Source organism: Streptomyces sp. NPDC055955, assembly GCF_042270245.1.
In the GTDB taxonomy this organism is placed as follows: domain Bacteria; phylum Actinomycetota; class Actinomycetes; order Streptomycetales; family Streptomycetaceae; genus Streptomyces.
Window position 1 is genome coordinate 1 of sequence record NZ_JBHJYS010000042.1, and the last position, 50,343, is coordinate 50,343.

The following is a 50,343-nucleotide window of genomic DNA, read 5'->3' on the forward strand; positions in this document are numbered from 1 at the left end:
ATCGACGCCTCACTCCCCTACGCCTCCAGCCTCTGCGGCGCCTGCTACGAAGTCTGCCCCGTCGCCATCGACATCCCCGAAGTCCTCGTCCACCTCCGGGAAAAGGTCGCCGACCAAGGAGGTCCCGGCCACCGCCTGGAGAAGGCCACGATCAAGGCGGCGGGCTGGGTCCTCGACCACCCCGGCGCCCTCGCGGCGGGCGAACGCATCGCGTCGAGGACCCGCAAACTGCACCCGAAGAAGCTGTCCGGTCCGGGCGCCGGGCAGTGGACCAACAGCCGCGACCTGCCCCGGATGCCCGCCGAACCGTTCCGCGACTGGTGGAAGAAGAACCGCGCATGAGCTCCCCCACGCCGCCCTCGCCCCGCGAGCGGATCCTGGCCCGTATACGTCAGGCACTCGCCGACGCACCCGAGACGCCCGAGCCCTCGCGCGACTATCTCACCACGCACACCATCGACGATGCGACGACGATCCTCGACCTGCTGCACGACAATCTGGCCGACTACCGGGCTGCGGTGCACCGGGTCACGGATGAAGAACTCCCCTCTCTCATAGGGACGTTGCTCGCCGAGAATGGAGTCCGCACTGTCGCGGTGCCACCGGGCCTGCCGGCCGGATGGCTGTCCCGCAGCAACGTGGAGCAACTCCCGGACGAGGCCGCGCCGGGCGGCGCCGTCCTCACGCCGTCCGTCCTCGACGCCGTCGACGCCGTGGTCACCTCCTGCGCCCTGGCCATCGCGGAGACCGGCACGATCGTCCTGGACGGCGGCCCGGGGCAAGGCCGTCGCGCGCTCACCCTCGTCCCCGATCTGCACATTTGCGTCGTCCGCACCAGGGATCAGGTCGTCGCCTCGGTACCGCAGTCACTTCCCCGGCTGAACCCCACCCGCCCGCTCACGTGGATCTCGGGACCCTCCGCCACCAGCGACATCGAGCTCGACCGGGTCGAAGGAGTCCACGGGCCGCGCACCCTGCATGTAGTGCTGCTCAGCACATGAACCCCATGCCGGTGCGGTGAATCAGTACCGGTCGGTCCGGCGCCGTGGCATCGTCCGAGGGTGGCTGTCTCGCTGCTCGGGGGGAATCGTGGAACGACCGGACGACCGCATCGCATCGGCCCTGCGCTTCTCCACGGAGCTCATCGCCTGGGTGGCCACTCCCTGGGCGCTGTGGGAGCAGTCCTGGCCGCTCGCCGTCCTGGCTGTGATGATTCTGATCGGCCTCCCCACCGTGTTCTCGACCCCCGGTGACAAGGCGCATGTGCTCGTCCCGGTGCCGGGCTCGGTCACGGTCCTGCTGGTACTGCTTCAGTTCGCCGCGGCCGTGACCTCCGCGTGGCTGGCGTGGCCCGTCTGGGCGGCAGTCCTCGTATCCCTCCTGGTCGCTGCGGGCCTCGTCACCGAACGCCGCCGCCGGCGGTGGCTGCTTTCGAGGGATCACCAGGCATGAGAACCGCCCGGCGACTCCGTGACCAGCACTCGATCAGCCGTGGTCGCCTCGACGATCAGGTCAGTGAAAGCCCACATGTCACCGGACGAACAGCCTCCGGCAGGTTTTCCCCGGTGCTCCAGGGATACCCGGACCTCAGCGTTCCCGGATCGCCACGGACTGAGCAATCACGCTGAGGAACAGCGGTGGCCATGACCGACAAGAAGAGGAACGACACCAAGAAGAACAAGGCCGTGATGGGGGAACTGCTCCGCCGCCACGGGCAGACCTACACCGCCGAAGCCCACATCCAGCTCAGGAACACACCCCAGCCGCTCTACCGGACCCTCGTACTGGCGCACCTGCTCAGCGCACGGATCCGTGCCTCCGTCGCGGTCTCGACCTCCCGTGCACTGCACGAGGCCGGGCTGAGGAACCCGAAACGCATGGCCGAAGCCACCTGGCAGGAGCGCGTGGACGCGCTCGGGCGGGGTGGCTATCGCCGCTACGACGAACGCACCGCCACCCAGCTGGGTGAGGGAGGCCAGATCCTGATCGACCGCTGGGGCGGCGACCTGCGCAGGATGCGGCAGCGGGCGGACGGCGACGCGGACGAGTTGCGGCGTCTGTTGCGGGAACTGCCGGGGATCGGCCCGCTGGGAACGGACATCTTCCTGCGTGAGGTCCAGGACGTGTGGCCGGAGTTCGGCCCTTTCGTGGACTCCAAGGCGCTCCAGGGCGCCGAGCGTCTGGGACTGCCGCAGCGCACCGCCGACCTCCTCCGACTCGCGGACGAGGCACCGCACGCGGAGCTGGCGTCGGCGCTCGTGCGCGCTGCCCTGGACAAGGAAGTCGTGGCGGACTGCCTGAACCGCGTCGCCTGACAGCAGGCTCCGCGGACATGCCTCATCGCGGGCGCCCCAGACCCGTGAGCAGGGTGTTCAAGACAGTCCTGCGATTCCACTCGATTCTGGACGCCCAGGAAAACCGTCTCCGCGCGCGGCGACGCGACGATCCTCATGTTCGTGTGGTCGCCCCCACCGCGGGCTCCGGAGACGATGGGTCGGTGATCTCGACATCGCCCTCGGCGCGTCGATTCCATCGGCCTGGGTACGCGTGTGACGCCCAGCCCGCCGAAGAAGGGAGAACCTGTGAGTGACAGCCGACCCGAAGCACCCGTTCCGGAGCCCACGCCGAGGGACATGCCCGACCAGCAGGCAGGTGCCGGCCCTGATCCCTGGGACGAGGACGACACCGGGCCGTCCGACGAAGAGCGTCCCGAGCCCGACACCGAGATCCCCGACACGGACGAGGCCGGTACGGGCCGGCGTGGCGCCCCACACGCCGGAAGCCCGAACCCCGACCACCCCGTGCCCGAGGAGTCGTCAGGCTGACGCAACGCCCGACGTGCCGGACCCGGCAGCGCGACGTACCAGTCCGGGGCCTCGCGACGTGCCACTCCGCGGCAACACGACGTACCCGTCCGTGCCAGGGCCGCCTCGAACGACGCCCGCCACCGGTTCAGGACCCCCGGCTGCCGGGCCGCACGGGCCGGGCCTGCGTCACGCTGCGCGCCGCCCGGCTGCTCAGCCGCCCGGCTGCTCACTGCGGCCGGCTCCGTCGGCGGTCCGGGGTGCGGCCGCCGCAGCGGCCGCACGAGGGCCCTCGCCGGCGGCTGACCCGCACCACGGGCTCGGCCTGCCCGGGTCAGCGCACGACAGCCGTCTCGACCAGCAGCCGCGCCGCCGCCGCGATCGACTCGGCATCGATACCGGCGGCGTGCAGTTGCTCCGCGGGACTCGCCGAGCCAGGCATCGTCCGGACGGCCAGGCGCACCAGGCGCGGTACGGGCCGGCCGTCGACGAACGCGTCGAGCACCGCGTCCCCGATACCGCCCTCCTCGCGGTGGTCCTCCACGGTCAGGAGGCAACCAGTGTTCTCGGCGGCCTCTTGCAGGGTGCGGCGGTCGACCGGCTTGACCGAGTACAGGTCGATCACCCGGACCGGGATGCCCTCACGGTCGAGCAACTCGGCTGCTGCCAGCGCCTCGTGGAGGGTGACGCCCGCCGCGACCACGGTCAGCCGGTCCTCGCCGGAGGCGCGCAGCACCTTGCTTCCCCCGATCGGGAACTCCTCCGTGGGGCTGTAGATGACGGGGGTGCCGCCGCGGGACGTGCGCAGATAGCGGATGCCGTCGAGGCCCGCCATCTCCGCGACGAGTTTCGCCGTCTGGTTGGCGTCGCACGGGTACAGCACGGTCGAGCCGTATGTCGCCCGGAACATCGCGAGGTCCTCGAGCCCCATCTGCGAAGGCCCGTCCTGGCCGATGGCGACGCCCGCGTGCGAACCGACGAGGTTGATCCCGGCCCCGCTGATCGAGGCCATCCGCACGAAGTCGTACGCACGGGTGAGGAACGCGGCGAACGTGGAGGCGTAGGGCACCCAGCCGCGCGTCGCCATCCCGACCGAGGTCGCGACCAGCTGCTGCTCGGCGATGTAGCACTCGAAGAAGCGATCGGGGTGCGCCTTGGCGAAGAACTCGGAGCGCGTCGAGTCGCTCACCTCGCCGTCCAGGGCGACGACGTTGCCACGGGCGGTGCCGACGGCGGCGAGCGCCTTCCCGTAGGCGTCGCGGGTGGCGACCTGGTCGCCGGTCTCGTAACGCGGCAGCTCGGCGTGGCCCGAACCCACGGGATGCAGCATCCGTGCGGCGGGCGGGTGGTGCACCTCGACGCGAAGGTCGCGCACGCCGCCGAGCTCGGCGATCGCTTCCTCGGGGTCCGGCAGCGGTTTGCCGTGCATCCCCTCGCGGTCCTGGACGGAGGCCACGCCCTTGCCCTTGAGGGTGCGGGCGAGGATCGCGGTCGGCTGCCCGGCGGTGGACAGGGCCTCTTCGTACGCGCGGTCGACGGCGTCGATGTCGTGGCCGTCGATCTCGACGGTGTGCCAGCCGAAGGCCTGGAAACGGCGCGCGTAGGCCTTCAGGTCGTGTCCGTGCCGGGTCGGGCCGCGCTGGCCGAGGCGGTTGACGTCGACGATCGCGGTGAGATTGTCCAGGTGCTCGTATCCGGCGTGTTCGGCGGCCTCCCACACGGAGCCTTCGGCGAGCTCGCTGTCGCCGCACAGCACCCAGACGCGGTATCCCGTACGGTCGAGCCGCTTGCCGGCCAGGGCGATGCCCACGCCGACGGGCAGCCCCTGGCCGAGCGAGCCGGTGGCCGTCTCGACCCACGGCAGCCGCCGGGGCGTCGGATGGCCTTCCAGCCGGCTCCCGAGCCTGCGGAAGGTCAGCAGTTCGGTGTCGTTGATCGCGCCCACCGCCTTGTACGCGGCGTACAGCAGGGGTGAGGCGTGCCCTTTCGAGAGCACGAAGCGGTCGTTGCCGGGGTGTGCGGGGCGATCGAAGTCATAGCGCATGTGGTGGGCCAGCAGGACGGCCATCAGGTCTGCCGCGGACATCGAGGAGGTGGGGTGCCCGGAGCCCGCGGCGGCGGAGGCGCGGACACTGTCGACACGCAACTGCTGAGCGAGTTCTGTGAGTGGATGGGGGTTCATGTCGCTCCTTCCGAGGGGTCGTCCCTTCCGAGGCATCGTCGCTTCGGAGGGTCGTCGCGCCGGTCGGTGGCTCCGACTGCTCGTGCGGGCGGTTGCCTGCTCACCACCAGGTCGTCGGTGAACAGCTGCTTGTACGCGGTGACCTGCTGCGCATACTTCCGACGTTGTCAGAGGCAACAGTTTGTTGATGTCTCAGGTGATACCCGTGGCGCGCCTGTGCCTGGCCGCCCCGGACACACGGCGGGCCGTCGGGCCCCAGCCGCGGCGGCACCTACGATCCGGTGCGGGGTGGAGCCACGGTTCGCCTCCGCATATCGCTCGCAACCCGCTTATCGCGTTTCCCCGGCAGGAGCCTCCAAACACGCCGTGGTGGCCCTGTGCCGAAGGCGTCACGAGGCGCTGGACGTGGCGTCACTCCGAAGCGCCACCCCCGACCAGGCGCCTGTCCGGCGCCGTCGTCGCCCGGGACGTCGTCACCCGGGCCGATCGGTTGCGGCCCGCACGCGCACCCCGGTGCCCGCACGGCAGCCTCGCTCCTGAACAAAGGAGTGGCGGAGCCGTTCGGCGGCCGCGGTGGCCGTCCCCTCGGTCCGCGCCGTGGCCACGGCCGAGATCTGCCGTCCTGAAGGCCCAAGTACCCCCAACCCTCTTTCGGTAAGGGCGCATTCGGCCTTCCCCTCCCGGCCGCCGTGATGAATCCGTGGGCGAAGGAGCGTCCGGCATGTCGATCCCGAGCCTCGACTGTCGCGATCACCGACTGTGGCGACCTGCTGCGCTCGACGAGGTCATCGGCGACTTCTCTCCGGCAGCCGGCCGACCGCTGCTCAGGAAGAGTTCTCCTCGGGGACCGGGAGCGGCTGCCGCCAGGGGGTGGATGTGTCGATGTCCGGTGCCTTTCCACAGATCGACTGCGCTATGTCCGTGGCTTCCGCACGGGTGGGAACAGAGACGCCGAGGAGGCTGAGGGGGGCGGAGGAAGAGGCCCGCAGTTCGACACACACGACAGGTCTGCCAGGCCGTATGGCCACGAAATCCATCCCGGCTGGATGGCTGCGCGTGCCGACGCACCAGGTTTCCGGAATCCATACGCCCCTCTGCGGGACACCGCGCAGGGCTCGCCACCAGTCGGGTTCGACCGTCACCCGGCTCACCGCGGTCAGCGGGGCGCGCACATGGCCGTGGCGAGCGGCTGCCTTCTCCCGCCATGACAGATGCACGACCAGGTCATCGCCATCAACGAAGATCCGCGCCATCGTCTGGCCTCTCCTTCCGTGGACCGGACCAGCCGAGGAGATCACCCCCACGATCACCGGCAGACCGCCGACGACGGGGACTGGGCGAACGGCTGATCTCGGGGACAGCCTCCTCACCGGAGACGAGGAGCACCACGTGCGCCGCCGGGCGACCATGTGCCACGCCGGCCATCACGTGCACCCCGAGTACCCGGCCTTCATACCGCCAACCGCTGCACAGGCACCGCCGGAACCGGCCCCTCCTGTACGGGCCGAGTACGCCGTGTACCGCCGTGCGCCGCTCCGGCTCACCCCGCTCACCTGGCTCTGCAACCGCCGGTGCGCGTTCTCGCCCTCGACGAACCCCCTCCAGGACTGGATCTGCACCCCGTGGTCGCGCATCAGGCGAGGTCAGGGGGTGATGAGGGCCTTGAGGACCCGGCGGTCGGCCATGGCCCGGTAGGCCTCAGGGGCCTGGTCGAGCGCGAAGGTGCGGTCGAAGACGCGGCCGGGTGTGATGCTGCCGTCCAGGACATCGGGCAGCAGCTGCTCGATGTAGGCGCGGGCGGGGCTGGCGCCGCCGGTCAGGGTGATGTTCCGCATGAAATCCGCCGGGCCGATCGGCCCCTGCTCGTACTGCGGGACACCGAGGCGGCTGATGGTGCCGCCGTCCAGGACCGCGCCCAGCGCGGTGTCCAGCGCCTGGCGCGTGCCGACGGCCTCGATCACCTTGTCCACTCCCCCGGTCAGGTCACGGATGCGGGCGACGCCCTCCTCGCCGCGCTCGGCGACGACGTCGGTCGCGCCGAAGTCGCGGCCCAGGTCCGTGCGCGGTGCGTGGCGGCCGGCGATGACGATCCGCTCGGCCCCCAGCCGCTTGGCGGCGATGACGGCGCACAGGCCCACCGCGCCGTCCCCGACGATCAGCACCGTGTCCCCGTGGCCGACGCCGGCGGTGACGGCGCCGTGGTGGCCGGTGGTCATGACGTCCGACAGGGCCAGCAGCGACGGCAGCAGCTCCGAGTCGGCGGCGACCGGCAGGGTGACCAGGGTGCCGTCGGCGCACGGCACGCGGACGGCTTCACCCTGGCCGCCGTCGACGCCCTCGAAGCCGTACCGGCCTCCGTTGCGGCAGGAGATGTGCAGGCCCCTGGCGCAGTAGTCGCAGGTGTTGTCGCTGTACGTGAACGGGGCGACGACCAGGTCACCCGCCTTCAGGCCGGTCACGTCCGCGCCGGTCTCCTCCACGACGCCGAGGAACTCGTGCCCCATGGGGCGGCCGGTGTCGGTGGCGGGCATCGAGCCGTAGGGCCACAGGTCGCTGCCGCACACGCACGCGGCGAGCGTGCGGACGACGGCGTCGGTCGGCTGGACGATCTTCGGGTCGGGCCGGTCCTCGACGCGGACGTCTCCGGCTCCGTACATCACTGCTGCGCGCATGGGAAGGGTGCTCCAAGAGGTAGGGGTGGGCGCCGCCGGCGGCGGCAGGGTTCGCAAGACGTGATCAGCGTTCGAGCATCTGCCGTCCGGCTTCCGTGTGGGTCTCGCCCGCGGCCGGCGGAAGGCTGCCGAGCAGGGTGAGCTGGTCGTCGGTCAGCTCGATGGCGTCGGCGGCGGTGTTCTCCTCGACGCGGTGCACTCGCTTGGTGCCCGGGATCGGGGCGATGTCGTCGCCCTGGGCGAGCAGCCAGGCGAGCGCGACCTGCGCGGGCGTGGCGCCGGCCTGCTCGGCGACTGCCTGGACCTCGTCCGCGATGCGCAGGTTCCGCTGGAAGTTCTCGCCGGTGAAGCGGGGGTTGCCGTGCCGGAAGTCGCCCGCCTTGAATCCGTCTGTGGTACGGATCTGCCCGGTGAGGAAGCCGTGGCCGAGCGGAGCGAAGGGCACCAGGCCGATGTTCAGCTCACGCAGGACGGGCAGGATGAACTCCTCGATGCCGCGCGTCCACAGCGAGTACTCCGACTGCACCGCGGTGACCGGGTGGACGGCGTGGGCGCGGCGGATGGTGTCCGGGCCGGCTTCCGAGAGGCCGAAGGCACGGACCTTGCCCTCGGCGACCAGCTCGGCGACGGCGCCTGCGGTCTCCTCGATCGGCGTGTTCGGGTCGACGCGGTGCTGGTAGTACAGGTCGATGTGGTCGGTGCCGAGGCGCCGCAGGGATCCCTCGACCGCGGTACGGATGTTGGCCGGGGTGGAGTCCGGATTCCACGCGCCCGCTCCGGCGTGCGAGACCATGCCGAACTTCGTCGCCAGCACCACTTGGTCGCGGCGGCCCTTCAGCGCCCGGCCCAGCAGTTCCTCGTTGGTGTAGGGACCGTAGATCTCGGCGGTGTCGATGAACGTGACGCCCAGCTCCAGTGCCCGGTGCAGGGTCCGGACGGACTCCGCTTCGTCGGTGCCGGAGTCGGTGTAGCCGTGGGACATGCCCATCGCGCCGAGACCGATCCGGGAGACCTCCAGGTCGCGCAGCTTGATGTAGTGCATCGGGTATCTCCGGTTCGTGACGTGCCGGCAACTCTCACTCGCCCGCCGGGCGCGATCATGCCTGTTCGACCGCTCGCGGGCGCGGTGCCGGTGTGTTGTGCCTTCACCGTCGCCCAGATTTCGCGGGTGTGGCAGGGCGGGCTCTTCAGGGGTAACGACAGGGCCCCCCTCGTACCTGCGCCGTAGGTCGAAGCGGTGTGAGACTGAAGAACATGGCATCCGAGAGCGCGCACAGCGAAGGCGCCGAGCTGGGCCGCTTCCTGCGCGCCCGCCGCACCCAGACCAGCCCCGGGCACGTCGGCCTGACCGTCGGCGCCGGGGTCCGCCGCACCCCGGGACTGCGCCGCGAGGAACTGGCCACCCTCGCCGGCATCAGCATCGACTACTACGTGCGCCTGGAGCGCGGCAAGGAGACCCGTCCCAGCCCCGCTGTCCTCGACTCCCTCGCCCGCGCCCTGCGCATGGACGACCAGGAGCACCAGCATCTGCGCGAGCTCGCCGCCCGTGCCGCCCGATACGCGCCCGAGCCGCCGCCCTCCCCCAGCCGTACCGTGCGCCCGCACCTCAAGCTGCTGCTCGAGTCGCTCCGGCCGAACCCGGCGTACGTCATCAGCCGCAGCATGGACATGCTCGCCTGGAATCCGGGCGGCCTCGCCCTCTACGCGGGCCTGGACGACTGGCCGCTCAAGCAGCGCAACCTCGCCCGCTACCTCTTCCTCCACCCCGCCGCCCGCGGCCTCTTCACCGACTGGGACCGGCAGATCACCGGCTGCGTCGCCCGCCTGCGCGCCGTCTCCGGCACCGCGCCCGACGCCCCCGACCTGACCAGCCTGGTGGGAGAACTCCTCCTGAAGAGCCCCGACTTCGCGGGTCTGTGGGAACGCTACGAAGTGACCGGGCGCAAGCCCGCGCAGAAGACGTTCCACCACCCCCAGGTCGGCACGCTGACTCTCACGTCGCAGTCCCTGCACGTGGAGGGCACACCCGGCCAGCGCATCGGCGTCTACACCGCCGAACCCGGCAGCCCCGACCACGACGCGCTGCTCCTGCTCGACATGACCGCGCCCGCCTCGCCCGGCTCCCGTTCCGCGCAGGAAGGTCCGACCCGCCGACAGAGCTGATCGCTCCGCCTGCTTGTTCGAGCCGGTGGGCGGGAGGTCTCCTCGGTCAAGTCCGCTCAGGAGTGGGCGGCTTGGCTCGACCGATCGGGTCAGGGAATTCCCTCAGGGGAAGCGCAGGCCGGATTCCGCTTCCCCTTCCGGGACGAGGGCGGCCGCGGTCCCGTCGCCGTACGGGAACTACCGCAGCCTCGGCGTGGGTTCAGAGTGAGGCTGACCGGTCGACGCGCCCCGCCGAGATGGTGGCCTTGGCCCGGAGGGCCTCGGCGATGTTCTCCTCGCGCCAGTTGCGCAGGAGGTCGTGGAAGGCGACGGCGCCGTGCGGGTAGGCGGTCGGACCGTTGGGGCGGCCGCGACCCTCGCGGTTGTAGTAGCCGGGGGTGCACTCGGCGTGGAACCACTCATGGTCGGGGGCGCCCTTGGCACAGACGTCGACCCACGCGGCCTCGGCGTCGGGGGTGGGCTCCACGACGGCGTTCTTCTGCTCCGCGGCGGCGACCAGGGCAGCGGCGTGCACGGCCTGTTCGTCCAGGATGTGCGTGAAGTTCACGCTGCTGGCGTTCTGCAGCGAGCCCATCTGGATCAGGTTCGGGAACCCGTTGCTGGTGAAGCCGTGCAAGGTACGTGGGCCCTGCTTCGCCCTCGCGTGCAGGAGCTGGAGTCCGCCGCGGCCGGTCACGGGCAGTTCACCTGAGGTGACGCCGGAGACGCCCACGGAGAACCCGGTCGCGAACACCACGCAGTCGACCTCGTACTCCACCCCGCCGACGACGACTCCGCGCTCCGTCATGTGCTCGATGCCGTGGGTGTCGGCGGTGTCCACGAGAGTGACGTTGTCCCGGTTGAACGCGGGGAGATACGTGTCGGAGAACGTGGGGCGCTTGCACGCGTACCGGTACCAGGGCTGGAGGGCCGAGGCCGTGGTCGGGTCGGTGACCTCGGCGGCAACCCGCTCGCGCACCTGGTTCATCGTGGCGTGGTCGGCGGCCTCGTAGGCGGCCTCGAAGTCCGGCTCGCCGTCGCGGCGGAAGCTCGGCAGGAGCTTCTCCAGCAGGGCGGCCGACGCCGTCCAGCGGTCGGCGACCAGGTCCCGCTCGGCACCCTCCCCGGACGCTATCCGCAGGAAGTTGTCCCGGCGTTCGGCCGCCCATCCCGGACGGTCCGCGCCGACGTCCTGGGGTGTCATGCGCCGTTGGCCACGCACATCCACGGCGGACGGGGTGCGCTGGAATACGTACAGGTGCCCGGCGTCCTCGGCCAGCATGGGGATGACCTGTACGCCGGTGGCACCGGTGCCGACGACGGCGACCCTCTTGCCGGCCAGGCCCGTCATGCCTCCCTCGGGACTGCCGCCGGTGTACCCGTAGTCCCAGCGGGAGGTGTGGAAGGTGTGGCCCCGGTAGTCCTCGATGCCGGGGATGCCGGGCAGTTTGGGCTCCGTCAGCGTGCCGGTGGCCGTGATGACGTAGGTGGCGCGGAACGTGTCGCCGCGGTCGGTGGCCACCCTCCACTGCTGGGCGGCCTCGTCCCAGGCCAGGGAGGTGACGGCTGTCGAGAAGAGGGCGTCCTCGTACAGCCCGAACTGCTCGGCGATCCGCACCGCGTGACGGCGGATCTCCTCTCCGGGCGCGTACTTCCACTCGGGCACGTATCCGGTCTCGTCGAGCAGCGGCAGGTAGACATGCGACTCGACGTCGCAGTGGATGCCCGGGTAGCGGTTCCAGTACCAAGTGCCCCCGAAGTCACCGCCCTTGTCGATGACCCGCACCTTCGCCACGCCCTGCCCGCGCAGGCGGGCGCCAGCCAGGATCCCGCCGAACCCGCCACCGACGATCGCGACGTCCACCACGTCGCGCAGCGGCTCGCGCTCGGCGACGCCGTCGACGTACGGGTCGGTGGCGAAGTAGCCGAACTCCGCGTCCGTGGAGCGGTATTGGCTCGGGCCTTCGGGGCGTACACGGCGCTCACGCTCAATGCGGTAGCGCTCGTGCAGGTCGGCGCTCTCCTGCGGGGTGGGCGGGGTGTCGCACTGCGGCAGGGTCATCTGGCGGGTTCCTCTCGTGGGGGGAGGTGCGCTGATCTCCGCGTGGGTCGGGGCCTGCCCTCGCGAGGCGTCCCACGCGGTCACCGGTACCGTAACCCAAGAACCGGACAACACTGTCCGGTTGCGGTGCGGGTCCTCCGTCACACGGTCCCGCCCGAGCGCCACGACACGAAGGGCCCGCGATGTCGAACCTCACCCCCGCTTCCCCGCTGCGCGACTGGCTGGCGGATCCCGCCGCCGGGCGGATCCTGCGCGGACTCCTGGCCTCCCAGAGGCAGAGCGAGCAGGCCCTGGCCCCCGCCCTCGGCCTGCCGCTGGAGCAGCTCGTGAAGATGTCCGGCGGGAAGTTCCCGCCGGAGCTCGTGGACACGCTGGTCACCGCCGCCGAGACCGGTCAGGTCCCCGAAGGCCTGCCCACCGCTCCACCGGCCGATTCCGCGACGGTCGTGGAACCCGACCCGGGCATCGAGACAGGCACCCCCGAACCGTGGACCGAACAGGTCACGCCCGGCCGCTTCAGCGGCCAGACCGTCGTGGTCACCGGTGCCGCCTCCGGCATAGGAAAGGCCGTCGCCTCACGCATCGTGCGCGAGGGCGGCCGCGTGATCGCCGTCGACGTCTCCGCCGACGGCCTCGCGGCCCTTGCGGCCGACCTGGGCGAGGCGGTCGTGCCCCTCACCGCCGACATCACCGCGCCCACGTCCGCCGACGCCGTGCTCGCCGCCGCGGCCGGTCGCGTGGACGCCCTGGCGAACGTCGCCGGCGTGATGGACGACGACGCCGCGGTGCACGAGGTCGACGACACCGTCTGGGATCGCGTCATGCGCATCAACGTCGACGGCCCCATGCGCCTGATGCGTGCCGTCGTGCCGGGCATGCTCGCCGCCGGCGGCGGCCGGATCGTGAACATCGTCTCCGAGGCCGCCCTGCGCGGCTCGGCCGCCGGCGCCGCCTACACCACCTCCAAGCACGCCCTGGTGGGCCTGACGAAATCGTCGGCCTTCCAGTACGCGGGCACCGGCGTGCAGGTCAACGCCGTCGCCCCGGGCGCGGTGGCCACCGGCATCCATGTCCCCTCCGCCGCCCCGTACGGTTCGGCCCGCACCGCGAAGATGCGTGTCGCGATCCCCGGCCTCGCCATGGCCGAGGAACTGGCCGCATCGATCACGTTCCTGCTCAGCAGGGACGCGGTGAACCTCAACGGCGCGATCCTGCCCTCCGACGGCGGCTGGTCGGTCGCCTGACAGCCGTCCGGGAGCCCGGGAGCGGAACCAGCCCCATGGCAGGGCCCAGTCGCCGAACTCCCGTGCCACGGCCCGAGGTTCGCCTCCTGCACGTCACGACGTCCGGGCATCCGGGCGACAGGAAGGAGCACATCACCGTATGACCACGTCCCGTACGCCCCGCGTCCTGGCGGGTCTGGCCGCCCTCGGCCTCCTGACGCTGACCGGGTGCGGCCCCCAGACCGCCGCCCCGGCCGCGAAACCCGCGTCGTCCGGCGAGGGCAGAGTCATCCGGGCCACCCAGCTCGCGCACGTGACCGACGTGCACGAGGCCACCGGCATGACCCTGCTGGAAGGCCCGGTCCTGGTCGACGACGGCAGCCTCTACGTCGTGGACGTCACCGCACCCCCGGGCGAGCCCAAGCTCATCTCCGTCGATGTCGCCACCGGCCGGCACGAAGGCGTCTACACCGACAGGACCGGTGCCTACACCTCCGCGCAGATCAGCCCGCACGACCACCGCCTGTACCTGACCGACTTCGCCACCGGTTCGATCGTCAGCGTCGCGCAGGACGGCTCGCAGCCGCGCACGTTCTTCTCCGGTGAGGTCGACGGCTCCAGAATGACGCCGGACGACATCGCCTTCGACGACGAGGGCAACGTGTACGTGAGCGACGCGCACGGCACGGAGCCGGACGAGACCGACGGCCGCATCGTGCGCATCGACCGTGACGGCACGAAGACCACCGTCCTGGCCGACGGGCTCGCCCAGCCCAACGGAGTCATGTTCGACCCCGAACTGCGCGGTCTGTGGATCAGCGAGCTCGCCGAGGACACCATCTCCTACCTGTTGCTCGACGCCGGCAAGACCGCTGTGACGTCCCGGCACGAGGCCATCCACGTCGACGGCGGCCTGGCCCAGACCGACTCCATCGCCGTGGACGCCGACGGCAATCTCTACCAGGCGCTGCACGGCCGGCCCGCCATCGCCGTCTACAGCGAGTACGGGGCGCGCCTGGCCACCGTCGAGGTTCCCGCCCCGAGATCCGAGGGTCTGAAGTCGGCGACCAACGTCGCGATCACTCCGGGCGGCACGAGGGCCTACATGACCGTCAGCGGCCCCGCCGGCGGGTACGTCTTCACGTTCCCCTCACTGGCCAAGGGCGTCCGCCAGTCCAACGGCGGCTGACGGTCACTCGTCGACGACCGCCTCGCAGGGTCGCAGCGGTCCCACCTCGACGCCGAGCAGTCGCCAGGCCGCCAGGGCGACGCGCTCGCGCTCGGCCGGGGTGGGGCCTGCGACGGCGCCGGAGACCATCGCGACCGCGAGCATGACGTCGTCGGCGGACAGACGATGCCCGGCGGGCAGGCACCGGGCCAGGACACCGCGGACGCGCTCGGACAGCGCGCGGGCCTGCTCGCCGTCGCCGCGCACGCGCAACAGGTCGACGAACGCCGTCGAGCGGGTCAGGTGCCAAGTGACCACGCCCAGAACATCCTTGAGACTCGCGCCCGGCTCGGCGCCGGCCCGCTCGATCTGCTGGACGTTCTCGTCCAGAACGGCGGAGGCCAGTGCGAAGCGGTCGGCGAAGTGCCGGTAGAGGCTGCCCTGCCCCACCCCCGCGCGGCGAGCGACGGCGGACAGCGGGGCGTTCAGGCCCTGATCGGCGAAGACCTCGCGCGCGGCGGCGATGAGAGCGGCCCGATTGCGGGCCGCGACCCGCCGCCCCTGGTTGGCCGGACGGCTCCGGCCCGCGGCGCCGCCCCCGTCGGAGCCCGCGCGGTCGCCCCGCACCACGGCCGAGCCCCGCGCGGCCGGCAGCGGATCCTGGGGCTCGCTGGGGTTCATCACCTTGGCAGCGTAGTACGAGCACAGCGCGCACCGGCCCGGCAGCCCATCCGCCCCCCCCACCGCGCTTTCGCAGCTCAGACCGCGCCGGCGCCGGAAGACTCCCCCGAGCTGCGCATGGGCCTGACGCCGGTCCACCGGGTCACCAACCGTCCAGCGGCGCGGGAAGCAGCCGCATCATCGAAGGCGGGGGCCGGCCGTCCGATGGAGCGGTCGGCTCAGGGAAAACCTGTCATCCGAGCGCCCAGAAGCCGTGGACCGTGCGGCGGCGCATGGCAGTCGGCTGCTTCACCGTGGCGACGGAGCACTTTCATTCGGTCCGGCTGGGGAGGGACTGCTGCGACCAGACCGTCTTGCCTCGTGCGGCGTAGCGCGTGCCCCAGCGGTAACTCATGCTCATCACGAGATACAGCCCTCGGCCGCCTTCCTCGGTGTCGTGGGCGCGGCGCATGTGGGGCGAGGTGTTGCTTCCGTCGGTGACCTCGCACGTGAGGTGCCGGTCACGGATGAGCCGGAGACTCACCGGGCCCTCGCCGTACCGGATGGCATTCGTCACCAGCTCACTGATGATCAGTTCCGTTTCGAACGTGATGGCCTCCAACCCCCAGGCGGCCAGCTGTCGTCCGGCCAGAGCCCTCGCCGCGGCGACCACCGAGGGATCGGAGGGCAGGTCCCAGTGAACCGCCTGGTCGTCCGAGAGGCCGCGGGCGCGTGCCAGGAGCAGGACGGCGTCGTCCTCGGCCTGCTCGTCGGCCAAGGCGTAGGCGATGGCATCGGCGGTCTCGGACAGGGCGCGGTCCTGGTGGGTGAGCACGCGACGAAGCGTGTGGGCCGCCTCGTCACTGCCCGCGAGCAGTCCGTCGGTGTACAGGCACAGGACGGCGCCGTCGTCGAGGCCGTACGTGGCTGTCTCGTACGTGCCGTGGGCCGTGCCGAGCGCGGGGCCCACGTCGACCTCCACGGTGGCGACCTCTCCTTCCGGCGAGACGAGCAGCGGCGCGGGGTGCCCGGCGGAGGCGAGGGTCAGGCGGCGCTTCACCGGGTCGTAGACGGCGTACGCGCAGGTGGCGACCCGTCCGCGGGCCGGGGGTGCCGTCATGCTGGTCCGACGCGTCGGCGTCGGCGTTCTCACTGGCGAGCCGGGCAGCGATCTCGTCGAGATGGGTCAGCAACTCGTCCGGCTCCAGATCGAGTTCGGCGAGCGTGCGCAGGGCGGTACGGAGGCGCCCCATCATGGCCGCGACCTCGATCCCGTGTCCGACGACGTCGCCGACGACGAGTCCCACCCTTGCTCCGGACAGTTCGATCACGTCGAACCAGTCCCCGCCCGCGCTGACGGGCAGGTACAGATGCGCCGTCTCGACGGTTGTCAGTTCCGGCGTACGGCTCGGCAGCAGATGCCGCTGGAGGGCCATTGCCGTGTTCCGCTCCCGTGCGTAGCTCGACGCGTGGTCGATGCCGAGGGCGGCCCGGGAAGCGACCTGAATCGCAAGATCCAGGTCCTGCTGTGTGTACGGCTGGGGCTGCCCCGAGCGGTAGAGCGTGACGACACCGAGCACGGCATCGGATACGACGAGGGGCACGGCCATCAACGAGTGGACACCCGCGGCGGCGAGTGCACGCGCGTGCTCGGACAGCTCGGGTGGCCAGACCCCGTCGGCGTCCAGCCGCGAGACCAGCCGGGGCGTGGCGTCCTCGAGGCTCCGTGTGAAGGGGGTGGCCAGGGACAGCGTCTCAAGGATCGTGCCCCGTTCATCTACCGTGCCTTGTCCGTCGATCACATCCCGTTCCCCGGCATGTGTCGAGGTCCCCTTCAGGAAGGCCGCGCGGCGCAGCGGCTCTCCGGCGTCGACCCGTCCCGCACGGTGGGGATCACCTCGCAGTACCGCATCCAGGAGGTGCACCGCCACCGCGTCCGCGAGGGCCGGCACCAGCACGCTTGCCAGTTCGCGGGCCGTCGTCATCGCATCCAGCGTCGTGCCGACGGTCCGGTAGGTGTCGGAGAGGAGTTCGAGCCGCGCCCGGGCCGCCTCACGTTCGGTCACGTCCTCGACCGCCATGAGCACGCCGGGCTGCCCGTCGGCCGCGTCGTCCACGTGGAAGATGGACACCGAGACCGTCACGTCCTCGTCCGATCGAGTCGCCGGCCCCTTCAGGGTGTGCCGTAGCAGGGGCCGCCCCGTGCGGAGGGTTTCCTGAGCGAGGGCGGCGAGCTTCGTGGTGTCGAGGCCCGAACCGAACTCTCCGAGCGTCCGCCCGATCACCCGCTCGGCGGCGATGCCGCGCAGGCCACGGGCCGATGTGTCGTAGCGACGCACACGCAGATGTTCGTCGAGAAGGAAGAGGCCGAGCGGTCCCTGCGTGAACAAGGCTTCCAGTACGGCCGTGTCCGATGCTCCCGTGCCGGGGTAGGGGCCGGCGTCCACCACGTGCGTCCCTCCTGTCCAGTTGTTTCAGGCCGGTTGAGCGGTCTCGAGGGGCAGCAGGTGTACGGGCCCGGCGAGAGCTTCGGAGGGCGACGGGTACACGTCCAGGACGGGCAGGGAGGCGCCTGGTGCCGCTCCGGCGGTTCGGCGGCCGAGGACAAGGACGAAGCAGTTCGTGTCGTTGTTGACGCTGCCGAAGGGATCCCGCGGTCCGGTCGGCGCGCCCGCGTGGCTCAAGACGCTGAACGGATCCGCGGGCAACGCCGAGATCCCCTCGCAGGGGAACCACACGGCCTGCCCCTGGTCGAAGACGCTCGGGAAGCCGTCCAGGAACGTCTCGGCCGCCGCCCCTGCGACTTCCACCGCCATGCGCGCACCGCCTTCTCGGGACTCCCGTCCGCGCCATCCTCGCCCCACCGGCCATGCCCCGCCAGCGGGGCGGCACCCACCCGCCACGCCATCCCTGCGGCGACCACGACAGCAGGTCGGCGCGAGCCTTCCGCCACCACCCGAACCGACGACGTCTCCCGGAGCAACCAGAACCTCCCGCACCAGAACGGTGCAGCAGTATCGGTGCTGGAGTCCGTCCCCGTTCACGAGATCGGTCCACGCACGGCCCATGAACGGCGGCCACCGAGTGCGTCACGAACGCCGACTCCGCCACCTGGCCGAGCCGGCAAGTGACTCTGAGTGAATACATGTCGCCCGACAGTGCATCCACACTCATGACGATCCTGGGTCGATCCTGTGCATCTTTGCAGGCCATGACAGAGATATCGGACGAGGCCACCCATCTCACTGTCCACCCCATTCCGGCGCCGTGATAACACGTAGTAATCACATTCGAGGAGGCTACGACCGCATGGGTATCTTCAGCCGTCGCCAGAGCGCGACCATCGAGCCGACACCTGCTGCCGGCCCCCGTACGCCCTTCCCGGGCGCCGAGACTGCCGGCGCCGCGCTCGACCCTGCCCTTCGCGCACTGACCGGGCAATGGACCATCGACCGCCCGCACAGCCGCATCGGCTTCTCCGTACGCCACGCCATGGTCACCACCGTGCGCGGCGCCTTCGCCGACTACGACAGCGCCCTGTACTTCGACGGGGCCCGGCCCTCCCAGTCCCGGGCCGAAATCACCATCCGGGTCGCCAGCGTCGACACCGGCGTCGAACAGCGCGACGCCCACCTCATCGGCACCGACTTCTTCGACGCCCGTCGCTACCCGGAAATGACCTTCCGCAGCACCTCCGCCACCCACGAAGGCGGAGAGAGCTTCCGCATGACAGGTGACCTCACCATCCGCCAGGTCACCCGCCCCGTCGAACTCCAACTCGACTACCTCGGCTCGGTACTCGACCCCTTCGGCTACGAACGAGCCGGCTTCGACGCCACGACCACCATCGACCGTACTCAATGGGGCCTCGTCTACAACCAGCGCCTCGAAGCCGGCGGCACCATGGTGAGTGAGAAGGTCCGGCTGCAGTTCGACATCTCCGCGATCCGCGCCACCCCCGTCGCATAGCTGCACCACGCTGCGCGAAGGGCCCCACTCTCCCACCACGGAAGTGGGAGGGCGACACGCCTGAGGACCGTGGGCGCGATCGCCTGCCAAGCGGTCGCGCCTCCTGGACGGCCCCACGGTCTCGGAGCGGGCCGAGATCCGGACGCACGGCACAGCGCCCCGTCCGGCGCGCCGCGTGACCGGCGATCCCCTCCCGTGAGCGCGATCGCCACAGCCACATGGTGTTCGCGCGGCCGGTTCCTGACCGGCGACGGATTCCTTCCCGCGACCCTTTCGGCCATCTGCCGGTTGCCCGGCACCGCTCGGCGACGCCGGATCCGAGGGGCCGCCGATGGCCGCGCCGTCGGCCGGCCGACCTTGGTCAGCGAGCCGAGGTGGCGCTCGACCTGGTCCGCCGGTCGGCCCCCGTCGCGAGCCTCCCGGCGCAGCTTCTCCAGCGCGTCGGGATGGGCCGCGAGTTCACCGGCCCTGCCCGGCCCAGCAACGCGGTGCGGCCCGGGAAACATGCCCTCTGATCCGGTGTGGCCTCTTGAGGTGTCATCGACTGGTGCTGAGGCCGGGTTCAGATCGTTGCGACGTCCGGACTCGCGCTCAGCAGACTCGGCGTCAGGTGAGGTCTTCCTCGTCCGCGATGATGTCGGTCTCGTACTGGTCGATGATCTGTTGTGGGGTGCGGCCGGTGTGGTGAGCGAGGTCGTTGACGGCGGTGGTGGCCCAGTTCGCCACTGACAGCGCCAGGGCCATCAACTGGTCATCGCCATAGGTGTTTTTGACACCCAGCAGGTACGCGAGGTGGAGATACGGAACCAGTTGGGGGTCGCTCGCGTGGCCGGTGCCGGCGCGGAGCATCTCGATGGTGGTCCGTGTGGCCTGCTCGTGTTCCGGCAGCAATCGCTGTCGCTCGACCTGCACGTGGGCGATCATCTGGCGGCGTGCGAGGGGGTCCACCCTGCGCCCCTTTCTGCGGAAGGTGTCGCTGGTGCGGTCACGGGGTGGCGCGCAGCAGGACAAGGGACCCGTGGTAACTCGGGCGGCTGCGCAGGTGGCCGAAGGCTTCGTCCCAGGTGCCCGAGCCGAGGGCGCGGCGCAGCGAGGTGTCGAAGTCCTGCCGGGCCCGGTCGTCGACGAAGCTCCAGGCCGAGCAGGCTTGGCGGGCGGCCGGGTCGAGGAGCATTTCGGGGCGGCCGTAGTACGCCTCGTTGAAGCCGTCCGTGCAGTCCAGCGGGATGGGGACGGGCTGGATCGTGGTGCTGCCGCCGAGCGCGGCCGTGAGCTGGTCCAGCGGCGGGTAGCGGCGCGCTTCGGTGTCCAGGACATCGGGGGCGTACTCGTAGAGCCAGAAGTCGCGCACGCGCGCGGGGTCGCAGGTCAGGACGGCGACGGGGCCACGCGTGACGCGTCGCATCTCCCGCAGCCCCGCCTCGACGTCGGACCACTGGTGGACGCTGAAGAGGGTCATCGCCGCGTCGAACTGCCCTTCGGCGAAGGGGAGTCCCTCCGCCACGGCGTCGATGGCCGTGGCGAGTTCGGCCGGGCGCTGGGCTCGCATGGCCAAAGAGGGCTCGACCGCGGTGATCGTGTGCGCGGCACTCTCGTAGGAACCGGTACCCGCGCCGACGTTGAGAACGGTGCGCGCATCGCCGAGTGCCTCTGCGATCACGTGGGCGATGCGCTCATCGGGGCGTCGGTAGGAGGCGTAGAGGGAGCCGATGGTGCCGTAGTCGACATCACCGCCACTGCCGTCGTGGGTGCGCATGACCAAGGGGACCTCGCCTGTGGGCCGGGCCGGGGCGGTGTGCGGTCCGCCCCGAACGACGACTCCATCTTGCATCTGCCGCCCCAAATCCCCAAGTACCCTGCCTTATGCCTGGGGGATCAGCCAAGAAGTGCCGCATATGCGTGATCCGACTTGGAGGATGTGTCGGCAAGTCGGCCCGTCAGGGACTCTCGTCCTCCTGGTAGGAGTGGCGTCGGCCCGTCCAGGGGTCGGCGATGTTGTGGAAGCCGCGTTCCTCCCAGAAGCCACGGCGGTCCTGCGTCATGTACTCGATGCCGCGTAGCCATTTGGGGCCTTTGTAGCCGTACAGATGCGGCACCACGAGGCGTAGCGGGAAGCCGTGTTCGGCGGTGAGCACCTCGTCGTCGTGGTGCGTTGCCATGACGGTGGAGTCGGCGGTGAAGTCCTCGAGGCGCAGGTTCGCGCTGTATCCGTACTCGGCCCAGGCCATCACATGGGACACGCCCTCGGCAGGTGGGACGAGGTCCAGCAGGACGCGTGCCGGGATCCCGAAGAAGGTGTGGCCGGTGGTGCTGGTGCCGGACGCGCAGTGCAGGTCCGCGACCACGGTGACTTTGGGCAGGGCGGTGACTTCCTCGAAGGTCCAGGAGTGGCTCGCCCGGTCCGCGGTGGCGCCGAAGACCTGGAGGGTCCAGCGTTCCGGGCGGAAGCGGGGCACCGGCCCGTAGTGCGAGACGGGCCAGCCTTTGGCCAGGCGCTGCCCCGGCGGCAGCATGCCTTTCTCCATGAAACAGCCCCATCGCTTTCCTCGTCCGCAGATGCAAGGTGAAAGCCTAATCCAGAGTCGGACAAGGGATCCAAAAGGAGGCTGAGGCCTCGCGTGTGCGACTCGGGAGGGGTTGGTGTCGGCGGTGGTGCGTGGCGCACTCCACGAGCGCCACGCTCCACCTCTCCGTATGCACCGGCCGGGTCCGCGAGAGCCGTTGCGGGCCGTCGGCGTGGATGGCCCCTAGTGCATCAGCGAACCGTCACGAGATCTACCGGGCGGTGACCCGAAGGATGCGGGGTTGCCGAGTGCTTTCCTGGCTGATCACCCAGGTGGGTGGGCGCCGACCGACGTGCACGCCGGGGCACTTCAGGAGTGCATCTGCTCGTATGCCGACCTCCGGACCGGGCTTCTCGACTGCTTACTCGTGAGCTTGGCCCGTACAGGAGAGACGCCGGTGACACTGACGCGGGATCAGGAGACGCGGGGCGCTTCCCGAAGGCTCCGTGCGGTGTTCACCAGCTGATTCCGGCCGCCACCGGCCGGTGGTCGCTGCCGGTGGCCGGCAACACCCAGGAGCTCTGCGGCTTCACGCCGCGGACCAGGATCTGGTCGATCCGCGCCACCGGGAACTTCGCCGGCCAGCTGAAGCCGAAGCCGTCCCCGGCCGCGTCCTGGGCTGAGCGCATCTGCGAAGTGACGCCGTCGAACGCCCGGTCGTCCATCGTGCCGTTGAGGTCGCCGAGCAGCACCACCCGCTCGTTCCGCTCGGCGGCGACGGCCTCACCGAGCGCCCGCGCGCCCGCGTCCCGCTGACCGGTCGAAAAGCCCGCCCTGGGATTCACGCGTGCGGACCCCAGGTGGGCCACATACACCGCCAGCGGCCCGTGGTCCGTGGCCACCGTGGCCCGCAGCCCTCGGTTGTAAGCCATCTTGACGTCGGCCGGCTTGGTGGCAGCCAGCGGCCCTGCGTCCATCTTGACGTCGACCGGTTCGGTGTCCGACAGCGGGAGCTTGCTCCACAGCCCGACCGTGCCCTGCACCGTGTGGTGCGGGTACGCCTTCGCCAGCTCCTTCTCGTACGTGCCCCGGGCCTGCGGGGTCAACTCCTCCAGTGCCAGCACGTCCGCACCGGAGGCGGCCAGGTCGCGGGCGGTGCCGACCGGGTCGGGGTTGTCGGCGCCGACGTTGTGGCTGGCCACGGTGAGCTCACCGCCCGGGTGGGACTTGTCGCTGAGCAGGCCGCCGAAGAGGTTCAGCCACACCGTGACCGGCAGCAGCAGCGCGACGACCGCAGAAGCGGAGCGGCGCCGGAGCGCCCCGGCCAGCAGCACCGGGACGAACAGGCCGAACCACGGCAGGAAGGTCTCCACCAGGCTGCCGAGGTTGCCGATCCTGTTCGGGATCTCGGCGTGCAGCAGCATGAAAAGGCCCAGCAGCAGCGCCAGCGCAGCGAGGACCGGGCCGCGCTTCCATGGCCCCGGGCGGGAGCCGACGCGGATCGCCTCGCGCAGGCGCGCGCGCCACGTACCGGAGCCGGTGTCCGGGCGGCCGGCGCTCCCTCGTCCGGTCTCCGCCGCGCCCACCTGCACCATCGTCTGTCCTCGCTCACTTCCGGTCACTGCAGCGTCCTCGGGTCCTGGGTGGGGGCACGCATACGCGGGCGACCGTGGTCGACTGCTTCGTGGCGTCGTCGTGCCGGGGTCCATTCTTGTGGATCTGACACAGCGCGTACTCGGCACCCTGATCCGGTGGCCCAGGGCTGCGGCGATCACGCGATGACAACCCCCAGGCCGACGACAAGGAGCCGGCGAATCCAGCGGGTCGGCGTTCCGGCTGTGGCGGGGGTCGAGTCATGCCACCAGTCAAAGCGGCGTGGCGTTGCCGGCACGTATGCGGTTTTCGATACGCCGACGATATGCGCCGGCTCATAGCATCGGTGCCATGCGCGTGTTGATTGTCGAGGACGAACCCTTCATGGCGGAAGCCATCCGCGATGGCCTGCGCCTGGAGGCGATCGCGGCCGACATCGCGGGCGACGGCGACATCGCTCTGGAACTGCTCAACATCAACGACTACGACATCGCCGTCCTCGACCGCGACATCCCCGGACCTTCCGGTGACGAGATCGCCCGAAGCATCGTCGACTCCGGCAGCGGCATGCCGATCCTCATGCTCACCGCGGCCGACCGTCTCGACGACAAGGCCTCCGGGTTCGAACTCGGCGCCGACGACTACCTCACGAAGCCGTTCGAACTTCGAGAACTCGCGCTCCGGCTCAGAGCGCTCAACCGCAGACGTGCCCACAACAGACCTCCCGTACGAGAGATCGCAGGACTGCGGCTGGACCCGTTCCGCAGGGAGGTCTACCGGGACGGCCGCTACGTCGCGCTGACCAGGAAGCAGTTCGCAGTGCTCGAAGTCCTCGTCGCCGCCGAAGGCGGTGTCGTCAGCGCCGAGGAACTGCTGGGACGGGCATGGGACGAGAACGCCGACCCGTTCACCAACGCCGTGCGCATCACCGTCTCGGCACTGCGCAAGCGGCTCGGCGAGCCCTGGCTCATCGCCACCCTGCCAGGCGTCGGCTACCGCATCGACACGAAACCGGAGGCAGGACACGAGGGAGGGGATCGTGGATAGAGCCCCTGGGCTGAGCGTTCGCCTCAAACTCACCCTGAGCTACGCCGGCTTCCTCATGGTCGCCGGCGCCCTGCTGCTCCTGGCGGTGTGGGTGTTCCTGAACCATGTGGTCCACCCCGGGCTCATCATCGTGCCTGACTACCGCTACGCCGTCCTGCGCACCTTCGCCCCAACGGCAGCCGCGGTACTGGCGTTCCTGCTGGTGTTCGGCCTCCTGGGCGGATGGATCCTCGCCGGCCGCATGCTCGCTCCTCTGAACCGGATCACCGACGCCACCCGCCTGGCCGCGAACGGATCGCTCTCCCACCGGATCCGGCTACCGGGCCGCAACGACGAGTTCCGCGAACTCGCCGACGCCTTCGACACGATGCTCGCCCGGCTCGAAGCGCATGTCGCCGGACAACAGAGATTCGCCGCCAACGCCTCTCACGAGCTGCGTACCCCGCTGGCGATCTCGAAGGCACTTCTCGACGTGGCCCGCACCGATCCGAACCACGCCACCGCCGAACTCATCGACCGCCTCCACGCCGTCAACACCCGGGCCATCGATCTCACCGAAGCACTGCTCCTGCTCAGTCGCGCCGACCAGCGGTCCTTCACCCGAGAACAGGTCGACCTGTCCCTCCTGGCGGAAGAAGCCACCGAAACACTTCTCCCTCTCGCGGAGAAGCACGGCGTCACCATCGAGACCCGCGGCGACATCACCCCCACGATCGGATCGCCGGCACTCCTGCTGCAGCTGACGACGAACCTCGTGCACAACGCGATCGTCCACAACCTCCCGGAACAGGGCACCGTGTGGGTCGACACCAGCGTCCGTCCCAGGACCGTGGTGCTCACGGTCGAGAACACCGGCGCGACGCTCACCCCGCAGCTGGTCGCGACGCTCACCGAACCGTTCCAGCGCGGCACCGAACGCATGCGCACCGACCACGCGGGCGTCGGCCTCGGCCTGGCGATCGTCAAAACCATCACCCAGGCACACGACGGAACCCTCACTCTCGCCCCACGCTCGGCCGGCGGGATGCGCATCACTGTGGAACTACCGGCACCGGCCCCGCACACCAGCGGGTAGCGAATCCGGAGCGGACTCTTGATGCGAACCGGCGGTGAAGTGGTGCGCCGGGTTAATACCGACCGCTTCCGACTGAAGCTGTGCGACGGGGAGTTGGGGCTGAGGGTTCAGTGTGTGGACGTCACCGGCGCGTCGGCCTCTCGCCGCTCACGCGCTGGGGTGCGCTGGGCGACGATTCGCGCGGGTCGGCGCCTTGCTCCGAGGGTGAGCGCGCTGAGCGGGAGGAGGGTGAGGGCGGCAGAGACGGTGCCGACCAGCACGGGGCCGGTCAGGCCGAGGGAGGAGTTCAGAGCCGTGCCGGCGAGGGCCGAGCCCGCGGCGATGCCTGTGTTGTAGGCGGAGGTCGTCAGGGCCGAGGTCAGAGTGGGGGCGTCGCCGGCGAAGCGGACGGCGAGGGACGTGACGACCGGGTTGACGGTGAATCCGGTCAGGGCCATGAGGAAGACCAGGGCGATAGCCGCGACCGGGCTGTCCGACAGGGGGATCAGCAGGAACAGGGTCAGGGCAGTGGCCGCGGCGGCGGTGATGGTCGTGGCCATGGGGTGGCTCTCGCCCAGGCGGCCGCCGATCGCGTTGCCGCCCAGCGCGCCGACGCCGAACGCGATCAGGACCAGCGGGACGGCACTCTCGGCGACGCCCGCACGGTCGGTCAGCAGCGGGGCGATGTACGTGTACGTGGCCAGGACGCCGCCCATGATCAGTACCGCGGCGGCCAGCGCGAGCCGCAACCGGCCCTGCCGCAGAGCGCGCACCTCGGCCCGCACCGACACCCCGGCGCGCCGCTCGACGGTGGGGATGAACCGGCCCACGAACACGGCGGCGAGGCCGGACAGGACGGCCAGGGCCCAGAAGGGGCCGCGCCAGCCGGTGAACTGGCCCGCGAGGGAGCCGATCGGCACGCCGACGACGTTGGCCAGGGTCAGACCGCCCATCATGACGCTGACCGCCCGGGTGGAGTTTCCGGGGCCGGCGGCGGCGGTGGCGATGACGAACCCGACGGCCCAGAACGCGCCGGTGGCCAGGGCGGTGACGACGCGGGCGATGAGCAGGACCGTGAAGGAGTTGCTGAGGGCTGCGACGACATGTCCGAGCGCGAAGACGGCCAGAGCCAGGACCATGGTCCGCCGCTGTGGCAGGCGCAGGGTGGTCAGGGCCATGCCCGGCCCGCCGACGATCATGCCGATGGCGAAGGCGGTGATCAGGAGCCCGGCTCGGGAGACGCTGACATGGAGGTCACCGGCCATCTCGGGCAGCAGCCCTGCGACGACGAACTCGGTGGTTCCCATCAGGAATGTACCGGCGGCGAGCACCCAGACGACGAAGGGCAGTCGGCCGGAGGCGGTTCCGGCTGCGGAAGGCATGCGCGTACTTCTTTCCGTGCGAGAGACCGGCGGGGTCAGGAGGCGGGTTCGATGGTGATGCGGTCCGCCCCTGCAAGCCGTTCGGAGTCGGCGTCGATGTGGCCGAGGATCAGGAGGTCGGCCGAGGCCGAGGGGCCGTCGGGGTGGAAGAGCGCCAGATTGCCCCAGGGCGCGTAGTAGGCCACGTCACCGACCATGGGCGCGGCCGGCTCGGGAGCATCGGAGGTGTCCAGTTTGCGCGGCGGGTAGCCGATGCGCTCCGTCCCGTGGAAGTCCTTCAGGTCCAGGGTGAGCGGGAGCAGGGTGGCGAGGTCACGGGCGGCGGGGCTGTCGTTCAACGTGGCGCCGACGGGCCGCCCGTCGAGGGTGAGCCGGATGTCCATGGAGTTGTTCCTGTGAAAGCTGGGCGGGGTGGTGGTTGCTGGTGCTTCTTGGCACCGCTGGGGCTCCGACGGGGAGGACCCGGATGAGCAGGCGCTTTCTCGTGAGTCGATGGAGCAGGCGGTGACAGCCAGCAGCAGTGCGACTGCCGGGGCGGCGCGGGCCTGAGGCCGGTCGGCTGCCGGTTTGGTGAGCGTCTTCATGAGCGTGCTGTGCGAGTCAGTCGGGCATGGGCTCGGCGTAGTGCCGGAATCCAGCGCGCTCGGTGTGGAGGGAGTACAGGCGTTCGGCCAGGACCTCCGGGCTGGAGTGCTCGGCGTCGGGACGAATGGCACCGGGGATGATCAGCTGGGCGGCGTGGATGCCCTCCTCGGCGAGCGCGTCGTGGAGCATGCGCGCGTACGCGCTCTCGGCCGCGAACGCGATCGAGGTGCCGGCCCGCTCCGGGTGCGGTCGCACCGCGCTGCCGCCGTTGACGAAGAGCAGGGTGCCGCGGCCGAGCGCCCGCATGCCGGGCAGGACCGCGTTGACGCAGGTGACCGGGCCCTTGACGGAGAAGCCCAGCGGGGCGTCGAGGTCATCGGCGCGGGTGTCGAGGACCGGCTTCATGAAGTCGGCGCGGGGCACCGGGCTGTACTGCAGGATCTCGATCGGTCCGAGAGTCTCGGAGGCTGCATCGAGGGCCGTGGTGAGGGAGGCGGGGTCGAGGACGTCCGCGGCGAAACCGCGGGCGGGCACGCCGTCACGGCTCAGTTCGGCCGTCAGAGCGTCCAGGTGCTCGACGTTGCGGGAGATGAGCGCGACGCTGTGGCTGGCGATTCCGAAACGGCGGGCGGTGGCCAGCCCCAGGCCGGGGCCTGCGCCGACGAGAGCGAACGTGGTCACGGTGAGTCGTCCTTTGCAAGGGAGGTTCCGCGGCCGGGCCGTATCGGCCCGGTCGGGTGTGTCGGGGTGCGCGGCGGGTCAGGGAGTGAGGAGGGCCTTGATGGCGCGGCGCTCGTCCATCGCCCGGTAGCCCTCGGCGACCTGGTCGAGGGGCAGAGCGAGGTCGAAGACCTTGCCCGGGTCGATCCGGCCTGCGAGGACGCGGTCGATGAGGTCGGGCAGATAGCGGCGCACGGGAGCGGGGCCGCCGCGCAGGCCGACGTGGGAGAAGAACAGCTCCTGCCCGTCGATGGCCACCTCATGGGGGACGCCGACGAAGCCGACGTTGCAGCCCGGCCGCGCCGCGTGCAGGGCCTGCTGCATGGCTTCGGCGGTGCCTACACATTCCAGGACCGAGTCGGCGCCGATCCCGCCGGTGAGGTCCTTGACGCGGGCGATGCCTTCGTCGCCGCGCTCGGCGACGATGTCGGTGGCGCCGAACTCGCGCGCCAGGTTCTGGCGGGGCTCGTGGCGGCTCATGGCGATGATCCGCTCAGCGCCCAGCTCCTTGGCGGCGATCACGCCACACAGGCCGACCGCGCCGTCGCCGACGACCACGGCGGTGGAGCCGGGCCCGACCTCGGCCGCCAGCGCCGCGTACCAGCCGGTTCCCATGACGTCGGAGACCGCCAGCAGGCCGGGCAGGAACTCCTCGGCCGGGTGCTCGTCGGTGGCCACCAGGGTGCCCTGGGCGTTGGGGATACGGACGTAGTCGGCCTGACAGGTGGTCATGAACTCGCGGTGCAGGCAGTTGGACTGCCAGCCGTTCCGGCAGTTCGCGCAGGTGTTGTCCGAGGTGGCGAACGAGCCCACGACGAACTGGCCGGGCTTGACGGAGGTGACCTCGCTGCCGACCTCCTCGACGAAGCCGACGTACTCGTGCCCCATCGGGTGCGGGTCGCCGATCGTCTCCAGACCTCGGTACGGCCACAGGTCCGAACCGCATACGCAGGTGACGGCCGTACGGATGATCGCGTCGGTCGGATGGAGAATCTTCGGATCGGCGAGCGTCTCGAAACGCACGTCGCCGGGGGCGTGGATCACTGCTCCGCGCATGAGGGGTTCCTAACGTGCTGGACATCCGGTGCGGTGCGGTACCGACGGACGCCGAGTGCAGTTGCCTGCCCGGACAGGACCGGCTGCGGTCCACGAGGCCGGGGCCGGGCACCCCCTGCCGCCGCTGTGACGGCAGTGCCAGGAAGTGCCACGTCATCCAGGTAACCGCCATTCCAGGCGTGCGGCGAGGCACCGTCGAGGGGTGTACCGCTGGTACACCCCTACGGCGGCGTGCGGGACGTACCGTCGAGGTGTGGACAACCGTCAAGAGGTCCGCGAGTTTCTGACCTCGCGGCGAGCGAAGATCACCCCGGAGCAGGCGGGGATGCCCGCCGGCTCCCGGCGCCGCGTCCCCGGCCTGCGGCGCAGCGAGGTCGCGGCCCTGGCCGACGTCAGCGTCGAGTACTACGCCAAACTCGAGCGCGGCAACCTCTCCGGCGTCTCACCGGCCGTCCTCGAAGCCGTCGCCCGCGCCCTCCAGCTGGACGACGCCGAACGCGCCCACCTGCTGCAGCTCGCCCAGACAGCCGACGGCAGCGACGCCCTGACCCGCCCGCGACGCCGACGGGCCAAGGACCAGTGGACGCCGCACCGCAGCCTGCAATGGACCCTGGACGCGATCACCGCCGGGCCCGCCTTCGTCCGCAACGGCCGCATGGATCTCCTCGCCGCCAACCAACTCGCCCGCGCCTTCTACAGCGACGTCTACGACAGCGCCCCCAGCCAGAGGAACCTCGCCCGCTTCAACTTCCTCGACCCCGCCTCGCGGCGCTTCTACCCCGACTGGGACACCTTCGCCGACACCTGCGTCGCCCTCCTGCGCACCGAAGCCGGCCGCAACCCCCACGACAAGGACCTTCACGACCTAGTCGGTGAACTCTCCACACTCAGTGAGGAGTTCCGCACACGCTGGGGCGCCCACAACGTCCGCCACCACGGCACCGGGACCAAGCGTTTCCACCACTCGGCCGTCGGAGAGCTCATCCTCGCCTTCGAAGGGCTGGAGATGGCCGCGGAACCCGGCCTCACGCTCACGATCTACACCGCCGAACCAGGGTCCGCTTCCGAAGAAGGTCTGCGACTTCTCGCCACCTGGGCCGCCACTCAGGAAGCCGACTCCCCCACGAGGCAGGCAGCCGGCTGACCGCCCGCTCACCACCTTCATCCCGACGGTTCCGCGCCGGACACCGGCGCCTACGAACTCGCGCCCAGCCCGCCGTCGGCTCTGCTCATGGGCTGTGCCCGAAGTGGTCCGCGGATGCGGCAGGCACCTGCGCGGTGGGGGCGGCGTGTCGCACCGTTCACGAGATGCGACAGCCCCCTGCGCAACACGGCAACCTTCGGCCCCGTCATCCGACCGACCCGCCAGTCGCTCACGTCTCCCCACGCCCCCGCCTGAGACGCTCCTCCACGTGCCCGACGCCACTTCCTCCTACGCTCGGCACATGACCGAGAACGAGATCGAGCTCAAGGCCATCGCGGCACTCACGGCCCTGCGGGGTGGGGTCAGCGCAGACTACGTCTCCGACCTGCTGGGCGAGGTCATCCCGACGCAGTTCCTCGTCCCCGACACCGAAGACGCGGCCGAGGTGGGTCTTGCCGTGCTGGACCAGCTCTCCCAACCGCTGAGCGCCCTCATCAAGGGCTTCGTGCTGGCCTTCGAAACGGTCGCGGACGCGTACGACCGGACAGACTCCGAGGCGTCCACCGAGGACATCCTCCAGGCACTCGCGCTGGAGATCGCGCGCAACTCCGGCTGACAGGACGAACGGGATCGGCCGGTGTCGTGACAGAGCCGCTCCCCGTCACGGAGGCGGCAGGGCTCAGGAAGTGAGTGTCTGTGTCTTCATGCGGGAGACCACGTACTCGACACGGGTGCGGACCTGGAGGTGGGACGTGATGCGCGCTTGCTGCCGGTCGGGCAGGCCGTCGCAACCTTCCGCCGGCTAATCGTCGTGGAGCTCGGCACGTATGCGGCGGGAGGGTTTGAAGGTGTAGAGGTCGAGGATGCCGGGCGGTTCGGTGAGGCCGGGACCGCCGCCCTCGATCCAGGCGGTGATGTCGGCGGTGGCGTCGGGGTCGTTGACCAGGCCCAGCCAGACGGGGCGCCCGCCGGCCTTGCGCCCGGCCGTGGACGGTTGCACGACGATGACGTTCGCGCGCTCGCAGGCGTCGAGGCAGTCGGTGACCCGTACGGTCGCGGAACCGTCCAGGGCGCTTCGCAGATCGCGGAGTTGGGCCGTGTGGTCGAGTCCGGGGACCTTGGGGCTGCCGCAGCAACAGCCGCGGCAGACGGTGACCGTGGGCCGAGGTGCCGCCGCTCCGGATGCCTGGGCGGGAACGGTACGACGGGAGCGTTTGCTCACGCTGCGCCTCCTCGGACGGGGTTCTTCCAGGCCGCTTCGCGCAGCAGGCGCAGGCCGTTGAGGCCGACGATGACGGTGGAGCCTTCGTGGCCGGCGACACCGAGCGGCAACGGCAGAGTGGCGATGAGGTCCCAGGCCACCAGGGCGGTGATGAACACGCCGGCGAGGGCGAGGTTCTGGATGACGAGGCGCCGAGCGGCCCGGGAGAGGCCGACCACGGTGGGGATGGTGGCGAGTTCATCGCGGACGACTACGGCGTCGGCGGTCTCCAGGGCGAGGTCGGAGCCGGCCTTGCCCATGGCGATGCCGGTGTGTGCGGCGGCCAGAGCGGGGGCGTCGTTGACGCCGTCGCCGACGACGAGCACCTTGCGGCGCTCGCTCTCCCAGTGCCGTACTGCGGCAACCTTGTCCTGGGGCAACAGTCCTGCGCGGACGTCGCAGATACCGACCTCGGCGGCCAGATGGCGGGCGGCGCGTTCGTTGTCGCCGGTCAGCAGGACCGGCGTGCGGCCGGTCAGTTCGGTGAGCGCGGCGACCGTGGCGGCTGCGTCCGGGCGCAGCCGGTCCGCGATGCCGATCACCCCGACCGGGGTGCCGTCGCGCAGGACCAGCACCGCAGTCCGTCCGGCGCCCTCCGACTCGGCCACAGCCGCGGCCTCGGGACCGTCGGCGGCGGTCAGCAGGCGGCCGGGGGATCCGACCTGGACGACGTGACCGCCGATGGTGGAGCTCACTCCCCTGCCGGGGACGGAGCTGAAGTCGAGCGCTTCAGGCAGCGGGAGGCGACGTTCGCGGGCGGCTTCGACGACGGCGCGGGCGAGCGGGTGTTCGCTGGGCTGTTCGGCCGCGGCCGCCAGTGCCAGCAGCGTGTCCTCGGTCAGGCCGGTGCCGGGCAGCGGGCGGATGCCGGTGACGCGTGGGGTGCCTTCTGTCAGGGTGCCGGTCTTGTCGAGCGCGACCATGTCGACCTGGCCCAGGCGCTCCATGACGACGGCGGACTTGGCCAGGACTCCGTGGCGGCCCGCGTTGGCGATCGCGGACAGCAGCGGCGGCATCGTGGAGAGCACGACCGCGCACGGCGAGGCGACGATCATGAAGGTCATCGCCCGGAGCAGGGCGGGCTGGAGCGCGGAGCCGAGGGCGAGGGGGATCGCGAAGACGGCGAGAGTGGCCATGACCATGCCGATCGAGTACCGCTGCTCGATCTTCTCGATGAAAAGCTGAGTGGGAGCCTTGGTCTCGGAGGCTTCCTCGACCATCTTCACGATCCTGGCGATCACCGAGTCCGACGGGTCGCGCCCGACGCGCACGCGCAGGGCACCGGTGCCGTTCACCGTGCCGGCGAACGCCTCGTCCCCCGCCTCCTTGGCCACCGGCAGGGGCTCGCCCGTGATGGTGGACTGATCGATGTCGCTGACGCCGTCCAGGATCCGACCGTCGGCGCCGACGCGCTCGCCGGGCCGCACCAGGATCAAGTCCCCGACCTTCAGGTCCGCGGCGGCGACGGTCTCCTCACCGCCGTCGGGCAGCATCCGCGTGGCCGTGGCCGGCGCGAGGTCGAGGAGACCACGTACGGAGTCCGCGGTACGCGCTGTCGCGACGGCCTCCAACGCGCCTGAGGTCGCGAAGATGACGATGAGCAGCGCTCCGTCGAGGACCTGCCCGATGGCGGCGGCCCCGAGCGCCGCGACCACCATCAGCAGATCCACGTCCAAGGTCTTGTCCTTCAGAGCCCTCAGGCCCTCCCACCCCGGCTCCCATCCGCCTGTGATGTAGGTGGCGGCGTACAGCGGCGCCCACGCCCACGCCGGGGCATCGAGCAGCTCGAGCGGGAGGGCGACGAGGAACAGGACCAGTGCGGCCAGTGCCCATCGGGCCTCCGGCAACGCCAGCACCCGCGTACGCCGCCGGGGAGCCGCCGGAAGGGGCCCGGGGACGGCCGGCGCGGGCCGCTGATCCAGGACAGAAGACATGACAGAACAACCCTTCACGGGCGGATGGAGCAAGAGCCTTCACCATACAGGAACATATGAATAGGTCTTCATGTGTCATCGCTATGATGTCCGCATGGGCCACGGAACCGACACCGCCAGCAGCGCCACCACCCGCGAGCGCCTCGACGCCGTCGGCACCGCCGACGTCGCGGCGACCCTCCAGGCCCTCGCCACACCCTCGCGGCTGTACATCCTGGCCCGCCTCCAGGAAGGGCCCTGCTCCGTGAGCGACCTCGCCGAGGCCGTCGGCATGGAAGCGTCCGCCTGCTCGCACCAGTTGCGTCTGCTGCGCAACCTCGGCCTGGTCACCGGGGAGCGCCACGGGCGGTCGATCGTCTACGCCCTTTACGACAACCACGTCGCCGAACTCCTCGACCAGGCCCTGTACCACGTCGAGCACCTGCGGCTGGGAGTTCGGGACGTCCCTGCCGCCGCGCCCGAGTCCCTCGCCGCCGACTGAGGCGATCGGGGCCCGGACGCGGTCCCCTGGCGAGCCCTTGCGCACGCCCACACACCGGGCGTCCGACCAGCCGCAGATACCTCGTCGCCACCGGCTTCCACCCGGCCGTCGCCGTCCTCGGCATGGCCACCTCGTACGACCAGGTCTGCGGCATCGCCGACCCGATCGGCGCGCAGACGGTGTGAAGCGCGCGGTACCCGGGCGTCGCATCGCAGCAGGTGATGGCCGGGACGCTGCCCTACATGGCTACATGGCTACATGGCTACATGGGGAACCGTGGCGATCGGCAGCCCGTGCGTCACCGCCGCGACACACCTCTCCCGCCACGACCTGCCCCCACACGACGCCCTGACGCCGTGACATCATGCTCGCCCTGCGGAACACCACGACCAACCACCGCGACATCTGCTGGAGTTGGACCACCGACGGCTGGAACTGGGCCTACGGCCAGACCCCGATCGTCCGGCACTCGGACGTCGGCGCGGTCAGCCCCGGGGGCCTAGGAGGCGGGCGAACGGCGGCAGGGGCGATCGCGGTCGCACGCGGCTGACCCGACGCAGCCCGCGATGACGGCGCACGCGGGAGAGGAGCCTTCGGGTCTCACTTCGAAGCCACCCGAACGTTTCCACCACTGCGGCGGAGCCACCGGTACGTGGCTCCACCGCGAAGCCCGACGGGCCCTTTACTCGTGGTCGCTGATCACACCGCCGGCGCTGAGCGCGGTGCGGCGAGCACGGCAAATGGTCATTGGCGCAGCCCCGTGAAAGGTCAGGATGCGGCACGTCCGCCTGCTTCTACAGAGCGACCAGCCGGATCCACTGTTCGGTACGCCCCACAAGGCGGCACCCGGGCGGGAGTTGCTCATCGTGTTCTGTCCGCACTCGGTGACAAGGAATCCGAGTGGCGGCCCCGCACGAACCCCACCGGCCTCAGGCGGCGAACGCGTCCACGCCGGTCAGTTCGGCGGACAGTGCCCACAGGCGGGCGGCCTGCTCCGGGTCCGTGGCCCACTCCTTGACGCCGACGCGGGCGCCGTCCGCCGGGGCGGGGTCGGCGATGTCGCAGTCCTCAAGGTAGACGCCGCCCATGCCGTTCAGTTGGGGGGAGGTCGCCGCCCACACCTGCGTGGCCGCACCCTGCTGCGGTGTCTTGAAGACCTCGGGGTGGAGCAGGTTGCCGTCCTCGTCGATCCAGCCCCGCTCGACCATTTCCTGCGTCGGCAGGTGCCGCTGAAGTGGAGTGAGGATGCCACCAGGGTGCAGCGAGAAGGCCCGCACCCCCCGCTCCCGGCCGAGGCGGTCGAGTTGCACGGCGAACAGCGCGTTCGCCGTCTTGGCCTGGCCGTACGCCTCCCACTTGTCGTAGCCGTCGCGCCAGTGGACGTCGTCCCAGCGGATGGGCGAGGCGTGGTGGCCGGTGGAGGAGACCGACACGACGCGGGCGCCACCCGGCTCGATCGCGGGCCACAGGCGGTTGACGAGCGCGAAGTGGCCGAGGTGGTTGGTCGCGAACTGCGCCTCCCAGCCCGGCCCGACCCGGGTCTCGGGACAGGCCATGATCCCCGCGCTGTCGATGACGATGTCCAAGGGCCGGCCCGTGGCGAGGAACCCCTCGGCGAAGGTACGCACGCTGTCCAGGTCGCCGAGGTCCAGTTCGGCCACCTCGACGCCGTCGATCCCGGCCAGGTTCTCCTGTGCCGCGCCGATCCGGCGGGCCGGGACCACGACGCGGGCGCCGGCCTTCGTCAGCGCACGTGTGGTCTCGACGCCGATGCCCGAGTAGCCGCCCGTCACCAGGGCGAGCCGACCGGTGAGGTCGATGCCCGCGAGGACATCGTCGGCGGTGCTCCGGGCACCGAAACCCGAACCGATCTTGTGTTGCGGTGTGCTGTTGTCGCTCATGACCGCAACCTACGAATTCGAGTGCACTCCAAGTCAAGCGCGCCCCGCGCCCGCCGTCCGGACGGGCCCGATCGAGGAACCGGCCCCGGCCGGACGGCCGATTCGTCTCCCGCTGGAGTTCCCGCTGCGCCGAGCGGCCCGACTCCCCCCACCACCACCGCTGAACACCCCGGTACCAACTGGAGCGCTCACTCAGCCAAGACCTGTGCCCCGATGTGCCACGTCCTTCTCCTCGCCCGCCGTGACGCCGATCCCGCCGGCCTTCCGCCGTCGTGGCCCCGGTCGAGCCTGGGGCCGCATCGGATGGGCAGCCTCGGGAGTCCAAGGGCGATGAGTCTCGCCGTGGCCGCCGGTCTGTATTCCCAACACGCGACCGATCGCACTCGAGGAGCGCATCATGACCGCTACGTACACCTTCGACGTCTTCTCCAGCCTGGACGGCTTCGGCGCCGCCGGTGGCGACTGGACCGGCTACTGGGGCAAGCAGGGCCCCGAACTCCTCGCCCACCGCCTCGGCCTGTACGACGAGAAGCAGCGGATGGTCTTCGGGGCCGACACGTATCGGGCGTTCGCGCAGATGCTGGCCGCGAGCACCGAGGACTCCGACGTGCGTGACCCATGGGTCACCCGGATGAGGAGCCTGCCGGCGACGGTGGTGTCGACCACACTGGAAGGGCCCCTCGACTGGCCGGACGCGAACGTGGTGAGCGGCGACGCCGTCGACGTCGTCGCTCGGCTCAAGGAGGAGTCCGAGGTGCCGTTGCGGTCGCACGGCAGCCTGTCGATGAACCGCGCGCTGATGGCCGCCGGTCTGGTGGACCGCGTCCAGGTGACTCTCTTCCCCGTGATCACCGGCCGGACCGGGCTGGAACCGATCTTCCAGGGTGCGGCCGACTTCGACCTCAAGCTGATCGACCACCGGACGCTCGACGGCCACATCCAAGAGCTCGTCTACCGGCCCACCCTGCACGCCTGAGTCCCTCCGAGCCCACGGCCCGTCGCGCGGCCGGACCCGACCGGAAGTTCCCGCGCGCGCTCGGCGCCGTCGGCCCGTCGGCTCAGCCCCCGTGGGGCCGGGCCAGGCCGTGGTCGTACGCGAAGATCACCGCCTGGATGCGGTCGCGGGCGCCGATCTTGGACAGGACGCGGCCGACGTGGGTCTTGACCGTGGACTCCGACAGGACGAAGCGGGTGGCGATCTCGCCGTTGGTCCAGCCCTTGCCGATGGCGACGAGGATCTCGCGTTCGCGGTCGGTGAGGGAGCTCAGCTTCGGCTCCTCGTCGGACCCGTTCGCGCTGGGTGGCACGAGTCGCGCGAACTCGTACAGCAGACGGCGGGTGAGTGCCGGAGCGATCACCGCGTCCCCGACGGCCACGGCACGGATACCGGCCAGGAGTTCGTCGGGACGGGCGTCCTTGAGGAGGAAGCCGCTGGCTCCGGCGCGCAGGGCCGCGTAGACGTGCTCGTCGAGGTCGAAGGTGGTCATGACGAGGACGCGGGAGCGGTCGCCGGTGGCGACGATGCGGCGCGTGGCCTCGATGCCGTCCATGCCCGGCATGCGTACGTCCATGAGGACGACGTCGGGGCGGAGTTCGGCGGCCTTGCGCACCGCGTCGGCTCCGTGCGCGGCTTCTCCGACCACCTCTGTCTCGGGTACGGAGTCGAGGAGCATGCGGAGCCCGTACCGCTGGAGAGGCTGATCGTCCACGAGGAGCACGGTGGTCATCCGGCACCGCCCTGGGGAGCGAGGTCGAGTGCGGCCCGCACCGTCCATCCCCTTCCGGCCGGACCGGCGCTGACGTGTCCGCTGTAGAGAGCCGCTCGTTCTCGCATGCCCACCAGGCCGTGTCCTTCCTCGTTCGCCGGTCCCCGCCGGCCGGCCCGAGCGGGCGGGCCGTCGTCCTGGACGGTGATGGTCAGCCGCGTTCCCTCGACGACGATCGCCAGATTCGCGCGGGTGTCGGCACCTGCGTGCTTCAGCGTGTTCGTCAGGGCCTCCTGCACGATGCGGTAGACGGTCAGCTGGACGCCGCTGTCGAGGGCGTCGACGTCACCGCCGGTACGGTAGATCACTTCCAGGCCGGCGGCGCGCACCCCCTCGCACAGCGCGTCGATGTCCGCGAGCCCGGGCTGCGGGCTCAGCTCGGGCGCGCGCGGGCCGTCCGCCTCGCGCAGCACGCCGAGCAGGCGCCGCAGCTCCCCGAGGGCCTGGCGTCCGGTGTCGCCGATGAGGTGCAGGGCCTCCCGGCCCTGTTCCGGAGCCAGGGCCGTGGCATAGGCACCCGCGTCCGCGAGTGTGACGATCACGGACAGGTTGTGGCCGACGATGTCGTGCATCTCGCGGGCCACCCGTGTCCGTTCGGCCGCGACGGCGAGCCTGCCTCGCTGGTCGCGTTCTATCTCCAGCCGGGCGGCACGGTCCCGCAGGCCGGCCAGCTGAGCCCGCCTGATCCGGATCATCAGACCGAGTGCGAGGGCCGCCGTCGCCGTGCTGAGGAGGAAGAAGAGCGCGTCCCATACCGACACCGTCGGCGCGACCCGCACCGCGACCAGGCCCACGGCACCCGCCATGACCGCGCACGCCCACGGCAGCTGCCGCAGCCGCCCGTGCAGGGCCAGGCTGTACAGGGCGACGAAGAGGGCGACGTCCGCACGGAGTGCGGCACCGATGGACCACTGCAGGACGAACACGGCCGTGACCGCGCCGAAGGCCACCCCGGGCGATCGCCGCCGCCACCACAGCGGTAGCACCAGCCCGGCCTGCAGGGCCAGCATCCCGAGCGCGGGGAGATGGATGAACGCCACGCGTAACCGGCGCGGACCGTCGCCGCCGCCCGCGCCCCCCTGCAGCAGGTCCGGCAGGCAGCACACCAGGAACACCAGGACCACCACCGCGGTGTCCAGCACCCACGGACGAGCCCGGTCGGCGCGCCGGAGCCGTTCGCCGCCGCGGCCGAGCCGAGCGACCAACAGTCCCATCCCGCAGAGGTCCTCGGTGGTCACGGAGTGCCCCAGCCCATGACGGGGCGTCGGGTCCATGATGGGGGTCCGTCCCATGATGCGGAGCCGATGTCTCAGGCGTCGCTGCGCAGCAGCCGGTACGCCGCTCCGGCCAGCGCCAGCGCCGTCCAGCCGAGGAGGACGAGGAGCCCGGCGGCAGGCGACAGTGTGGTGGAGTCGTGGGCCACGGCGAACATCGACGCGCCGGCGTGGCTCGGAAGGTAGGGGTCGATGTCGCCCTGCCATGTGCTGGGCAGCAAGGAGACCAGTCCGGGGACGAGCATGAGGGCGGCGACCAGGACCGAGATGCCGCCCGCCACGGACCGCAGCAGCGCGCCCAGGGCCGTGCCGATCACACCGACCAGACCGAGGTAGACCCCGGCGCCCAGCAGGCTGCGTACGACACCGGCGTGGCCGAGGCCCATGGCAACGGGCGTGCCGTGGACGATCCGGCTGCCGACGAGGAAGGCGACGAACGCGCCGACGGTGGCGACCACCAGCGCGACCAGCCCGTACACCGCCGCCTTGGACCACAGCACGGGGAGCCGGTGCGGCACCGCGACGAGGGTCGAGCGGATCACGCCGGTGGAGTACTCGCTCGCCGTGACCAGCACACCGAGGACACCGAGAGCCAGCTGGGCGAAGTTCGTGCCGAAGAGGGACAGGCTCACGGCCGTCGCGGAGACGAAGTCGCGCTCCATGGGACGGCCGGAGTCGAGCCCGGATTTGTAGTGGCTCGCGGCGATGACACCGAAGGCGACGAGGAACAGCAGGCCCAGGCCGAGGGTGATCCAGGTCGAGCGCACGGACCAGAGTTTGGCCCATTCCGAGAACAGCACACGCCGTCCGGTCACGCGGTAGACGGGCCCGGCCGGAGCGGCCTGCGCGGACTTTGGGGTGTCGGGGGTTGCCGTGAGGGTGCTCATGCTGCGCTCCCGGAGGTGTCGGCGCCCTTCGTGGCGCCGTGGTACTCCACGGCGTCCCTGGTCAGATCCATGAAGGCTTCCTCCAGCGACACCGTCTTCGCGGTCAGTTCGAACAGAGGGATTCCGTGCTCGGCCGCCTTCAGCCCGATCTCACGAGCGGTCATCCCGGTCACCTGCAGTTCCTCGGAGCCGACGCGGCCGATGACCTCCACGCCGGGCCCGGACAGCACGTCCCGCAGCCGGGTCGGGTGCTGGGTCGCGACCGTGACGGTGTCACCGCCCGCCGAACGGACCAGGTCCCGTACGGTCGTGTCGGCCAGCATCCGCCCCCTGCCGACGATGATCAGGTGGTCCGCCACCAGGGCGACCTCGCTCATCAGGTGCGAGGACACGAACACCGTCCTCCCCTCGGCCGCCAGCGAGGTCAGCAGATTGCGGATCCAGAGGACGCCCTCGGGGTCCAGACCGTTGACGGGCTCGTCCAGCATCACCGTCTGCGGATCGCCCAGCAGCGCGGCGGCGATACCGAGCCGCTGCCCCATGCCGAGCGAGAAGGCACCGGCCCGCTTCTTGGCGACGCTGCCGAGACCGGCGAGTTCGATGACCTCGTCGACGCGACGTCGCGGAATGCCGTGGGTGAGCGCGAGCGCCCGGAGATGGTTGCCGGCCGAGCGGCCCGGGTGGATCGACCTGGCCTCCAGGAGCGCTCCGACCTCCTGCAGGGGTGCCTGGTGGCGGGCGTAGCAGCGGCCGTTCACCGTCACGGAGCCGCTCGTCGGCGCGTCGAGCCCGACGATCATGCGCATGGTCGTGGACTTGCCCGCCCCGTTGGGTCCCAGGAAACCGGTGACCGTGCCCGGCTTCACCGTGAAGTCCAGATCGTCGACGGCGGTCTTCTCCCCGTACCTCTTGGTGAGCTGCTGTGCGTCGATCATCGGCTTCTCTCTTTCGGGCTGCGCTGTTCGACACTCCTGACGCCTCCTCCGCAACGCTAAGACCGCGATGGCCCCGATCCGGTGGTACCGGGGGCTGAAGAGGGCCGGTCGGGTGGTACTGGGGTACTACGCCACGGCGACGTGACCTTCGGACGGCTCTGTGGTGGCCGTCCCGGCGGCCTCTGGTCAAGAGGTGTGAGCCGTCGGGTGCGAGTCGGGGCACGTGACCGCTGTCCACGTACCACCCGGCCTGCGGCCGTCTTCCGCAGCAGCCCGTAGGCCAGGACCGGCAGGAGCAGGGCGGCCGCTCAGGAGAGGACGACTGCGCGGCCGAGCCGGCGTCGCAACCAGTCGGTCGCCTTGTCGGGCCGGGCAGCGCTTCGGGGGTTCAGGGCGGCCTTCTTCCGTCGCGGGAGCAGGGGCGGCAAGGAACGCCCGTATGCGCCGGGCCGCGCAGTTGTTCATCCGCCCATGGTGCTCCGCCCGGACGGGGTGGTGCGTGCTGTGCCGCACGGCAGTCAGGATGCGTTCAGGTGTCCGTCGACGTGACGGTGCCATGACGCCATGCGGCTCACACGTTGCTCCTCGACGGCCACCGCGGCGCCGTCCTGCGCCGGCTGCCCGGCACAGCGATGGCCGGCGGCGCCGTCCCCGTGGCCCGCTCAGGCGTTGAGGACTCCGGCGCCCAGGAGAGCGAACAGGAGTACACCGACGACGAGCCGGTAGATGACGAAGGCGTTGAAGCTGTGCCGGGCGACGTACTTGAGCAGCCAGGCGATGGATGCGTACGCGACGACGAAGGAGACCACGGTCCCCACGACGAGGGGCGCGGTGTCGGCGCCGGCCCCGAGGGCGTCCTTGAGTTCGTACAGGCCGGCGCCGGTGAGTGCGGGAATGCCGAGGAAGAAGGACAGGCGCGTGGCGGCGACGCGGTCCAGGTCGAGGATGAGCCCGGTGGACATGGTGGCGCCGGACCGCGAGAAGCCGGGGAAGAGGAGGGCGAGGATCTGGGAGGAGCCGACGAGCATGGCGTCCTTCAGGGAGGTGTCGTCCTCGCCACGCTTGTGCCGGCCCATCTGGTCGGCGGCCCACATCAGTCCACTGCCGACGATCAACGACGCGGCCACGACCCAGAGCGAGGCGAGCGGGCCCTCGATCAGCGGTTTGGCGGCGAGCCCGACGATGACGACGGGGATGGTGGCGTAGATGACCCACCAGGCGAACTTGTAGTCGTGGTGGTAGCGCTGATCGCGATGGCGCAGGCCGCGTCCCCATGCGCCCAGGATCCGGACGATGTCCTTGAAGAAGTAGAGCAGTACCGCGGCGATGGCCCCGACCTGGATCACCGCGGTGAACGCGACGACGGACTTGTCGTCCACCGGGATGTTCATCAGCCCTTCCGTGATCTTCAGATGGCCCGTGGAGGAGACGGGCAGGAACTCCGTCACCCCCTCCACCACGCCGAGGATCACGGCCTGTCCGATGCTGATGGCGCTCACGTGTACTGCCTTTCCGTCGAGAGTGCGTGGTCGGCCCGGCGCCGCCACAGGAGAACAAGGAGTGTCGCCGACGCCGCCCAGCAGGCGGCCAGCAGCCATCCGGCCGCGACATCGGTCGGCCAGTGCATGCCGAGGTAGATACGGGTGAGGCCCACGGCAGTGGCCCAGATCGCGGGGACGGCGAGCAGCATCGACCGTACCGGGCCATGCGCCCTGCGGTGCACGGCGAGGGTGAGCAGGAGAGCGACCACCATGGACGTAGCGGTGTGGCCGGAGGGCATGGACCATCCACTGGCTTGCGCCGCCCAGTCCGAGGACGGCGGTCTGGGCCTTGCCAGTGCCGAGGCCAATGCCATACGTGGCAGTTGTGCCGAGACCAGAGCGAGCACCCCCGCCAGTGCGCCTCGCCAGTGAGCGGTGCGTTGCGCGAGTGACCCGGCCAGCGCCGCCAGCACGTAGGCCGGCGCTCCGCTGCCGGTGTCGGTCACGATGGTGGCCAACTGCCGCGCCCAGAAGGGACGGTGGTGGAGAACCCATCCGTGCACGGCCGTGTCCAGGGCAAAGGGCGACGGCCGTGCCGCGACCGCGGCGACCAGCGTCCCCAGCAGGACACCGCACACTGCCAGGACGGTCACGGCAGGCCACCACGGCATGCTCTCGCGCCGAGGGCTGTGGGCAGACGAAGGAGGCATCAGGCATCCTGTGAGCAGGGTCCGCCGCACGCAGGGACGTGGCAGCGGGGCTGGTAGGCACATTATCTTCTATTCGCGAATAGAAGATACGGGTGACTGTAGACCAGGAAGGCAGGAGGACGGCGTTGGGTGCTCAGGGACATGCTTCTGAGGCAGGTGGCAGGCGCCGGGCCAACGGCGCGCTGGAGGCCGAGATCCTCACCTTGCTGCACTCGGCCGGACGCGCCCTGACCCCCGGGGACGTGGCGGAACTCCTGACGGCGTCCCCCGCGCACACCACCGTGGCCACCACGCTCGCCCGACTGCACAGCCGTGGCGTCCTCGCACGCACGCCCGTCGGCCGCAGTTACGCGTACGAACCCGTCTCCGACGAACCGGGGCTGACGGCCCGGCACATGCACCGGGTGATGGAGGCAGGCACCGACCGCGCCTCCGTACTGACCCGCTTCGTCGATGAGCTGTCGGACGACGACGAAGACCTGCTGCGCCGCCTGTTGGGCAGCGACGGCAGCGACGGGTAGCGGAGAGACGTACCGATGCGTCTGGCCGTCTACCTGCCACTTCTGCTGCCCGCGCTGGCCGGCCTGAGCGCGGGCCCGCTGACCCGCCGCCTCGAACCGCGGCTGGCGACGTGGCTGTTGACCGCCGCCGGACTGATCCTGGCCGGGTCCAGCACCGTGGTCCTCGGTCTGCTCGCCGTGGCCGGACTGGTGCGCCTCCCCCTGATCGATGCGCTTGAGGGCTACTCGCCCACGGTGATCGCCCGCCAGGACCCCGCGGCATGGCCCGCGGCCCTGGCAGGAGCCGTTCTGCTCACCCTCGCGGTGGCGGCCACCGTCCGGCTGACCGTGCGCCGCGCCGGGGCACTGTGGTCAGCCGCGCTGGAAGCGGCCTGCCTGCCGGGAAGGGAATCGGTCGTCGTCACCGACGACCGGCACGCCGACGCCTACACCATGCCCGGACTGCCCGGCCGGATCGTCATCTCCCACGGCATGCTCGACGCTCTCGACCCCACCGGTCACGACATCATCCTGGCCCATGAGCGGGCACACCTGAACCACCATCACTACGCGTTCGTCACGCTCGCCCAGATCTCAGCGGCCGCCAACCCGCTGCTTCGCCCGTTGGCCACGGCAGTCGCCTACACCGTCGAGCGATGGGCCGACGAGTACGCCGCGCTCCACACCGGCGACCGGCGCGCCGTCGCTGAAACCGTCGCCAGAGCCGCCGTCGCCACCAAACGAACCCGCGCGCTGCGCCTGCCCTCGGCGGCTCTGGGGGTCCTCGGCCGCAGCCCTGCGCCGGGCGTCGTCCCCCGCCGAGTCGCAGCCCTGCTCGCACCTCCCCCACGCAGACCGGCCCACCTCCTCGCCGCGGCCGGAGCGCTGGTAGGAGTGAGCAGCGTCTGCGTGCTGGAAGCCGCCCATGACTTGCACGAGTTCCTGGAACTCGCCCATCTACGCTGACGAGTACGCTCCGGCGCAGGCGAGCACACAGTGCCGGGGGGCCTCGGTGCAGCATTCCCCTCGCCTGACAGAAGCGTCCCCTCGCCTGACGGAGAAGACCGCTGTCCCGCTCCCGCAGGACAGCGGCAGCAGCTCGAGATCGGAGAACGGAAGCACGTGAGCACCACCTCAGCCACGTCCACACCCACATCGCGAGTCCTGCTCCTGGAGCGGTTCGGCACCCTTCCAAGTCTCGTGGAACAGGCGGCTCCCCAGCCGCGACCCGGCCACACCCTCGTACAGATGAAGGCGGCGACGGTCGCCCACCTCGACCTCAACGTCCTCGATGGACAGTTCGGCATCCTGCCCGACCTGCCCTCCATCCCGGGCACACAGGGCAGCGGCATCGTCCTCGCCTCCGACACCCATCCCGAGGGCGCGCTCGTCCGGGTGCGCGGCGAAGGGCTCGGGCTCAGCCGCGCAGGCGCCTGGGCGCAGCACGTGCTCGTGCCCGACGCCGCCGCCGAGGTCATGCCGGAAGGCACCGACCCCGTGCTGGCCTGCATCTACTTCTCCCCCGTCGGCACCGCCTGGGCGTCCGTGCACCCGATCGCCCAAGTGCGTCCGGGCGAGCGGGTCATGGTCACCGGCGCGTCCGGCGCGGTCGGCGCGGCGGCGGTACAGCTGGCCGCCCGGGCGGGGGCCGAGGTCGTCGGCGTGGTCGGCCGCCCGGCCAAACTGCCGCACGTTCCCGGCGCCGCCAAGGCGGTCCTCGCGTCCGATCTCTCCGAAGAGGAGATCGGCGGCAAGGTCGACGTCCTCATCGACACGGTCGGCGGCACGATCCTGCGCGATGCCCTCGGCCTGGTCCGCCCGCGCGGCCGGGCCGCGCTCGTCGGCTACACCGCAGGCCGTGAACTCACCCTCGACCTCGCGGACTTCTTCCTCGCCGACGTCTCGCTGCTCCCCGTCAACATGATCAGCCGGGGCAGGGAGGTCGCCGCGGAAGTCGTGCGCCTCCTTCCGGACCTCTCCTCCGGGGAGCTCACGCTGCCGTACGAGCGCTACGGCATCGACCAGCTCGAAGAGGCGGTCAGGAGGCTGCGCACGGGCGAGGCGATCGGCAAGGTAGTGCTCGATCTGGGCTGAACCGGGGGGCCGAGGCGGCTGGAGTGGCGGCTGGCGGGCCGACGTGGCCGCGACGGCTGGTGAGTCGGCGTGGCGGTGACGGCTGGCGGGCCGACGTGGCCGTAACCGCTGGCGGGCCGGCGTGGCGGTGACCACTGGCGGGCCGGCGTGACCGTGGCGGCTGGAATGGCGGCGACACGAGACCGATCCCGGCGCCGGCCCTGTGAACTCGGGTGTGGGCAGGGCGTGCACGACTTCGTTGACGCCCCAGTCGTAGCCGCTCACCGTGGCGCCCTCTCCCTGACCTGTGGACGAACGGACCTACGGCAGCGGCCCCGGGCCGTGTCGTCAGGGCACTGGCGACAGGGCCGCCGACCCGGCTCGGCCGGCGGCACGCGCCGCGCAGCAGACGGCTCTCTCCCCCGGCCCTGGTCGTGCACTCGCACATCACTGACACACATGGTGTGTTCGAGGCGCGTGGCGCGGTGCCGCTGTCCCCTCGGATCCCGGGGCGAGCGAACGGCCTCAGGTGGTGCAGTCCGCCATGCCCCCAGCACGGCGAGGAACGGTACGCGACGAGCGCGGGTGGTCGTGAAGGACCGCGAAAGCCGTGCACGTGAGAGGGGGAAGGCGTTGACTCAGGACGTCACTCATGACGACCGTGCGTGAGAGCCGGTCAGCTGTTCCTGCGTGAAAGGCGGTCGGGAAGGTCGGTGAGCCGTTCTATGCGGAGCACCGTCTCGTCCGCTGTCGGCGACGGTCCACCGGTGACGAAGTCGATGCCGCGGTCCAGCCAGATGCCGGTGAGCCCGGCACGGACGGCTGCTTTCACATCGCTGTCCAGCATGTCGCCCACGTTGACTGCCCGCGTCGGGTCCGTCCGCATCCGTCGGCAGGCGGTTGCGTAGGCGACGGGCTTGGCCGCACCGAGCTCGGTCGGGGTCAGGACGGCTTCGAAGTATTCGAGGAGGCCGAAGCGGGCGAGCTTGGCGGACTGCTGCTCGGGATCCCCATTGGTGAGAACAGCCAGACGCGGTCCTCGGGCAAGCCGTTTCAGGCTCTCCAGGCATGGGTGGACGTCGGGATAGCACCGCCAGGACTCCTCGAACGGGGTGAGGTAGCGCTCGGCGATCCAGGCGTCCTGAAGCGCGGGACTTTCAGGAACCGGCTCGCCGAGCATCGGCAGGAAGGAGCGGAGCCTGCGTCGGTGGTGCTCAGCGAACGAGCACTGACCGGCCAGGTATTCCCGCATGTGGCGCGCCTCAAGCGTCCACCACAATGTCACCAGCTCCTCCCGTGGAGCCGTCGCGTTCGGCGCGCCCTGGACGATCTGACCGATCGTTTCCAAGACCGCACTCCGGTGATCGACCAGGGTGCCGTCCAGATCGAAAAAGATCACATCTGCCACAGGACGATCATCTCGTGGTGCCTGCCCCTGGCGCCAGAAGGCAGGTGTCGCGATCTTCCCTTCAGGAACGTTGCCCGGGTGTTCACGCCGGAGCGAACGCCGCGGGACATCCGGACACTACGGCGACGGCCTTCAGCCATCCAGTCAGCCTGACCCCAACACCCCCTCCACGTAAGGAGATCCGAGCAAGTGCCGGCTGCCGCGAGCCTTGACGGGGCTGACCATCACCGAGGCCGGCTCCTGGGTCGGCGAAGCCCGCCGTCGTGGCATGTCGTGGGACCGCATCGGCGAAGCACTCGGCATGCGCTGCCAGTCGGCGTGGGAACGCTTTTCGTGACACGCCAGAGCTGCGTCAGACACTCGAAACCCACCTGTCACACGTCAATGCGCCCGCGTGCGTCTCCGAGCCACGGCATCAGGCCCCGTTGTGCGACCTGCAGCACCTCATCCGGAGGCAGTTCGTCAGCTCGTTCGATCACAACGAGACCCCAGTCTTTCCGGCACACTGCGCCAAGTGTCACCGCACGCTCACGCAGCAGGTACTTCACCGCCGAAGCCACGTCGGCCACCGGTGGGCTCACCTCATAGCCGGCGAGCTTCCCGACGTACCAGTCCAGCCAGTGCTCGCCTTCTCTCCTCGCGGCTCTGGCCAATGCGCGCTCCGCATTCCCGTCAAGAAAGACCATGACTGGCCGGACCCGAGCGAGAACCTCGGTGAGGACAATCATGAAGGCGTCGATCGCCTCCTCGCCGTGCCTCATGGCCAGTAGCGTCGGCACGAACGGCATCAGCGCGTCCGCGATCACCACGTCGTCACCGCTCGCCATGATCGCATCGACGAACTGCGCAGTCGCCGCGATGAGTGTCTGCCGTCGGACCCTTCCGGTCGCCTTGAACTCCTCGGCCACCGCGGCGAACTGCGGTCGGGTCAAGATCTCTTCCTCGCGAAAGTGGTCCACCCGCAGTCCCGCATCGGTCAGCCACCGAGACAGCCCGTCACACAACGTCGACTTGCCGACTCCCGGTGACGCTCCCCAAACAGTGATCAGAACTGTCATGGCTGCCGAGCCTAGAAGCGGGAGCCACGACTGCCAACTCCCCGGCGTCCCCGGCCGTCCGCGCCTCAGACCTGGTCTTCACGCGAGAACCGTTCGGCGCTGGCAGTGGCCGGCCCGGGATCGAGCCTCGTGGCGTCGTCTCCCCCGACGCGGGCGACGAGGGCCTGACAGGGACCTGGAGCACCAAGGAGCAGGAGGTCATGGCCGACCGGATCGAACGCCAGGTCGAGCGATTCGCGCCCGCTCCGCCGCGCGTACACGTTGTGCGGGCGAGCGTCACCATGTGTGCAGCGGCGGCGCGCGGGCACCTGGCGGATATTGGGTTCTCTGCGGCGCGCAGTGAGCGCGCCCGCCCGGACGAGGAGGTAACCGCCGTGATGACCCCCGCCCCATCGGAGGAACCCGAAGGCCGGGAGCAGGGCTTGGGCGGTGGAGGCAGTGAAGGCGGTGGAAGCGATCCGGATGGGGGCCGGGACTCAGGCAAGGGCCGCGCCCGGCGCCGCGATCCGCTCGACGAGGCCGCGGCGCCGGGCGGCTCCGGGCTCGGCGTCATCACCACGGCCGTACCGGCCCGGCTGGACCGGCTGCCGTGGTCGCGCTGGCACTGGATGATCGTCGTCGGTCTGGGCACCGTGTGGATTCTGGACGGCCTCGAAGTGACGACGGTCGGCAACATCGCGAGCCGGCTCTCGGAGGAGGGGTCCGGGCTGACTGTCACCTCCGCTCAGGTCACGGGCGTTGCCGCGGCCCTCTACGTGGCAGGGGCCTGCTCGGGTGCACTGTTCTTCGGCTGGCTCACCGACCGGTTCGGCCGCAAGAAGCTGTTCATGGTGACGCTCGCGGTCTACCTTGCCGCGACCGCGATGACCGGTCTGTCCTTCAGCGCGTGGTGGTTCTTCCTCTTCCGCTTCCTCACCGGTTTCGGTATCGGCGGCGAGTACGCGGCCATCAACTCTGCGATCGACGAGCTCATCCCGTCGAAGTACCGCGGCAGGGTCGACCTCGTCATCAACGGCAGCTACTGGCTGGGCGCGATCGGCGGGGCGCTGCTGTCGATCGTCATGCTGAACACGGACTACTTCCCCAAAGACCTCGGCTGGCGGCTCACCTTCGCTCTCGGTGTCGTCCTGGGTCTGGCGATCCTCCTCGTACGGCGGCACGTACCGGAGAGCCCGCGGTGGCAGCTCATCCATGGGCACAGAAAGGACGCCGACAAGCTCGTCGACTCCGTCGAGCGGGAAGTCGAGGAGGAAAAACACGAGGAACTGCCGCCCCCGGCAGGCGAGATCACGATCCACGAGCGCAAGAGCATCGGCTTCGGGCTCATCGCGAAGACCGTCTTCCGCAGCTATCCCAAGCGTGCGGTGCTCGGACTGTCCCTCTTCGTCGGGCAGGCCTTCCTCTACAACGCGATCACGTTCGGCTTCGGCGCGATCCTCACCACGTTCTTCGACGTCGAGAGCGGTCACACCGGCTACTACTTCGCGGTGATCGCGGCGGGCAACTTCATCGGCCCGCTCGTGCTGGGCAAGCTGTTCGACACGGTGGGGCGGCGCATCATGATCGCCGGCACGTACATCGTGCCTGGCATTCTGCTGTTCATCACCGCATGGCTCTTCGACCGGGGCTCACTCACGGCCAGCACGCTCACCGCGTGCTGGTGCGTCGTGCTGTTCTTCGCGTCGGCGGGTGCGAGCAGCGCCTACCTGACGGTCTCCGAGGTCTTCCCCATGGAGACCAGGGCCATGGCCATCGCGTTCTTCTACGCGATCGGCACAGCGGTCGGCGGGATCAGCGGCCCGCTCATCTTCGCCGACCTCACCGCATCGGGCGTCCCCGGCGATACGGCCCTCGCCTTCTGTATCGGGGCTGCCCTGATGTGCGCGGCCGGTGTCGTCGCGGCGTTTCTCGCGGTCGACGCCGAGCAGCGGTCCTTGGAAGACATCGCGAGGCCTCTCTCCCAGACGGACAAGAGCGTCGGACAGCGGCCCGGCAGCGGGAGCGGCCGGGCCCCCGCAGGCGGCACGGGAGGCTGAACGACCGCCGCTCACGCGCCGGTGTGCCGAGAACGTCGGGAGCCCGCATCTCCGGTGCGGTGGTCGCTCCCAGCAGCTGACGTCAGGGGCAGGCCGTACACGCACTGTGACCGTCTCTCTTACGCCGATAGGGCCTCCGTCCCAGGGCAAATTTCCTTCTCCCCGCTGGCTTCCAGGCCTTCACCGACACGCGGCGTGTCCGCTCGCCTTGCACGAACGGCGTAAGCCCCCCACCCTTGCACTGACTCAGAAGCGATCAGCGCTCACGCTACGTGTTCGGGGTACGGCCCGTAGGGGCGAGCGACGAGCGGGAGCTTCGCCGGTGAGGAGCCGAAGACGATGAATAACGCAGTGCCCTGCTACTACCACCTCGATGTCGAGGTCAGCTCGGAGCGTGTCTCGCAGGTCAGGCGCATCCTGGCCGCCCATCTCCGGTACTGGAAGCTGGACATTCTCGTCGACCCCGTCTGCCGCGGCGTCGAGGTGCTGCTGCACACGATCGACGAGCACGCCACGGACAAGAACACCACCGTCGAGATGTGGTGGAACGGTCAGCATCTGATCACCGCGGTGTCCGACCACGAACGTGACCTGCCGGGCCCGCACTACGCGCCCCAGGGCTGCCTCGCGGAGATCGCCGCGCTGAGCGACGGCTGGGGCGGCTGTGCCAC

48 protein-coding genes and 2 pseudogenes are annotated in these 50,343 nt (G+C 70.5%); 22 read left to right on the plus strand and 28 right to left on the minus strand.

Annotation, left to right across the window (positions count from 1 at the left end; all coding sequences use genetic code 11):
* The 5 genes from ACFC96_RS44750 to ACFC96_RS44770 form a co-directional block, all read left to right on the plus strand.
* Window positions 1–342, plus strand: a 342-nt coding sequence (locus ACFC96_RS44750) for a lactate utilisation protein LutB domain-containing protein (protein WP_376618434.1), incomplete at its 5' end; no start/stop codon positions are given.
* Complete coding sequence (locus ACFC96_RS44755; RefSeq protein ID WP_376618436.1) at window positions 339–1,001, plus strand: lactate utilization protein C; 663 nt, start codon at window positions 339–341, stop codon at window positions 999–1,001. The genes ACFC96_RS44750 and ACFC96_RS44755, both read left to right, overlap by 4 nt.
* Before the next feature lie 88 nt (window positions 1,002–1,089).
* A complete protein-coding gene (locus ACFC96_RS44760; RefSeq protein ID WP_376618437.1) occupies window positions 1,090–1,452 on the plus strand; it encodes a hypothetical protein in 363 nt (120 codons plus the stop codon).
* A gap of 191 nt (window positions 1,453–1,643) precedes the next feature.
* Window positions 1,644–2,315, plus strand: coding sequence for an endonuclease (locus ACFC96_RS44765; RefSeq protein ID WP_376618439.1), 672 nt, complete (start codon window positions 1,644–1,646; stop codon window positions 2,313–2,315).
* Window positions 2,316–2,582: 267 nt separating this feature from the next.
* Entirely contained in the window at window positions 2,583–2,825 is a 243-nt protein-coding gene (locus ACFC96_RS44770; RefSeq protein WP_376618441.1) for a hypothetical protein, read from the plus strand.
* Window positions 2,826–3,138: 313 nt separating this feature from the next.
* Here ACFC96_RS44770 and ACFC96_RS44775 read toward each other — a convergent pair whose 3' ends face one another.
* The 4 genes from ACFC96_RS44775 to ACFC96_RS44790 all read right to left on the minus strand — a co-directional run bounded on the left by ACFC96_RS44775 (window position 3,139) and on the right by ACFC96_RS44790 (window position 8,700).
* Window positions 3,139–4,986 carry a transketolase gene (locus ACFC96_RS44775; protein WP_376226918.1) on the minus strand — a complete coding sequence of 616 codons (1,848 nt, stop codon included), beginning with the start codon at window positions 4,984–4,986 and terminating at the stop codon, window positions 3,139–3,141.
* Between the two features lie 824 nt (window positions 4,987–5,810).
* On the minus strand, window positions 5,811–6,239 hold the full coding sequence (locus tag ACFC96_RS44780) for a hypothetical protein (protein ID WP_376618443.1): 429 nt from the start codon (window positions 6,237–6,239) through the stop codon (window positions 5,811–5,813).
* 390 nt (window positions 6,240–6,629) lie between these two features.
* Complete coding sequence (locus ACFC96_RS44785; RefSeq protein ID WP_376618445.1) at window positions 6,630–7,658, minus strand: zinc-binding dehydrogenase; 1,029 nt, start codon at window positions 7,656–7,658, stop codon at window positions 6,630–6,632.
* 64 nt (window positions 7,659–7,722) lie between these two features.
* Window positions 7,723–8,700 carry an aldo/keto reductase gene (locus ACFC96_RS44790; protein WP_376259624.1) on the minus strand — a complete coding sequence of 326 codons (978 nt, stop codon included), beginning with the start codon at window positions 8,698–8,700 and terminating at the stop codon, window positions 7,723–7,725.
* 212 nt (window positions 8,701–8,912) lie between these two features.
* On the opposite strand from ACFC96_RS44790, the gene ACFC96_RS44795 reads away from it, so the two are divergent.
* Window positions 8,913–9,821 (plus strand): helix-turn-helix transcriptional regulator, encoded by a 909-nt coding sequence (locus ACFC96_RS44795; protein ID WP_340458991.1) that lies wholly within the window; start codon window positions 8,913–8,915, stop codon window positions 9,819–9,821.
* Window positions 9,822–10,020: 199 nt separating this feature from the next.
* Here the strand turns inward: ACFC96_RS44795 and ACFC96_RS44800 are convergent, their stop codons facing one another.
* Window positions 10,021–11,862 (minus strand): flavin-containing monooxygenase, encoded by a 1,842-nt coding sequence (locus ACFC96_RS44800; protein WP_376618446.1) that lies wholly within the window; start codon window positions 11,860–11,862, stop codon window positions 10,021–10,023.
* A gap of 182 nt (window positions 11,863–12,044) precedes the next feature.
* Here ACFC96_RS44800 and ACFC96_RS44805 point away from each other — a divergent pair, with 182 nt between their 5' ends.
* Entirely contained in the window at window positions 12,045–13,106 is a 1,062-nt protein-coding gene (locus tag ACFC96_RS44805) for an SDR family NAD(P)-dependent oxidoreductase (protein WP_376618448.1), read from the plus strand.
* A gap of 139 nt (window positions 13,107–13,245) precedes the next feature.
* On the plus strand, window positions 13,246–14,274 hold the full coding sequence (locus tag ACFC96_RS44810) for an SMP-30/gluconolactonase/LRE family protein (RefSeq protein WP_376618450.1): 1,029 nt from the start codon (window positions 13,246–13,248) through the stop codon (window positions 14,272–14,274).
* Between the two features lie 3 nt (window positions 14,275–14,277).
* On the opposite strand, the gene ACFC96_RS44815 is transcribed toward ACFC96_RS44810, so the two are convergent.
* From ACFC96_RS44815 to ACFC96_RS44830, 4 genes and pseudogenes are all read right to left on the minus strand, one after another.
* Window positions 14,278–14,934 (minus strand): TetR/AcrR family transcriptional regulator, encoded by a 657-nt coding sequence (locus ACFC96_RS44815; protein ID WP_376259865.1) that lies wholly within the window; start codon window positions 14,932–14,934, stop codon window positions 14,278–14,280.
* A gap of 310 nt (window positions 14,935–15,244) precedes the next feature.
* Window positions 15,245–16,033 carry a SpoIIE family protein phosphatase gene (locus tag ACFC96_RS44820; RefSeq protein ID WP_376618452.1) on the minus strand — a complete coding sequence of 263 codons (789 nt, stop codon included), beginning with the start codon at window positions 16,031–16,033 and terminating at the stop codon, window positions 15,245–15,247.
* Between the two features lie 94 nt (window positions 16,034–16,127).
* Window positions 16,128–17,363: pseudogene (locus tag ACFC96_RS44825) on the minus strand (PAS domain-containing protein); the annotation flags it as partial.
* A 24-nt stretch (window positions 17,364–17,387) separates the two neighbouring features.
* Entirely contained in the window at window positions 17,388–17,729 is a 342-nt protein-coding gene (locus tag ACFC96_RS44830) for a hypothetical protein (RefSeq protein WP_376618454.1), read from the minus strand.
* A gap of 493 nt (window positions 17,730–18,222) precedes the next feature.
* Between ACFC96_RS44830 and ACFC96_RS44835 the strand changes: the two genes are divergently transcribed.
* Complete coding sequence (locus tag ACFC96_RS44835; RefSeq protein ID WP_376618455.1) at window positions 18,223–18,882, plus strand: YceI family protein; 660 nt, start codon at window positions 18,223–18,225, stop codon at window positions 18,880–18,882.
* A gap of 606 nt (window positions 18,883–19,488) precedes the next feature.
* Here the strand turns inward: ACFC96_RS44835 and ACFC96_RS44840 are convergent.
* The 4 genes from ACFC96_RS44840 to ACFC96_RS44855 all read right to left on the minus strand — a co-directional run bounded on the left by ACFC96_RS44840 (window position 19,489) and on the right by ACFC96_RS44855 (window position 22,981).
* Window positions 19,489–19,830 carry a hypothetical protein gene (locus ACFC96_RS44840; protein WP_376259612.1) on the minus strand — a complete coding sequence of 114 codons (342 nt, stop codon included), beginning with the start codon at window positions 19,828–19,830 and terminating at the stop codon, window positions 19,489–19,491.
* A gap of 37 nt (window positions 19,831–19,867) precedes the next feature.
* On the minus strand, window positions 19,868–20,638 hold the full coding sequence (locus tag ACFC96_RS44845) for a methyltransferase domain-containing protein (RefSeq protein WP_340458776.1): 771 nt from the start codon (window positions 20,636–20,638) through the stop codon (window positions 19,868–19,870).
* Window positions 20,639–20,819: 181 nt separating this feature from the next.
* Window positions 20,820–21,407, minus strand: a complete 588-nt coding sequence (locus tag ACFC96_RS44850) for a molybdopterin-dependent oxidoreductase (protein WP_376259608.1) — start codon at window positions 21,405–21,407, stop codon at window positions 20,820–20,822.
* A 494-nt stretch (window positions 21,408–21,901) separates the two neighbouring features.
* Complete coding sequence (locus ACFC96_RS44855; RefSeq protein WP_376618458.1) at window positions 21,902–22,981, minus strand: endonuclease/exonuclease/phosphatase family protein; 1,080 nt, start codon at window positions 22,979–22,981, stop codon at window positions 21,902–21,904.
* Window positions 22,982–23,330: 349 nt separating this feature from the next.
* On the opposite strand from ACFC96_RS44855, the gene ACFC96_RS44860 reads away from it, so the two are divergent.
* Entirely contained in the window at window positions 23,331–24,026 is a 696-nt protein-coding gene (locus tag ACFC96_RS44860; protein ID WP_376618460.1) for a response regulator transcription factor, read from the plus strand.
* Complete coding sequence (locus ACFC96_RS44865; RefSeq protein ID WP_376618462.1) at window positions 24,019–25,101, plus strand: sensor histidine kinase; 1,083 nt, start codon at window positions 24,019–24,021, stop codon at window positions 25,099–25,101. The genes ACFC96_RS44860 and ACFC96_RS44865 overlap by 8 nt, the downstream gene beginning before the upstream one ends.
* Window positions 25,102–25,208: 107 nt before the next feature.
* Here the strand turns inward: ACFC96_RS44865 and ACFC96_RS44870 are convergent, their stop codons facing one another.
* The 4 genes from ACFC96_RS44870 to ACFC96_RS44885 all read right to left on the minus strand — a co-directional run bounded on the left by ACFC96_RS44870 (window position 25,209) and on the right by ACFC96_RS44885 (window position 28,823).
* Window positions 25,209–26,462 carry an MFS transporter gene (locus ACFC96_RS44870; RefSeq protein WP_376618464.1) on the minus strand — a complete coding sequence of 418 codons (1,254 nt, stop codon included), beginning with the start codon at window positions 26,460–26,462 and terminating at the stop codon, window positions 25,209–25,211.
* Window positions 26,463–26,497: 35 nt separating this feature from the next.
* The gene (locus ACFC96_RS44875; RefSeq protein WP_376618465.1) at window positions 26,498–26,845 is read right to left on the minus strand and encodes a cyclophilin-like fold protein; all 348 of its coding nucleotides are present in this window, start codon (window positions 26,843–26,845) and stop codon (window positions 26,498–26,500) included.
* Window positions 26,846–27,062: 217 nt separating this feature from the next.
* Window positions 27,063–27,728 (minus strand): SDR family NAD(P)-dependent oxidoreductase, encoded by a 666-nt coding sequence (locus ACFC96_RS44880; RefSeq protein ID WP_376618467.1) that lies wholly within the window; start codon window positions 27,726–27,728, stop codon window positions 27,063–27,065.
* Between the two features lie 78 nt (window positions 27,729–27,806).
* Window positions 27,807–28,823, minus strand: a complete 1,017-nt coding sequence (locus ACFC96_RS44885; protein WP_376618469.1) for a zinc-dependent alcohol dehydrogenase family protein — start codon at window positions 28,821–28,823, stop codon at window positions 27,807–27,809.
* A gap of 253 nt (window positions 28,824–29,076) precedes the next feature.
* Between ACFC96_RS44885 and ACFC96_RS44890 the strand changes: the two genes are divergently transcribed.
* Together ACFC96_RS44890 and ACFC96_RS44895 are read left to right on the plus strand one after the other, a co-directional pair.
* Window positions 29,077–29,967: a helix-turn-helix transcriptional regulator gene (locus tag ACFC96_RS44890; protein ID WP_376618471.1), complete on the plus strand. Its 891-nt coding sequence runs from the start codon at window positions 29,077–29,079 to the stop codon at window positions 29,965–29,967.
* 301 nt (window positions 29,968–30,268) lie between these two features.
* Window positions 30,269–30,583 carry a hypothetical protein gene (locus ACFC96_RS44895; RefSeq protein WP_376618473.1) on the plus strand — a complete coding sequence of 105 codons (315 nt, stop codon included), beginning with the start codon at window positions 30,269–30,271 and terminating at the stop codon, window positions 30,581–30,583.
* Between the two features lie 186 nt (window positions 30,584–30,769).
* On the opposite strand, the gene ACFC96_RS44900 is transcribed toward ACFC96_RS44895, so the two are convergent.
* Window positions 30,770–31,189, minus strand: a complete 420-nt coding sequence (locus tag ACFC96_RS44900; RefSeq protein ID WP_376618475.1) for a (2Fe-2S) ferredoxin domain-containing protein — start codon at window positions 31,187–31,189, stop codon at window positions 30,770–30,772.
* Window positions 31,186–33,162 (minus strand): heavy metal translocating P-type ATPase, encoded by a 1,977-nt coding sequence (locus ACFC96_RS44905; protein ID WP_376618477.1) that lies wholly within the window; start codon window positions 33,160–33,162, stop codon window positions 31,186–31,188. Before ACFC96_RS44905 ends, ACFC96_RS44900 begins: the two co-directional genes overlap by 4 nt.
* A gap of 94 nt (window positions 33,163–33,256) precedes the next feature.
* Between ACFC96_RS44905 and ACFC96_RS44910 the strand changes: the two genes are divergently transcribed.
* The 3 genes and pseudogenes from ACFC96_RS44910 (at window position 33,257) to ACFC96_RS44920 (ending at window position 34,193) form a co-directional block, all read left to right on the plus strand.
* Complete coding sequence (locus ACFC96_RS44910; RefSeq protein WP_376259592.1) at window positions 33,257–33,643, plus strand: ArsR/SmtB family transcription factor; 387 nt, start codon at window positions 33,257–33,259, stop codon at window positions 33,641–33,643.
* Between the two features lie 80 nt (window positions 33,644–33,723).
* Window positions 33,724–34,003: pseudogene (locus ACFC96_RS44915) on the plus strand (hypothetical protein); the annotation flags it as partial.
* Between the two features lie 4 nt (window positions 34,004–34,007).
* The gene (locus ACFC96_RS44920; protein ID WP_376618478.1) at window positions 34,008–34,193 is read left to right on the plus strand and encodes a hypothetical protein; all 186 of its coding nucleotides are present in this window, start codon (window positions 34,008–34,010) and stop codon (window positions 34,191–34,193) included.
* A gap of 379 nt (window positions 34,194–34,572) precedes the next feature.
* Here ACFC96_RS44920 and ACFC96_RS44925 read toward each other — a convergent pair whose 3' ends face one another.
* On the minus strand, window positions 34,573–35,544 hold the full coding sequence (locus ACFC96_RS44925) for an SDR family NAD(P)-dependent oxidoreductase (protein ID WP_376259590.1): 972 nt from the start codon (window positions 35,542–35,544) through the stop codon (window positions 34,573–34,575).
* 397 nt (window positions 35,545–35,941) lie between these two features.
* Here ACFC96_RS44925 and ACFC96_RS44930 point away from each other — a divergent pair, with 397 nt between their 5' ends.
* Window positions 35,942–36,520: a dihydrofolate reductase family protein gene (locus ACFC96_RS44930; RefSeq protein ID WP_376618480.1), complete on the plus strand. Its 579-nt coding sequence runs from the start codon at window positions 35,942–35,944 to the stop codon at window positions 36,518–36,520.
* Between the two features lie 82 nt (window positions 36,521–36,602).
* Here ACFC96_RS44930 and ACFC96_RS44935 read toward each other — a convergent pair whose 3' ends face one another.
* From ACFC96_RS44935 to ACFC96_RS44960, 6 genes are all read right to left on the minus strand, one after another.
* Complete coding sequence (locus ACFC96_RS44935; protein WP_340459620.1) at window positions 36,603–37,271, minus strand: response regulator transcription factor; 669 nt, start codon at window positions 37,269–37,271, stop codon at window positions 36,603–36,605.
* Complete coding sequence (locus tag ACFC96_RS44940; protein WP_376259863.1) at window positions 37,268–38,524, minus strand: sensor histidine kinase; 1,257 nt, start codon at window positions 38,522–38,524, stop codon at window positions 37,268–37,270. The genes ACFC96_RS44935 and ACFC96_RS44940 overlap by 4 nt, the downstream gene beginning before the upstream one ends.
* 95 nt (window positions 38,525–38,619) lie before the next feature.
* On the minus strand, window positions 38,620–39,471 hold the full coding sequence (locus ACFC96_RS44945; RefSeq protein WP_376618482.1) for an ABC transporter permease: 852 nt from the start codon (window positions 39,469–39,471) through the stop codon (window positions 38,620–38,622).
* Window positions 39,468–40,406 carry an ATP-binding cassette domain-containing protein gene (locus ACFC96_RS44950; RefSeq protein WP_340460024.1) on the minus strand — a complete coding sequence of 313 codons (939 nt, stop codon included), beginning with the start codon at window positions 40,404–40,406 and terminating at the stop codon, window positions 39,468–39,470. The genes ACFC96_RS44945 and ACFC96_RS44950 overlap by 4 nt, the downstream gene beginning before the upstream one ends.
* 662 nt (window positions 40,407–41,068) lie before the next feature.
* Window positions 41,069–41,905, minus strand: a complete 837-nt coding sequence (locus ACFC96_RS44955) for an undecaprenyl-diphosphate phosphatase (protein ID WP_340460025.1) — start codon at window positions 41,903–41,905, stop codon at window positions 41,069–41,071.
* Window positions 41,902–42,540, minus strand: a complete 639-nt coding sequence (locus ACFC96_RS44960; protein ID WP_376618484.1) for a phosphatase PAP2 family protein — start codon at window positions 42,538–42,540, stop codon at window positions 41,902–41,904. The genes ACFC96_RS44955 and ACFC96_RS44960 overlap by 4 nt, the downstream gene beginning before the upstream one ends.
* Before the next feature lie 182 nt (window positions 42,541–42,722).
* Here ACFC96_RS44960 and ACFC96_RS44965 point away from each other — a divergent pair, with 182 nt between their 5' ends.
* From ACFC96_RS44965 to ACFC96_RS44975, 3 genes are all read left to right on the plus strand, one after another.
* Window positions 42,723–43,118, plus strand: coding sequence for a BlaI/MecI/CopY family transcriptional regulator (locus tag ACFC96_RS44965; protein ID WP_376259580.1), 396 nt, complete (start codon window positions 42,723–42,725; stop codon window positions 43,116–43,118).
* 15 nt (window positions 43,119–43,133) lie between these two features.
* Window positions 43,134–44,063 carry a M56 family metallopeptidase gene (locus ACFC96_RS44970; protein WP_376618486.1) on the plus strand — a complete coding sequence of 310 codons (930 nt, stop codon included), beginning with the start codon at window positions 43,134–43,136 and terminating at the stop codon, window positions 44,061–44,063.
* A 156-nt stretch (window positions 44,064–44,219) separates the two neighbouring features.
* Window positions 44,220–45,191, plus strand: coding sequence for a zinc-binding alcohol dehydrogenase family protein (locus ACFC96_RS44975; protein ID WP_376618488.1), 972 nt, complete (start codon window positions 44,220–44,222; stop codon window positions 45,189–45,191).
* A 655-nt stretch (window positions 45,192–45,846) separates the two neighbouring features.
* Here the strand turns inward: ACFC96_RS44975 and ACFC96_RS44980 are convergent.
* Entirely contained in the window at window positions 45,847–46,578 is a 732-nt protein-coding gene (locus ACFC96_RS44980; RefSeq protein ID WP_376618489.1) for an HAD family hydrolase, read from the minus strand.
* Between the two features lie 374 nt (window positions 46,579–46,952).
* On the minus strand, window positions 46,953–47,636 hold the full coding sequence (locus ACFC96_RS44985; RefSeq protein WP_376618491.1) for a hypothetical protein: 684 nt from the start codon (window positions 47,634–47,636) through the stop codon (window positions 46,953–46,955).
* A gap of 374 nt (window positions 47,637–48,010) precedes the next feature.
* On the opposite strand from ACFC96_RS44985, the gene ACFC96_RS44990 reads away from it, so the two are divergent.
* Both ACFC96_RS44990 and ACFC96_RS44995 read left to right on the plus strand, forming a co-directional pair.
* A complete protein-coding gene (locus ACFC96_RS44990; RefSeq protein ID WP_376618493.1) occupies window positions 48,011–49,672 on the plus strand; it encodes an MFS transporter in 1,662 nt (553 codons plus the stop codon).
* A 339-nt stretch (window positions 49,673–50,011) separates the two neighbouring features.
* On the plus strand, window positions 50,012–50,343 hold a 332-nt coding region (locus tag ACFC96_RS44995; protein WP_376618495.1), incomplete at its 3' end, for a pep a2.

Excerpts from the sequence above, each read along its gene's own strand:
- ACFC96_RS44780 (WP_376618443.1), bottom strand. The coding sequence starts at position 6,239 with ATGGCGCGGATCTTCGTTGATGGCGATGACCTGGTCGTGCATCTGTCA.
- ACFC96_RS44970 (WP_376618486.1), top strand. The coding sequence starts at position 43,134 with ATGCGTCTGGCCGTCTACCTGCCACTTCTGCTGCCCGCGCTGGCCGGC.
- ACFC96_RS44860 (WP_376618460.1), top strand. The coding sequence starts at position 23,331 with ATGCGCGTGTTGATTGTCGAGGACGAACCCTTCATGGCGGAAGCCATC.
- ACFC96_RS44895 (WP_376618473.1), top strand. The coding sequence starts at position 30,269 with ATGACCGAGAACGAGATCGAGCTCAAGGCCATCGCGGCACTCACGGCC.
- ACFC96_RS44920 (WP_376618478.1), top strand. The coding sequence starts at position 34,008 with ATGCTCGCCCTGCGGAACACCACGACCAACCACCGCGACATCTGCTGG.
- ACFC96_RS44820 (WP_376618452.1), bottom strand. The coding sequence starts at position 16,033 with ATGACGGCACCCCCGGCCCGCGGACGGGTCGCCACCTGCGCGTACGCC.
- ACFC96_RS44940 (WP_376259863.1), bottom strand. The coding sequence starts at position 38,524 with ATGGGACTGTTGGTCGCTCGGCTCGGCCGCGGCGGCGAACGGCTCCGG.
- ACFC96_RS44755 (WP_376618436.1), top strand. The coding sequence starts at position 339 with ATGAGCTCCCCCACGCCGCCCTCGCCCCGCGAGCGGATCCTGGCCCGT.
- ACFC96_RS44885 (WP_376618469.1), bottom strand. The coding sequence starts at position 28,823 with ATGCGCGGAGCAGTGATCCACGCCCCCGGCGACGTGCGTTTCGAGACG.
- ACFC96_RS44855 (WP_376618458.1), bottom strand. The coding sequence starts at position 22,981 with ATGGTGCAGGTGGGCGCGGCGGAGACCGGACGAGGGAGCGCCGGCCGC.
- ACFC96_RS44910 (WP_376259592.1), top strand. The coding sequence starts at position 33,257 with ATGGGCCACGGAACCGACACCGCCAGCAGCGCCACCACCCGCGAGCGC.
- ACFC96_RS44835 (WP_376618455.1), top strand. The coding sequence starts at position 18,223 with ATGGGTATCTTCAGCCGTCGCCAGAGCGCGACCATCGAGCCGACACCT.
- ACFC96_RS44875 (WP_376618465.1), bottom strand. The coding sequence starts at position 26,845 with ATGGACATCCGGCTCACCCTCGACGGGCGGCCCGTCGGCGCCACGTTG.
- ACFC96_RS44790 (WP_376259624.1), bottom strand. The coding sequence starts at position 8,700 with ATGCACTACATCAAGCTGCGCGACCTGGAGGTCTCCCGGATCGGTCTC.
- ACFC96_RS44830 (WP_376618454.1), bottom strand. The coding sequence starts at position 17,729 with ATGGCGGTGGAAGTCGCAGGGGCGGCGGCCGAGACGTTCCTGGACGGC.
- ACFC96_RS44795 (WP_340458991.1), top strand. The coding sequence starts at position 8,913 with ATGGCATCCGAGAGCGCGCACAGCGAAGGCGCCGAGCTGGGCCGCTTC.
- ACFC96_RS44925 (WP_376259590.1), bottom strand. The coding sequence starts at position 35,544 with ATGAGCGACAACAGCACACCGCAACACAAGATCGGTTCGGGTTTCGGT.
- ACFC96_RS44985 (WP_376618491.1), bottom strand. The coding sequence starts at position 47,636 with ATGACAGTTCTGATCACTGTTTGGGGAGCGTCACCGGGAGTCGGCAAG.
- ACFC96_RS44945 (WP_376618482.1), bottom strand. The coding sequence starts at position 39,471 with ATGAGCACCCTCACGGCAACCCCCGACACCCCAAAGTCCGCGCAGGCC.
- ACFC96_RS44805 (WP_376618448.1), top strand. The coding sequence starts at position 12,045 with ATGTCGAACCTCACCCCCGCTTCCCCGCTGCGCGACTGGCTGGCGGAT.
- ACFC96_RS44845 (WP_340458776.1), bottom strand. The coding sequence starts at position 20,638 with ATGCGCACCCACGACGGCAGTGGCGGTGATGTCGACTACGGCACCATC.
- ACFC96_RS44930 (WP_376618480.1), top strand. The coding sequence starts at position 35,942 with ATGACCGCTACGTACACCTTCGACGTCTTCTCCAGCCTGGACGGCTTC.
- ACFC96_RS44765 (WP_376618439.1), top strand. The coding sequence starts at position 1,644 with ATGACCGACAAGAAGAGGAACGACACCAAGAAGAACAAGGCCGTGATG.
- ACFC96_RS44850 (WP_376259608.1), bottom strand. The coding sequence starts at position 21,407 with ATGGAGAAAGGCATGCTGCCGCCGGGGCAGCGCCTGGCCAAAGGCTGG.
- ACFC96_RS44935 (WP_340459620.1), bottom strand. The coding sequence starts at position 37,271 with ATGACCACCGTGCTCCTCGTGGACGATCAGCCTCTCCAGCGGTACGGG.
- ACFC96_RS44800 (WP_376618446.1), bottom strand. The coding sequence starts at position 11,862 with ATGACCCTGCCGCAGTGCGACACCCCGCCCACCCCGCAGGAGAGCGCC.
- ACFC96_RS44810 (WP_376618450.1), top strand. The coding sequence starts at position 13,246 with ATGACCACGTCCCGTACGCCCCGCGTCCTGGCGGGTCTGGCCGCCCTC.
- ACFC96_RS44785 (WP_376618445.1), bottom strand. The coding sequence starts at position 7,658 with ATGCGCGCAGCAGTGATGTACGGAGCCGGAGACGTCCGCGTCGAGGAC.
- ACFC96_RS44815 (WP_376259865.1), bottom strand. The coding sequence starts at position 14,934 with ATGAACCCCAGCGAGCCCCAGGATCCGCTGCCGGCCGCGCGGGGCTCG.
- ACFC96_RS44870 (WP_376618464.1), bottom strand. The coding sequence starts at position 26,462 with ATGCCTTCCGCAGCCGGAACCGCCTCCGGCCGACTGCCCTTCGTCGTC.
- ACFC96_RS44775 (WP_376226918.1), bottom strand. The coding sequence starts at position 4,986 with ATGAACCCCCATCCACTCACAGAACTCGCTCAGCAGTTGCGTGTCGAC.
- ACFC96_RS44950 (WP_340460024.1), bottom strand. The coding sequence starts at position 40,406 with ATGATCGACGCACAGCAGCTCACCAAGAGGTACGGGGAGAAGACCGCC.
- ACFC96_RS44905 (WP_376618477.1), bottom strand. The coding sequence starts at position 33,162 with ATGTCTTCTGTCCTGGATCAGCGGCCCGCGCCGGCCGTCCCCGGGCCC.